This window comes from Burkholderia sp. lig30, assembly GCF_000687455.2.
GTDB lineage: Bacteria > Pseudomonadota > Gammaproteobacteria > Burkholderiales > Burkholderiaceae > Burkholderia.
Genome location: NZ_JGVW01000087.1, coordinates 1 through 56068 on the forward strand (window position 1 = coordinate 1; position 56068 = coordinate 56068).

At 65.7% G+C, this 56068-nt stretch carries 54 protein-coding genes and 2 tRNA genes (1 of these 56 cut by a window edge); 38 read left to right on the plus strand and 18 right to left on the minus strand.

The genetic code is table 11. The features are described 5' to 3' along the window. Positions 1 to 69 precede the first annotated feature (69 nt). Positions 70 to 1305, minus strand: coding sequence for a polyhydroxyalkanoate depolymerase (gene phaZ / locus LIG30_RS16855; protein ID WP_038713759.1), 1236 nt, complete (start codon positions 1303 to 1305; stop codon positions 70 to 72). A 279-nt stretch (positions 1306 to 1584) separates the two neighbouring features. On the opposite strand from phaZ, the gene LIG30_RS16860 reads away from it, so the two are divergent. Both LIG30_RS16860 and LIG30_RS16865 read left to right on the plus strand, forming a co-directional pair. Beyond that, on the plus strand, positions 1585 to 2214 hold the full coding sequence (locus LIG30_RS16860; RefSeq protein ID WP_038713761.1) for a glutathione S-transferase family protein: 630 nt from the start codon (positions 1585 to 1587) through the stop codon (positions 2212 to 2214). A gap of 152 nt (positions 2215 to 2366) precedes the next feature. Next, positions 2367 to 2564, plus strand: a complete 198-nt coding sequence (locus tag LIG30_RS16865) for a hypothetical protein (protein ID WP_038713955.1) — start codon at positions 2367 to 2369, stop codon at positions 2562 to 2564. A gap of 193 nt (positions 2565 to 2757) precedes the next feature. Here LIG30_RS16865 and proP read toward each other — a convergent pair whose 3' ends face one another. Next, positions 2758 to 4248, minus strand: a complete 1491-nt coding sequence (gene proP / locus LIG30_RS16870; protein ID WP_038713762.1) for a glycine betaine/L-proline transporter ProP — start codon at positions 4246 to 4248, stop codon at positions 2758 to 2760. A gap of 514 nt (positions 4249 to 4762) precedes the next feature. Between proP and LIG30_RS16875 the strand changes: the two genes are divergently transcribed. Continuing rightward, positions 4763 to 5095, plus strand: coding sequence for a YnfA family protein (locus LIG30_RS16875; RefSeq protein WP_038713764.1), 333 nt, complete (start codon positions 4763 to 4765; stop codon positions 5093 to 5095). A gap of 9 nt (positions 5096 to 5104) precedes the next feature. Here LIG30_RS16875 and dnaQ read toward each other — a convergent pair whose 3' ends face one another. From dnaQ to LIG30_RS16890, 3 genes are read right to left on the minus strand one after another with little or no spacing between them, the layout of a single operon-like run. Next, positions 5105 to 5836 carry a DNA polymerase III subunit epsilon gene (dnaQ, locus tag LIG30_RS16880; protein WP_038713765.1) on the minus strand — a complete coding sequence of 244 codons (732 nt, stop codon included), beginning with the start codon at positions 5834 to 5836 and terminating at the stop codon, positions 5105 to 5107. Positions 5837 to 5872: 36 nt separating this feature from the next. After that, entirely contained in the window at positions 5873 to 6319 is a 447-nt protein-coding gene (gene rnhA / locus LIG30_RS16885; protein WP_038713766.1) for a ribonuclease HI, read from the minus strand. Beyond that, a complete protein-coding gene (locus tag LIG30_RS16890) occupies positions 6316 to 7128 on the minus strand; it encodes a class I SAM-dependent methyltransferase (protein ID WP_038713767.1) in 813 nt (270 codons plus the stop codon). Before LIG30_RS16890 ends, rnhA begins: the two co-directional genes overlap by 4 nt. 18 nt (positions 7129 to 7146) lie before the next feature. Here LIG30_RS16890 and gloB point away from each other — a divergent pair, with 18 nt between their 5' ends. The 7 genes from gloB (at position 7147) to LIG30_RS16925 (ending at position 16365) form a co-directional block, all read left to right on the plus strand. Further along, positions 7147 to 7974, plus strand: coding sequence for a hydroxyacylglutathione hydrolase (gene gloB, locus LIG30_RS16895; protein ID WP_038713768.1), 828 nt, complete (start codon positions 7147 to 7149; stop codon positions 7972 to 7974). A 151-nt stretch (positions 7975 to 8125) separates the two neighbouring features. Further along, a complete protein-coding gene (locus LIG30_RS16900; RefSeq protein ID WP_038713957.1) occupies positions 8126 to 9664 on the plus strand; it encodes a transglycosylase SLT domain-containing protein in 1539 nt (512 codons plus the stop codon). Positions 9665 to 10150: 486 nt separating this feature from the next. Continuing rightward, the gene (carA, locus tag LIG30_RS16905) at positions 10151 to 11296 is read left to right on the plus strand and encodes a glutamine-hydrolyzing carbamoyl-phosphate synthase small subunit (protein WP_038713769.1); all 1146 of its coding nucleotides are present in this window, start codon (positions 10151 to 10153) and stop codon (positions 11294 to 11296) included. Between the two features lie 19 nt (positions 11297 to 11315). Then, positions 11316 to 11987 carry a leucine efflux protein LeuE gene (gene leuE, locus LIG30_RS16910; RefSeq protein WP_038713770.1) on the plus strand — a complete coding sequence of 224 codons (672 nt, stop codon included), beginning with the start codon at positions 11316 to 11318 and terminating at the stop codon, positions 11985 to 11987. Positions 11988 to 12036: 49 nt separating this feature from the next. Next, a complete protein-coding gene (gene carB / locus LIG30_RS16915; RefSeq protein WP_038713771.1) occupies positions 12037 to 15291 on the plus strand; it encodes a carbamoyl-phosphate synthase large subunit in 3255 nt (1084 codons plus the stop codon). Between the two features lie 122 nt (positions 15292 to 15413). Next, a complete protein-coding gene (gene greA, locus LIG30_RS16920; RefSeq protein ID WP_038713772.1) occupies positions 15414 to 15890 on the plus strand; it encodes a transcription elongation factor GreA in 477 nt (158 codons plus the stop codon). 16 nt (positions 15891 to 15906) lie between these two features. Continuing rightward, positions 15907 to 16365, plus strand: coding sequence for a DUF4149 domain-containing protein (locus LIG30_RS16925; RefSeq protein WP_038713958.1), 459 nt, complete (start codon positions 15907 to 15909; stop codon positions 16363 to 16365). Between the two features lie 45 nt (positions 16366 to 16410). Here the strand turns inward: LIG30_RS16925 and LIG30_RS16930 are convergent, their stop codons facing one another. Then, positions 16411 to 16950 carry a YhbY family RNA-binding protein gene (locus LIG30_RS16930; protein WP_038713773.1) on the minus strand — a complete coding sequence of 180 codons (540 nt, stop codon included), beginning with the start codon at positions 16948 to 16950 and terminating at the stop codon, positions 16411 to 16413. Between the two features lie 182 nt (positions 16951 to 17132). On the opposite strand from LIG30_RS16930, the gene LIG30_RS16935 reads away from it, so the two are divergent. The 11 genes from LIG30_RS16935 to phoR all read left to right on the plus strand — a co-directional run bounded on the left by LIG30_RS16935 (position 17133) and on the right by phoR (position 29319). Further along, complete coding sequence (locus LIG30_RS16935) at positions 17133 to 17795, plus strand: RlmE family RNA methyltransferase (protein ID WP_038713774.1); 663 nt, start codon at positions 17133 to 17135, stop codon at positions 17793 to 17795. Between the two features lie 167 nt (positions 17796 to 17962). Beyond that, positions 17963 to 19846, plus strand: a complete 1884-nt coding sequence (ftsH, locus tag LIG30_RS16940) for an ATP-dependent zinc metalloprotease FtsH (protein ID WP_038713775.1) — start codon at positions 17963 to 17965, stop codon at positions 19844 to 19846. Positions 19847 to 19923: 77 nt separating this feature from the next. Continuing rightward, positions 19924 to 20808: a dihydropteroate synthase gene (gene folP / locus LIG30_RS16945; RefSeq protein ID WP_051995063.1), complete on the plus strand. Its 885-nt coding sequence runs from the start codon at positions 19924 to 19926 to the stop codon at positions 20806 to 20808. A gap of 25 nt (positions 20809 to 20833) precedes the next feature. Further along, a complete protein-coding gene (glmM, locus tag LIG30_RS16950; protein WP_038713776.1) occupies positions 20834 to 22189 on the plus strand; it encodes a phosphoglucosamine mutase in 1356 nt (451 codons plus the stop codon). A gap of 426 nt (positions 22190 to 22615) precedes the next feature. Further along, the gene (pstS, locus tag LIG30_RS16955; RefSeq protein WP_038713777.1) at positions 22616 to 23647 is read left to right on the plus strand and encodes a phosphate ABC transporter substrate-binding protein PstS; all 1032 of its coding nucleotides are present in this window, start codon (positions 22616 to 22618) and stop codon (positions 23645 to 23647) included. Positions 23648 to 23741: 94 nt separating this feature from the next. Then, complete coding sequence (gene pstC / locus LIG30_RS16960) at positions 23742 to 24728, plus strand: phosphate ABC transporter permease PstC (protein WP_038713779.1); 987 nt, start codon at positions 23742 to 23744, stop codon at positions 24726 to 24728. After that, positions 24725 to 25618 (plus strand): phosphate ABC transporter permease PstA, encoded by an 894-nt coding sequence (gene pstA / locus LIG30_RS16965; protein ID WP_038713780.1) that lies wholly within the window; start codon positions 24725 to 24727, stop codon positions 25616 to 25618. Before pstC ends, pstA begins: the two co-directional genes overlap by 4 nt. A 15-nt stretch (positions 25619 to 25633) precedes the next feature. Next, positions 25634 to 26482 carry a phosphate ABC transporter ATP-binding protein PstB gene (gene pstB, locus LIG30_RS16970; protein WP_038713781.1) on the plus strand — a complete coding sequence of 283 codons (849 nt, stop codon included), beginning with the start codon at positions 25634 to 25636 and terminating at the stop codon, positions 26480 to 26482. Positions 26483 to 26500: 18 nt separating this feature from the next. Next, complete coding sequence (gene phoU, locus LIG30_RS16975) at positions 26501 to 27205, plus strand: phosphate signaling complex protein PhoU (RefSeq protein WP_038713782.1); 705 nt, start codon at positions 26501 to 26503, stop codon at positions 27203 to 27205. Between the two features lie 34 nt (positions 27206 to 27239). Next, positions 27240 to 27941: a phosphate regulon transcriptional regulator PhoB gene (gene phoB / locus LIG30_RS16980; protein WP_038713783.1), complete on the plus strand. Its 702-nt coding sequence runs from the start codon at positions 27240 to 27242 to the stop codon at positions 27939 to 27941. 58 nt (positions 27942 to 27999) lie between these two features. After that, complete coding sequence (gene phoR / locus LIG30_RS16985) at positions 28000 to 29319, plus strand: phosphate regulon sensor histidine kinase PhoR (protein ID WP_038713784.1); 1320 nt, start codon at positions 28000 to 28002, stop codon at positions 29317 to 29319. 159 nt (positions 29320 to 29478) lie between these two features. On the opposite strand, the gene ppk1 is transcribed toward phoR, so the two are convergent. After that, positions 29479 to 31542 carry a polyphosphate kinase 1 gene (ppk1, locus tag LIG30_RS16990; protein ID WP_038713785.1) on the minus strand — a complete coding sequence of 688 codons (2064 nt, stop codon included), beginning with the start codon at positions 31540 to 31542 and terminating at the stop codon, positions 29479 to 29481. 276 nt (positions 31543 to 31818) lie between these two features. Here ppk1 and ppx point away from each other — a divergent pair, with 276 nt between their 5' ends. Next, positions 31819 to 33333: an exopolyphosphatase gene (ppx, locus tag LIG30_RS16995; protein WP_038713786.1), complete on the plus strand. Its 1515-nt coding sequence runs from the start codon at positions 31819 to 31821 to the stop codon at positions 33331 to 33333. 48 nt (positions 33334 to 33381) lie between these two features. On the opposite strand, the gene LIG30_RS17000 is transcribed toward ppx, so the two are convergent. Both LIG30_RS17000 and LIG30_RS17005 read right to left on the minus strand, forming a co-directional pair. Next, a complete protein-coding gene (locus LIG30_RS17000; protein ID WP_038713787.1) occupies positions 33382 to 33807 on the minus strand; it encodes a hypothetical protein in 426 nt (141 codons plus the stop codon). Positions 33808 to 33945: 138 nt separating this feature from the next. Further along, positions 33946 to 34022 (minus strand) — tRNA-Pro (locus tag LIG30_RS17005). Between the two features lie 115 nt (positions 34023 to 34137). Between LIG30_RS17005 and sixA the strand changes: the two genes are divergently transcribed. Both sixA and LIG30_RS17015 read left to right on the plus strand, forming a co-directional pair. Further along, a complete protein-coding gene (gene sixA, locus LIG30_RS17010) occupies positions 34138 to 34599 on the plus strand; it encodes a phosphohistidine phosphatase SixA (RefSeq protein ID WP_038713961.1) in 462 nt (153 codons plus the stop codon). Between the two features lie 150 nt (positions 34600 to 34749). Then, positions 34750 to 35556 carry a GNAT family N-acetyltransferase gene (locus LIG30_RS17015; protein ID WP_038713788.1) on the plus strand — a complete coding sequence of 269 codons (807 nt, stop codon included), beginning with the start codon at positions 34750 to 34752 and terminating at the stop codon, positions 35554 to 35556. Positions 35557 to 35781: 225 nt separating this feature from the next. Here LIG30_RS17015 and LIG30_RS26825 read toward each other — a convergent pair whose 3' ends face one another. Next, the gene (locus LIG30_RS26825) at positions 35782 to 35952 is read right to left on the minus strand and encodes a DUF2207 domain-containing protein (RefSeq protein ID WP_160326707.1); all 171 of its coding nucleotides are present in this window, start codon (positions 35950 to 35952) and stop codon (positions 35782 to 35784) included. A 146-nt stretch (positions 35953 to 36098) separates the two neighbouring features. Between LIG30_RS26825 and LIG30_RS27020 the strand changes: the two genes are divergently transcribed. Then, positions 36099 to 36272 carry a hypothetical protein gene (locus LIG30_RS27020; protein ID WP_200929698.1) on the plus strand — a complete coding sequence of 58 codons (174 nt, stop codon included), beginning with the start codon at positions 36099 to 36101 and terminating at the stop codon, positions 36270 to 36272. Between the two features lie 22 nt (positions 36273 to 36294). Here LIG30_RS27020 and LIG30_RS17025 read toward each other — a convergent pair whose 3' ends face one another. The 4 genes from LIG30_RS17025 to LIG30_RS17040 all read right to left on the minus strand — a co-directional run bounded on the left by LIG30_RS17025 (position 36295) and on the right by LIG30_RS17040 (position 39873). After that, entirely contained in the window at positions 36295 to 37683 is a 1389-nt protein-coding gene (locus LIG30_RS17025) for an MATE family efflux transporter (RefSeq protein ID WP_038713791.1), read from the minus strand. A gap of 10 nt (positions 37684 to 37693) precedes the next feature. Continuing rightward, complete coding sequence (locus LIG30_RS17030) at positions 37694 to 38014, minus strand: DUF2288 domain-containing protein (protein ID WP_038713963.1); 321 nt, start codon at positions 38012 to 38014, stop codon at positions 37694 to 37696. 99 nt (positions 38015 to 38113) lie between these two features. Then, complete coding sequence (locus LIG30_RS17035; protein WP_038713793.1) at positions 38114 to 38845, minus strand: peptidoglycan DD-metalloendopeptidase family protein; 732 nt, start codon at positions 38843 to 38845, stop codon at positions 38114 to 38116. A 116-nt stretch (positions 38846 to 38961) separates the two neighbouring features. Continuing rightward, on the minus strand, positions 38962 to 39873 hold the full coding sequence (locus LIG30_RS17040) for an aldose epimerase family protein (RefSeq protein WP_038713794.1): 912 nt from the start codon (positions 39871 to 39873) through the stop codon (positions 38962 to 38964). A gap of 490 nt (positions 39874 to 40363) precedes the next feature. Here LIG30_RS17040 and LIG30_RS17045 point away from each other — a divergent pair, with 490 nt between their 5' ends. The 7 genes from LIG30_RS17045 to LIG30_RS17070 all read left to right on the plus strand — a co-directional run bounded on the left by LIG30_RS17045 (position 40364) and on the right by LIG30_RS17070 (position 45772). Beyond that, positions 40364 to 41194 carry an undecaprenyl-diphosphate phosphatase gene (locus LIG30_RS17045; RefSeq protein ID WP_038713796.1) on the plus strand — a complete coding sequence of 277 codons (831 nt, stop codon included), beginning with the start codon at positions 40364 to 40366 and terminating at the stop codon, positions 41192 to 41194. Positions 41195 to 41305: 111 nt separating this feature from the next. Then, positions 41306 to 41382: transfer RNA gene (locus tag LIG30_RS17050), tRNA-Arg, on the plus strand. Positions 41383 to 41697: 315 nt separating this feature from the next. After that, entirely contained in the window at positions 41698 to 41841 is a 144-nt protein-coding gene (locus LIG30_RS26830) for a hypothetical protein (RefSeq protein WP_160326708.1), read from the plus strand. 527 nt (positions 41842 to 42368) lie between these two features. Continuing rightward, positions 42369 to 43772, plus strand: a complete 1404-nt coding sequence (locus tag LIG30_RS17055) for a porin (RefSeq protein ID WP_235510328.1) — start codon at positions 42369 to 42371, stop codon at positions 43770 to 43772. Further along, on the plus strand, positions 43772 to 44329 hold the full coding sequence (locus LIG30_RS17060) for an FMN-binding protein (protein WP_235510329.1): 558 nt from the start codon (positions 43772 to 43774) through the stop codon (positions 44327 to 44329). The genes LIG30_RS17055 and LIG30_RS17060 overlap by 1 nt, the downstream gene beginning before the upstream one ends. Position 44330: 1 nt before the next feature. Continuing rightward, entirely contained in the window at positions 44331 to 45281 is a 951-nt protein-coding gene (locus LIG30_RS17065) for an FAD:protein FMN transferase (RefSeq protein ID WP_051995064.1), read from the plus strand. Further along, positions 45278 to 45772 (plus strand): hypothetical protein, encoded by a 495-nt coding sequence (locus tag LIG30_RS17070; RefSeq protein WP_152986135.1) that lies wholly within the window; start codon positions 45278 to 45280, stop codon positions 45770 to 45772. Before LIG30_RS17065 ends, LIG30_RS17070 begins: the two co-directional genes overlap by 4 nt. Before the next feature lie 87 nt (positions 45773 to 45859). Here the strand turns inward: LIG30_RS17070 and LIG30_RS26480 are convergent, their stop codons facing one another. Further along, complete coding sequence (locus tag LIG30_RS26480; protein WP_152986136.1) at positions 45860 to 46144, minus strand: hypothetical protein; 285 nt, start codon at positions 46142 to 46144, stop codon at positions 45860 to 45862. Positions 46145 to 46214: 70 nt separating this feature from the next. Next, a complete protein-coding gene (hmpA, locus tag LIG30_RS17075; RefSeq protein ID WP_038713799.1) occupies positions 46215 to 47429 on the minus strand; it encodes an NO-inducible flavohemoprotein in 1215 nt (404 codons plus the stop codon). Positions 47430 to 47708: 279 nt separating this feature from the next. On the opposite strand from hmpA, the gene LIG30_RS26485 reads away from it, so the two are divergent. Both LIG30_RS26485 and LIG30_RS17080 read left to right on the plus strand, forming a co-directional pair. Then, positions 47709 to 47921 carry a hypothetical protein gene (locus LIG30_RS26485; RefSeq protein ID WP_152986137.1) on the plus strand — a complete coding sequence of 71 codons (213 nt, stop codon included), beginning with the start codon at positions 47709 to 47711 and terminating at the stop codon, positions 47919 to 47921. Positions 47922 to 48399: 478 nt separating this feature from the next. Further along, the gene (locus LIG30_RS17080; protein ID WP_083494073.1) at positions 48400 to 50712 is read left to right on the plus strand and encodes a bifunctional diguanylate cyclase/phosphodiesterase; all 2313 of its coding nucleotides are present in this window, start codon (positions 48400 to 48402) and stop codon (positions 50710 to 50712) included. 127 nt (positions 50713 to 50839) lie between these two features. On the opposite strand, the gene LIG30_RS17085 is transcribed toward LIG30_RS17080, so the two are convergent. Then, entirely contained in the window at positions 50840 to 51028 is a 189-nt protein-coding gene (locus LIG30_RS17085; RefSeq protein ID WP_038713800.1) for a hypothetical protein, read from the minus strand. 247 nt (positions 51029 to 51275) lie between these two features. After that, entirely contained in the window at positions 51276 to 51740 is a 465-nt protein-coding gene (locus LIG30_RS17090; RefSeq protein WP_160326709.1) for a phasin family protein, read from the minus strand. Positions 51741 to 52170: 430 nt separating this feature from the next. Between LIG30_RS17090 and LIG30_RS17095 the strand changes: the two genes are divergently transcribed. The 4 genes from LIG30_RS17095 to LIG30_RS17110 all read left to right on the plus strand — a co-directional run. Further along, positions 52171 to 53313, plus strand: a complete 1143-nt coding sequence (locus LIG30_RS17095) for a muconate/chloromuconate family cycloisomerase (RefSeq protein ID WP_038713804.1) — start codon at positions 52171 to 52173, stop codon at positions 53311 to 53313. Between the two features lie 23 nt (positions 53314 to 53336). Beyond that, positions 53337 to 53627 (plus strand): muconolactone Delta-isomerase, encoded by a 291-nt coding sequence (gene catC, locus LIG30_RS17100; protein WP_038713806.1) that lies wholly within the window; start codon positions 53337 to 53339, stop codon positions 53625 to 53627. Between the two features lie 78 nt (positions 53628 to 53705). Then, positions 53706 to 54641: a catechol 1,2-dioxygenase gene (catA, locus tag LIG30_RS17105; protein ID WP_038713970.1), complete on the plus strand. Its 936-nt coding sequence runs from the start codon at positions 53706 to 53708 to the stop codon at positions 54639 to 54641. Positions 54642 to 54758: 117 nt separating this feature from the next. Further along, on the plus strand, positions 54759 to 56068 hold the 5' portion of the coding sequence (locus LIG30_RS17110; RefSeq protein WP_038713807.1) for a Rieske 2Fe-2S domain-containing protein. It continues 46 nt past the right edge of the window; 1310 of the gene's 1356 nt are visible here — the first part of the coding sequence; it begins with the start codon at positions 54759 to 54761; its stop codon lies off the right edge, out of view.

Sequence of the window (56068 nt, forward strand, 5' to 3'; positions counted from 1 at the left end):
TGCTCGACGCCGCGCGCGGCGAGCCGGGCGCGGCCGCGCCTGGCTGACACGCGACCGGGCACGGCGCGTTCAGTGCCGTGTCGGCGCGCCGCCGGATTCCGCCTGCGCGAATATGGCACGCAGCGCCGGATGCACGTCGTCGCGCCAGTGCGCGCCGGTGAAGAGCCCGTAGTGATCGCAGCCGTCGACGTCGAGCCGATGCCGCTCGACGGGCGCGAGGCCGCAGCACAGTTCGTGCGCGGCATGCGTCTGCCCGGCGCCGGTGACGGCGTCGAGGGTGCCTTCCACGGTCAGCAGCGCGGTGCCGTGAAGCGCGGCCGGTTCCACGGGCACGCCATGCACCTGCCATGTGCGATTCGCGAGGCAGGCGCGCTGAAACACGAGGTCGAGCGTATCGAGAAAGTATTCGGCCGGCATGTCGAGCAGTGCGGTGTACTCGCGCATCGCGCGCCGCGCGTCGTCCAGCGCGCCGGGGTCGGCGCGCGACGCGGCTTGCGTGTAGTGCCCGATCAGCGTCAGGTAGCGCTGCGGATAGACGATCGCGATCTCCGCCTGTTGCAGGTAGGTGGGAAACACACTGCGGCCGCGGCCCGCGAAACCGTTGGGCACCACGTCGATCAGGTTGTCGCGGCACCAGTCGAGCGAATGCGCGTTCGCCGCATGGCCGAGCGTACTCGGATTGAGCCGTGTATCGATCGGGCCGCCGATCAGCGTGACGCTTGCCGGTGGCGCGAGGTCACGGCCGGCGCGCAACGCGAGCGCGCCGAGCGCGGGGAAGGTGGCCTGGCAGACCGCGACGACGTGCAGCGGCCGCGCGTCGCGCATCAGCGTGTCGACGAAATCGTCGAGCATCGTCACGTACTCGTCCAGTCCGAAGCGTCCCGCCTCGGTCGGCACGTCGCGGGCGTTCGCCCAGTCGGTCACGTAGACGTCGCCATCGGCGAGCAGCGTCTCGACGGTCTCCCGCATCATCACGGCCGCATGGCCCGCGAGCGGCGCGCACAGCAGCACCGCGCGCGGCGCGCGGGCCGCGTGTGCGCGGGAGAAGCGCAGCAACCGGCAGAACGGCGTCTGCGCGACGACCGCTTCGTCGATCGCGACGCGCTGGCCGTCGAGCTCGAGCGGTTCGATCGCGAATGGCGGCGGCTCGGCGTCCGGCCCGATGAGCGGCTCGAACAGGTCTGCGTAACAAGACGACGCGGCATGCGGCAGCGTAGCCGCCGGCCACGCCTCGAACGCATGCCGGGTTGCCGCGCGCCACGCGCGCAACCATTGACGCTGCTGCTCGACGAGGGCATACCACATGGCGATCCTTTGGGAGAGGTCGGACGAATCTGCATTATCGTCACTGTCGCAGCGCTGTGGGGCACCGATTTGACACGCATCAAGCGTATCGGCGTGTGGCGGTTGCCGACATGCATGGGTGGGCGGTGTGGCCGTTACGTAGGGCAGGCGGGGCGAGCTGATGGAGCGAGCCAGTGGGCCGGGCAAGCGGGACAGGCCCGTGGCACGGCCGCGGCTAGGCGCGCGGTGCGGACGCTGCTACAGTCGTCGATCCCATCCCCGAAAGCGGAGCAAATCGTAATGAAGCTGATCGGCATGCTGGATTCCCCATTCGTGCGACGCGTCGCCATTTCGGCGAAACTGCTCGACCTCCCGTTCGAACACCAGTCGCTGTCGGTGTTCCGGCAGTTCGACCAGGTGAAGGCGATCAATCCGGTCGTCAAGGTGCCGACGCTCGTCACCGGCGACGGCGCGACGCTGCTCGACTCGTCGCTGATCCTCGATTACCTCGACCACCTCGCCGCGCCGGAGCGGCGGCTGCTGCCCGACGCCCTCGATGCCCGCGTGCGCGCGCTCGAACTGGTCGGCTTCGCGCTGGCCGCGGCCGAGAAGACGGTCCAGGTGGTCTACGAGGAAGGCTTGCGTCCGGGCGAGAAGCGGCACCAGCCGTGGCTCGACCGGGTGCTCGGGCAGCTCGAGGCCGCGTACGGCGAACTGGAGAAGCGCATCGCGGGCGTCACGGGCTGGCTCGGCGGCGAGCGCGTGATGCAGTCGGACGTGACCGTCGCGGTCGTGTGGCGCTTCACGCAGTTCATGGCGTCCGACTATCCCGATCTGGCCCGCATCGATGCGGCGCGCTTTCCGGCGCTCGCCGCGCATTCCGCGCGTGCGGAGGCGCTGCCCGCATTCATCGGGACACCGCTCGCTTAGGGCTGTTGATCAGTGTGATCTGGCCCCAGGCTGCGTGGCGCGGCGATTATTCGCTGCCGACGACAAGTGACTTCGCGGCGATGTGATTTATCCGGGCGGCGGCCGTTCTTACAATGCACTTCATCGGTGATCCGCCGCGCTTGATGGAGTCGATGATGAAAGCCTGGATTGAAGCCAACCTGTACCATCCGTCGGTCGTCCTGCCTTTGGTGACGCTGACGCAGTTGATGGTCGCGCACGATTTCAATCTCGGGCAGGTCGGTCTGATCGTCGCGGCGAAGGGTGCGCAGGCGGCGGTGTCGCACTCGCGCGAATTGGTCGATGCGTGGCACGATGGCGCGCATGCGTGAGCGCCGCGTTCTCCCCGAAAGGGCGGCAGCCCGGCCGGCTGCGCGCCGTTCGGACCGCTTCGGTCGTGCAGGTCGCCATCGAGTCATCTAGCCATTCCGGCTGATCGGCCGATACCAGCCGATCGAGCGGTGGCGACAGGCCGCCGCATTCGGAACCCCGGCACCCGCCGGGGTTTTTCATTTCGTGCGGCGCTTACGCGCGCGCAGCCGACACGGTGCCATACACGTCGGCGTCACGGCGCGCATCGCCGTCACGCAGCGCGCGCACCAGCTCGTGTGCCTCGCGGCGCGTCGCGACGGCGGGCGGCGAGCCCTTCAGCGGCTGGCGCGCGGTTTCGGTCAGCGCCAGCACCGACACGATGCCGACGATCGCCGCGCCCATCATGTAATACGCCGGCATCATCAGGTCGCCGGTGGCGTCGACGAGCCACGCGGTCACGAGCGGCGTCGTGCCGCCGAACAGCGACACCGATACGTTGAAGCCGATCGCGAGCGCGCCGTAGCGGATCTCGGTCGGGAACAGCGCCGGCAGCGCCGACGGCATCACGCCGGTGAAGCACGACAGCAGCGTGCCGAGGATCAGCAGGCCGCCGAAGACCGGCAGCGTGTCGCCGCTGCGGATCAGGAGCAGCGCCGGGGTCGACAGCAGCAGGAAGCCGACGCAGCCGGCGAGCATCACCGGCTTGCGGCCCACGGTGTCCGACAGGCGGCCGGCGGCGAGCGTCATCGGCATCATCAGCACCATCACGACCAGCACCAGCACGAGGCCGTGCGCCTCGTCGAAATGCAGCGTCGACGACAGATAGCTCGGCAGGTACGACAGCGCCATGTAGTCGGTGACGTTGAAGATCAGCACGAGGCCGACGCAGAGCAGCATCGCGCGCCAGTTGCGCGCCAGCGTCTCGCGAAAGCGCGCCTTCGGCACCGCCTTGTCCTGCGCCTCGCGGGCTTCGGCCTGGCGCTTGAACGCGGGCGTTTCCTCGAGCTTCATCCGGATGTAGAGACCGATCAGGCCGAGCGGGCCGGCGATCAGGAACGGCACGCGCCAGCCCCACGACAGCAGCGCCTCCTGCGACAGCGACGCGGTCAGCAGCGCGACGACGCCCGCACCCATCACGTAGCCGACGAGCGTGCCGAATTCGAGGAAACTGCCCATGAAGCCGCGCCGCCTGTCGGTCGAGAACTCGGCGATGAAGGTTGCGGCGCCGCCGTATTCGCCGCCGGTCGAGAAGCCCTGCACGAGGCGCGCAACGAGCAGCAGCACGGGCGCCATGATGCCGATCGACGCATAGCTCGGGATCAGGCCGATCGCCAGGGTGCCGGCCGCCATCATGATCATCGTCATCGCAAGCACGCGCTGGCGGCCGATGCGGTCGCCGAGCGGGCCGAACACCATGCCGCCGAGCGGGCGCACGAGGAACGCCGCGGCGAACGTGCCGAAGGTCGCGAGCAACTGCGCGGACGGGCTGGTGGACGGGAAGAACACCTTGCCGAGCGTAACGGCGATGTAGCTGTAGACGCCGAAATCGAACCATTCCATCGCATTGCCGATGGCCATCGCGCCGACCGCGCGCTTGAGCAGGTTCCGGTCGACGACGGTGATGTCGTCTGCGGCGAGGGGCGCGCTGTCCGGCGCGGGGGAGGAAGCAGCAGCTGGGCTGGCGTGTGTAGCGGTCAAGGTCATGCACTCCTTTGACTGCGCCGAAGCGGGGGAAGCCCGTTCGACACGGTTTGCCGGCAAGCGCGATGTCGGGTGCGGCGCGTCGAGTCAAGCCATTAAGCGTTTACTGCAAAAAATGACCTGCCTCGATGCGGGCCCGGTGGGCCGTCGCGACATCGCGCTCATGAAGATAAGGCCGCGTGATGCGTGCGGCGAGCCAGTGCGGACGGCGTGTCCGGCGATCTGGCGAGATGCCCCCCGGAAGGGGCGGCGAAACGAAAAAAACTGCCCGGCGGGCACGCTTTTCTGTCGGTGCGATTCGAGGCGAAGCGCCGCGCGATGGTGCGCGAACGGACTTGTCTCAAAATCGAATTGAAAGAGATTGAGTGTTGAAGCAGGCGACATGATAGCACGATGCGCGATGATCGAGCGGATTGCGCGGGAATGCCCGTGCCGTCGGGTTGCGCTCGGGCATAATCGGCGGCTTGCGGAGGGGCGTTCGTTGCCCGTCGCTCGGCCTCGGGGGAACCGATTCGAGATGATCGAACTGATGAAAATAGCGGCGCTGTTCGCCGCCACCGCGCTCGCGGAAATCGTCGGCTGCTATCTGCCGTGGCTCGTGCTCAAGGCGGGCCGGCCGGTGTGGCTGCTGGCGCCCGCCGCGCTGTCGCTCGCGCTGTTCGCGTGGCTCCTGACGCTGCACCCGAGTGCGGCGGGGCGCACCTATGCGGCGTACGGCGGCGTGTACATCGCGGTCGCGCTCGTCTGGCTGCGCGCCGTGGACGGCGTCGCGCTGACCCGCTGGGACGCGGCGGGCGCGGCGCTCGCGCTGGCGGGCATGACCGTCATCGCGCTGCAGCCGCGCGCGTAGGCGCGGCGCTTACGCGCCCGCGTCGTCGCCGGCCGCGGCCTGCCGCCAGATGCAGGTGCCCTTGACCGACTTGTCGAGCGCGTCGAGCTGCGCCTGGTGCGCGGCCAGCTCGTCGTCGCTCGCGGCGAGCACCGGCAGGTCGAGCGCCGCGAACGACACGCGCTGGCCGTTCCCCGCGCCGTCCTCGGACGCGCCGTCGTCGAGCATGTCGATCACGAGGCTGTCCTGACCGCGCGTCATCGCGAGATACACCTCGGCGAGCAGTTCCGAGTCGAGCAGCGCGCCGTGCAGCGTGCGGTGCGCGTTGTTGATGTCGAACCGGTCGCACAGCGCGTCGAGCGAGTTGCGCTTGCCGGGGAACATCTGCTTGGCCTGCACGAGCGTGTCGATCACGCCCGAGCATTGCTCGGCGAACGGCGGCAGGCCGAGCAGCGCGAATTCCGCGTCGAGGAAGCCGAGGTCGAACGGCGCGTTGTGGATGATCAGTTCCGCGTCGCGCACGAAGTCGCGCAACGGGTCGGCGATCTCCGCGAACTTCGGCTTGTCGCTCAGGAACTCGGTCGTGAGCCCGTGCACCGCGAGCGCGCCCGGATCGCTGTCGCGCCCGGGATTGACGTAGAAGTGCAGGTTGTTGCCGGTGAGCCGCCGGTTCAGCAGCTCGACGCAGCCGATTTCGATGATGCGGTCGCCGGTGCGGGCGTTCAGGCCGGTGGTTTCGGTATCGAGAATGATCTGGCGCATGTCGGGAAAAACGGAAAATCGGGGTGTCGGTCAGGATCAGGCGGCCGCGAGCGACTCGACGCCGCGGTTGGCGAGCGCATCGGCGCGCTCGTTCTCGGGGTGGCCGGCATGGCCCTTCACCCAGCGCCATTCGACCTGATGTTGCGCGACGAGCGCGTCGAGCCGCTTCCACAGGTCGGCGTTCTTCACCGGCGTCTTCGACGCGGTGATCCAGCCCTTCTTCTTCCAGCCGTGGATCCACTCGCTGATGCCTTTCTGCACGTACTGCGAATCGGTGTGCACGACCACGCGGCATTCGCGCTTCAGCGCTTCGAGCGCGGCGATCACGGCCATCAGCTCCATGCGGTTGTTGGTCGTGTTCGGCTCGCCGCCGAACATTTCCTTTTCCTTGTCGCCGTAGCGCAGCAGCGCGCCCCAGCCGCCCGGGCCCGGATTGCCCTTGCAGGCGCCGTCGGTGTAGATGTCGATGGTGTCGGTAGTCATGAATGTTCTTGATGGGTGGTCGGGGAGGCCGCGGGCGTCAGGCCCGGCGCGAGCACGGGCTTTTTCATCTTGATCGAGCCGACGAGCCGCATGCCGCGCACGCGCTTGACGGCCGTCACCATGTAGACGGCGCCGAAGATCGGCCACCAGCGGTCGCCGGCCGCTTCCATGAATGCATAGCGGGCGAGCCACTGGTCGGTGGCGAGCGGCGGGCGGTAGCAGCCGAAGCGGCCGCGTTCCAGGTCGAAGCCGAGCAGCTTGATCCAGTCCTTGAGCCGGATGAACGCGATCTGGTCCCGCGCGGCCGGCACGAACGGGCGGTTCGCCATCCTGCCGAACGACTGGCGCATCCCCCACAGGCTGAGCGAATTGAAGCCGGTGATGACGAGCTGGCCCTCGGGCATCAGCACGCGCTCGGCCTCGCGCAGCAGCCGGTGAGGGTCGGACGTGAATTCGAGCGTGTGCGGCATCACGATCAGGTCGACGCTTTGCGACTCGAACGGCAGGTCGAGCAGGTCGCACCAGACGGTGCTGCGCCCGGCGGGCGCGTGCTCGGGGCTGTGCGCCTCGCGCGCCCACGGGTACTGGTAGGGCGCGCTCGCGCCGCTGGCCGGGTCGAGCACGAGGCCGCGGCACGGCATGCGGTTCTCGCGCAGCGCGTCGAGCTGCGGCAGGCCGAGCTGCAGCGCGTGAAAGCCGAACACGTCGGACACGGTACGGTCGAGCAGTGCTTGCTCCCAGTCCAGCACGTAACGGCCGGGCGGGGAGTCGGTCCAGGCGGGCCAGTCTATAATTTGTCGATCAGACATAGCGATGATTGCGCGCCCATGAACGAGCTGGAATATGTGCCGGTACCGGCATTCGAGGACAACTACATCTGGCTCGTGTCGGACGGCAGCGATGCGATCGCCGTCGATCCGGGCGAAGCCGCTCCGGTGCGCCGGTACCTCGACGAACGAGGCTGGCGGCTCACCGCTATTTTACTCACGCACCACCACGCCGACCATGTCGGCGGCGTCGCGGCCCTCATCGACAGCCAGCCGGCCGGCGTGCCGCTGCCCGTGTTCGGTCCCGCTGATGAAGCGATCGGCGTCGTCACGCGGCCGGTCGCCGGCGGTGCGCGCGTGACGCTCGACGCGCCGGCGCTGTCGTTCGACGTGCTCGACGTGCCGGGCCACACGCGGGGCCATATCGCGTATTTTCAGAGGGCCGGTACAGGCACGGCCGGCCAAGGCGCAGCGTCGCTGCATCCGCACGTATTTTGCGGCGACACGCTGTTCTCGTGCGGCTGCGGCCGCCTGTTCGAGGGCACGCCCGCGCAGATGCTGGCCTCGCTCGATGCGCTCGCGGCGCTGCCGGGCGACACGCGGGTGCATTGCGCGCATGAGTATACGCTGTCGAACATCCGCTTCGCGCTCGCCTGCGAGCCGGGCAACGCGGCGCTCGGCGCGTGGCGCGACGACGCGCAGGCTCGCCGCGCGCGAGGCGAGCCGACGCTGCCGACGACGATCGCGCACGAGCGCGCGGTGAATCCGTTCCTGCGCGCGGACAGCGCGGAGATCCGGGCCACGCTCGAAGCGCTGCTGCATGAACGGGTGTCGGATCGGCTGGCCGCATTCACGCTGATTCGCGAGTGGAAGAACCGGTTCCGGTGAGGGTTTTTCGAGGAGTCCAAAGCTCGATACGAATCTCTGAAAACGGCCCCAAATATCAGATTTGGCTGAGTTTTCGGTGTTTTTATTGACGTGAAGCATGCACTTCCGTAGTATCGCCTCCAATTTCCAGCCGTCGGAAGCCGAGATTTTCATGCGACTTTTACTGAGTGCGCTGCTGGTTCTGCTGCTCGCCGCGTGTGCGAGCCAGGGGCCTGCCGCCAATTCCGCCGCCGATCCGCAGGCAGCGTCCAATTTCCTCCGCAAGTCCGCCACCGCCAGGGAAACCGTCGACGTCGACAAGCAGTCGGTCGGCGACCTGACGAGCGCCGACGCCGATCTGTGGGCGCGCATCCGTCGCGGTTTCCAGATGCCCGACCTGCAGACCGACCTCGTCGACATGCAGACCACCTGGTACGCGCAGCGCCCGGACTACGTGCAGCGCATGACCGAGCGCTCGCAGAAATACCTGTACCACATCGTCGAGGAGCTCGAGGCGCGGCACATGCCGACCGAGCTGGCGCTGCTGCCGTTCATCGAGTCGGCGTACAACCCGCAGGCGCTGTCCGTCGCGAAGGCGGCCGGCATGTGGCAGTTCATTCCCGGCACTGGCCGCACGTACAAGCTGAAGCAGAACATGTGGCAGGACGAGCGGCGCGACGTGCTCGCGTCGACGAGCGCCGCGCTCGACTACCTGTCGCGCCTGCATGACATGTTCGGCGACTGGTATCTCGCGCTCGCCGCGTACAACTGGGGCGAAGGCAACGTGCAGCGCGCGATCGCGCGCAACCAGGCGGCCGGGCTGCCGACCGACTACCAGAGCCTGCGGATGCCGAACGAGACGCGCCACTACGTGCCGAAGCTGCAGGCGGTGAAGAACATCATCGCGCACCCGCAGCAATACGGCCTCGCATTGCCGGACATCCCGAACCACCCGTATTTCGTGACGGTCACGACGTCGCGCGACATCGACGTGAAGGTCGCGGCGCGGCTCGCGGACATGTCGCCCGACGAGTTCAAGGCGCTCAACCCGTCGTTCGCGAAGCCGGTGATCCTCAGCGCGACCGATCCGCAGATCCTGCTGCCGTTCGACAACGCGGGGGCGTTCGAGAAGAACCTGAAGTCGTACAACGGCGCGCTGTCGTCGTGGACCACCTATACGGTCAGCGAGCGCGCCCGCCCGGCGGCGATCGCGGAAAAAATCGGCGTCGACGCCGATACGCTGATGCAGGTGAACAAGATTCCGGCGGGCATGCGCCTGAAGCCCGGCTCGACGATCGTCGTGCCGCGCGCGGACGACGACGACGAGGACATCAGCGCGGACGTCGCGGAAAACGGCGTGCTGGCGATGGAGCCTGACGTGCCGGACACGCGCAAGATGCTGATCCGCGTGCGCCGCAAGCAGTCGATGGCGGCGATCGCGAGCCGCTACGGCGTGTCGGTGGCCCAGCTGAAGTCGTGGAACCGCGCGCGGCGCGACATGGTGATGGCGGGGCAGACGCTGGTGCTGCACGTTCCGGTCGGGCGCGCGATGCCCGCCGAGCCGGGGCCCGAGCGCATCGCGACGTCGGTTGGTGGCGGGCGGATCGAGCGCGCGAGCTTGAGCGCGGGCGGCAAGGCCGCGCGTGGCGCGAAGCGCGGCCCGGCGAAGGCCGGCGCGTCGAAGGCGTCGCACAAGGGCAAGAAGAAGTAACCGGCCGGGCGCGCACTGCGTTCCACATGCGGGCCGCGCGAGCAAAATCGTCCGACGAAACGCCGTCACCGGGGGTGACGGCGTTTTCTTTTTTGGGGCGCGCGGCGGGCCTCTGGCCAGGATGGCGGACACAGGGGTACGCTGCAACTGGGCCGGTTCCGGAAACGGAGCGGCGGCCGGCGGCAGGATGCGCGCATCACGATACCCGCATCAAGCGGCCGTTTCGATTGAAGATAAGGGCATTTTCGGGCTATAATTTGAAAGTTTGTGCTGATCAACCTCGCACCCTAGCGCCTACCTCACTCATCCCGTTCATCCGCCGCACGCCACCTGCCGGGCGATGTCGCGAACCCCGCGTGCTGCACGCCGGTTTCGCGGCGCGACAGCAGGCAGCGTCCAGCAGGCGACCGCGCGCGTCATCGCAGCGCGGCGCTCGCGCGGCAGGGTAAACAGGTCGGCAGCAGGGTGTTCCCCAAGGAGCCTCCCGTGTTGCCGTCTTTTTCTCCCGCTTTGCTCGCACTCGCCGACGGCACGGTCTTTCGTGGTTATTCGATCGGAGCCGTTGGCCATACGATCGGCGAAGTCGTGTTCAACACCGCGATCACCGGCTATCAGGAAATCCTGACTGACCCGAGCTACGCGCGCCAGATCGTCACGCTCACCTATCCGCATATCGGCAACGTCGGCGTCAACGCCGAGGATGTCGAAGCCACGAAAGTCCATGCCGCCGGCCTGATCATCCGCGACCTGCCGACGCTCGCGTCGAACTTCCGCATGGATCGCACGCTCAGCGACTACCTGCGCGACGAAGGCGTCGTCGCGATCGCCGGCATCGACACCCGCAAGCTGACCCGCATCCTGCGCGACAAGGGCGCGCAGAGCGGCTGCATCCTGGCCGGCTCGGACGACGAAGCGAAGGCGATCGAGCTCGCGCGCTCGTTCCCGGGCCTCGCCGGCATGGATCTCGCGAAGGTCGTGTCGACGCCCAAGCCGTTCGAATGGAAGCAGACCGAATGGCGCCTCGGCAGCGGCTACGGCCTGCAGACCGCACCGAAGTACCGCGTCGTCGCCTACGATTTCGGCGTCAAGTACAACATCCTGCGCATGCTCGCGGAGCGCGGCTGCCATGTGACCGTGCTGCCGGCCCAGGCCAGCGCGGAAGAGGCGCTCGCGCTGAATCCGGACGGCGTGTTCCTGTCGAACGGCCCCGGCGATCCGGAACCGTGCGACTACGCGATCGCGGCGACGAAGACCTTCCTCGAGCGCGGCGTGCCGACCTTCGGCATCTGCCTCGGCCACCAGATCATGGGCCTCGCGGTCGGCGCGAAGACGCTCAAGATGAAGACGGGCCACCACGGCGCGAACCACCCGGTCAAGGATCTCGGCGACGGCCGCGTGGTGATCACGTCGCAGAACCACGGCTTCGCGGTCGACGCCGATTCGTTGCCGGCGAACGCGCGCGTCACGCACGTGTCGCTGTTCGACGGCACGCTGCAGGGCTTCGAGCTGACCGACCGTCCGGCGTTCTGCTTCCAGGGTCACCCGGAGGCATCGCCGGGCCCGCACGACATCGGCTACCTGTTCGACCGCTTCACCGCGTTGATGGACGCGGCCAAGCAGCGCAACGCATAACGCGCGGGAGGCACGCATCATGTTCGGTCACGCACTCGGCATCACGGATCTCTGGACCTATGTGTTCGGGGTGGTGTTCATCATCCTGCTGCCGGGGCCGAACTCGATGTACGTGCTGTCGCTTGCCGCGCAGCGCGGCGTGAAGGCCGGCTATCGCGCGGCCTGCGGCGTGTTTCTCGGCGATACCGTGCTGATGGTCCTGTCGGCGGCGGGCGTCTCGTCGCTGCTGAAGGCCAATCCGCTGCTGTTCTCCGCCGTCAAGTACGGCGGCGCCGCGTACCTGCTCTATATCGGCACCGGCATGCTGCGCGGCGCGTGGCGCAAGCTGCGCGCGGGCGCCGGCGAGGCTGCCGAGGCGCCGCGCGCGGCCGACGGCGAGCGCTCTTTCGACAAGCCGTTCCGCAAGGCGCTGGTCGTGAGCCTCCTGAATCCGAAGGCGATCCTGTTCTTCATCTCGTTCTTCATTCAGTTCGTCGACCCGGCGTTCCCGCATCCCGCGTTGCCGTTCTTCGTGCTCGGAGCGATCGCGCAATGCGCGAGCTTCCTGTACCTGAGCACGCTGATCTTCGCGGGCGCGCGCCTGGCCGAGCATTTCCGCCGCCGCCGCAAGCTCGCGGCGGGCGCGGCAAGCAGTGTGGGCGGCCTCTTCATCGGCTTCTCCGTGAAGCTCGCGCTCGCGACGATGGGCTGAGCGCAGCCGGCCGCCACACGACAACGATTACTTTTTGAATTCACAAGCCATGCCAAAACGCACAGACATCAACAGCATCCTCATCATCGGCGCCGGCCCGATCATCATCGGCCAGGCTTGCGAGTTCGACTACTCGGGCGCGCAGGCATGCAAGGCGCTGCGTGAGGAAGGCTACAAGGTCATTCTCGTCAACAGCAACCCGGCGACGATCATGACCGACCCGAACACGGCCGATGTCACCTACATCGAGCCGATCACGTGGGAAGTGGTTGCGCGCATCATCGAGAAGGAGCGCCCGGACGCGATCCTGCCGACGATGGGCGGCCAGACCGCGCTGAACTGCGCGCTCGACCTGCACCACCACGGCGTGCTGGAGAAATTCGGCGTCGAGCTGATCGGCGCGTCGCCGGAAGCGATCGACAAGGCGGAAGACCGCCAGAAGTTCAAGGACGCGATGACCAAGATCGGTCTCGGCTCCGCGAAGTCGGGCGTCGCGCACTCGATGGAAGAGGCGACCCAGGTGCACGCCGAGATCATGGCGGCCACCGGCGGCAGCGGCTACCCGGTCGTGATCCGTCCGTCGTTCACGCTCGGCGGCTCGGGCGGCGGCATCGCGTACAACCGTGAAGAGTTCGAAGAAATCTGCCGGCGCGGCCTCGACCTGTCGCCGACGCGCGAGCTGCTGATCGAGGAATCGCTGCTCGGCTGGAAGGAATACGAGATGGAAGTCGTGCGCGACCGCGCCGACAACTGCATCATCGTCTGCTCGATCGAGAACCTCGACCCGATGGGCGTGCACACCGGCGACTCGATCACCGTCGCGCCCGCGCAGACGCTGACCGACAAGGAATACCAGATCCTGCGCAACGCATCGCTCGCGGTGCTGCGCGAGATCGGCGTCGACACCGGCGGCTCGAACGTGCAGTTCTCGATCAACCCGAAGGACGGCCGCATGGTCGTGATCGAGATGAACCCGCGCGTGTCGCGTTCGTCGGCGCTCGCGTCGAAGGCCACCGGCTTCCCGATCGCGAAGGTCGCGGCAAAGCTCGCGGTCGGCTACACGCTCGACGAGCTGAAGAACGAAATCACCGGCGGCCAGACCCCGGCGTCGTTCGAGCCGACGATCGACTACGTCGTCACGAAGATCCCGCGTTTCGCGTTCGAGAAGTTCCGTGAGGCGGATTCGCGCCTGACGACGCAGATGAAGTCGGTCGGCGAAGTGATGGCGATCGGCCGCACGTTCCAGGAATCGTTCCAGAAGGCGCTGCGCGGCCTCGAAGTCGGCGTCGACGGTCTCGACGAGAAGTCGACCGACCGCGACGAGATCGCGATCCAGATCCACGAGCCGGGCCCGGACCGCATCTGGTTCGTCGGCGACGCGTTCCGCATCGGCATGACGGCCGAGGAAATCTTCCGCGAGACGGCGATCGACCCGTGGTTCCTCGCGCAGATCGAACAGATCGTCCTGAAGGAAAAGGCGCTCGCCGGCCGCACGCTCGCGTCGATCACGCGCGACGAGCTGCGCTACCTGAAGCAGAGCGGCTTCTCCGACCGCCGCCTCGCGAAGCTGCTCGGCGCGACGCCGGAAGACGTGCGCCTCCGCCGTCTCGACCTGAACGTGCGCCCGGTCTACAAGCGCGTCGACACCTGCGCGGCCGAGTTCGCGACGAAGACGGCCTACATGTACTCGACCTACGAGGAAGAGTGCGAGGCGCAGCCGACCACGAACAAGAAGATCATGGTGCTGGGCGGCGGCCCGAACCGGATCGGCCAGGGTATCGAGTTCGACTACTGCTGCGTGCACGCAGCGCTCGCGATGCGCGAGGACGGCTACGAGACGATCATGGTCAACTGCAACCCGGAAACGGTGTCGACCGACTATGACACGTCCGACCGCCTGTACTTCGAGCCGCTGACGCTGGAAGACGTGCTCGAGATCGTCGACAAGGAAAAGCCGACCGGCGTGATCGTCCAGTACGGCGGCCAGACGCCGCTGAAGCTGGCGCTCGACCTCGAGGCGCACGGCGTGCCGATCGTCGGCACGTCGCCGGACATGATCGACGCCGCGGAAGACCGCGAGCGCTTCCAGAAGCTGCTGCAGGACCTCGGCCTGCGCCAGCCGCCGAACCGCACCGCGCGCGCCGAAGACGAAGCGCTCGCGCTGGCTGCCGAAATCGGCTATCCGCTCGTCGTGCGTCCGTCGTACGTGCTGGGCGGCCGCGCGATGGAAATCGTCCACGAGCCGCGCGACCTCGAGCGCTACATGCGCGAGGCCGTGAAGGTGTCGAACGATTCGCCGGTGCTGCTCGACCGCTTCCTGAACGACGCGATCGAATGCGACGTCGACTGCATCTGCGACGGCGAGGCCGTGTTCATCGGCGGCGTGATGGAGCACATCGAGCAGGCGGGCGTCCACTCGGGCGACTCGGCATGCTCGCTGCCGCCGTACTCGCTGTCGCAGGAGACGGTCGCCGAGCTGAAGCGCCAGACCGGCGCGATGGCGAAGGCGCTGAACGTGATCGGCCTGATGAACGTGCAGTTCGCGATCCAGCAGGTGCCGCAGGCGGACGGCTCGAAGCAGGACATCATCTACGTGCTCGAAGTGAACCCGCGCGCGTCGCGCACGGTGCCGTACGTGTCGAAGGCGACCAGCCTGCCGCTCGCGAAGATCGCGGCGCGCGCGATGGTCGGCCAGACGCTCGCGCAGCAGGGCGTGACGAAGGAAGTCGTGCCGCCGTACTTCAGCGTGAAGGAAGCGGTGTTCCCGTTCATCAAGTTCCCGGCCGTCGACCCGGTGCTCGGGCCCGAAATGCGTTCGACCGGTGAAGTGATGGGCGTCGGCGAGACGTTCGGCGAGGCGCTGTTCAAGTCGCAGCTCGCGGCCGGCTCGCGCCTGCCGGAGTCGGGCACGGTGCTGCTGACCGTGATGGACGCGGACAAGCCGAAGGCAGTCGAAGTCGCGCGCATGCTGCACGAACTCGGCTACCCGCTCGTCGCGACGAAGGGCACGGCAGCCGCGATCGAGGCGGCCGGCGTGCCGGTGAAGGTCGTGAACAAGGTGAAGGACGGCCGTCCGCACATCGTCGACATGATCAAGAACGGCGAGATCGCACTCGTGTTCACGACGGTCGACGAGACGCGCCAGGCGATCGCCGATTCACGTTCGATCCGGATGAGCGCGCAGGCACACAAGGTCACGTACTACACGACGATGTCGGGCGCGCGCGCGGCCGTCGAAGGCTTGCGCTACCTGAAGAACCTGGAAGTCTATGATTTACAAGGTCTTCATGCTCGCCTAAACTAAGCGGTCAGTTACCTGTAGAAGCAACACGTGCCGCGATTAGGCGGCGTTCCCGGCGGTCCGCCGGGGATGCGCTTAATCGCGGTGATTTTTTTTATAGCCGTTTTTAGCGATTGAAGCCGTTTATGAGCACCATTCCGTTGACAAAGCGTGGCGCAGAACTCCTGCGCGATGAATTGCAGCGCCTCAAGTCCGTCGAGCGGCCGGCCGTGATCAACGCGATCGCGGAGGCCCGCGCACAGGGCGATCTGTCCGAAAACGCCGAATACGACGCCGCGAAGGAAAAGCAGGGCTTCATCGAGGGTCGCATCGCGGAACTCGAATCGAAGCTGTCGGCCGCGCAGATCATCGATCCGACCGTGCTCGACGCCGACGGCCGCGTGGTTTTCGCCGCGACGGTCGAACTCGAGGATCTCGAGTCGGGCAGCACCGTCAAGTACCAGATCGTCGGCGACGACGAAGCCGACATCGACCACGGCCTGATCTCGGTCAGCTCGCCGATCGCCCGCGCGCTGATCGGCAAGTCCGAAGGCGACGTCGCGGCGGTGCAGGCGCCGAGCGGCGTGCGCGAGTACGAAATCATCTCGGTCAGCTACGTCTGAGATGCGCACGGCCGTGATGCCGCACCGCGTGTTCCGGTTGCTGTCGACCGTGTGGGTCGGCAGTCTGCTGACGATCGGCTACGCGGTCGCGCCCGTGCTGTTCAACCGGCTGGAGCGGATGACGGCCGGCTCGGTCGCCGCACGGCTGTTCCGCATCGAGGCAACCATTGGCGTGGTATGCGGCGTGCTGCTGCTTGCGCTGGCGAACCTGTTGGTGCGGCGCGGCTGCGACGAATATCGCCGCCTGCGCTGGGTTCTGGCGGCCATGGTCGGCTGCGTGCTGATCGGCTATTTCGCGTTGCAGCCGTTCATGAATGCGCTGCGGATCGCCGCCCAGGAGGCGGGCACCGACGTCGGGCATTCGGCCTACGCGAGCCGTTTCGGGATGCTGCACGGCATCTCGAGCCTGTTCTATCTGGTCGAGAGCGTGCTCGGGCTGATGCTGATCTGGAAGCTGCCGACGCGCGACGCATGACGCGCGGCGGCGCACGGCCCCGCATGGAGGCCGTGCCGGGCGGCGTTACTTGTCCTGGTGCGGGCGCTTGGTGCTCGTCTGGCGCTTTTTCGCACGCTTGACGTTGCCGCCCGCGGTCACGCGCTCGTTGCCGCGCACCACGACTTTTTGCGGCCTCGGGCGGCGCACGGGGCTTGCGTTCGGCGATTGCTTGACGACCTTGACGACGCGCGGCGCACGGCCCTTCTTGTCGGTTTCGCCGGCGGACGCGGCTTCACCCGCGCTCGGCAGCGTGCCGCTGCGGCGGCCGCGTGCCGGTGCCGGGGCGGCTTCCTCGGGCTTCCAGATCACGAGCAGCTTGCCGATGTGCTGGATCGGTGCGGCGCTCAGGCGGTCGCAGATCTCGTCGTAGATCGCGACGCGTGCGTCGCGTTCGTCGCCGAACACGCGGATCTTGATCAGCTCGTGCGCGGCAAGGTGCACGCTGATTTCCGCCAGCACGGCGTCAGTGAGCCCTTCGGCGCCGATCAGCACGACCGGCTTGAGCGCATGGGCCTGGGAGCGCAGCGCGGAGCGCTCGGCGGGAGAAAGCGAAAGGGCGGGCATGGAGTATCGAATTCACAAATAAGGGCGCGCAACGCTGGCGCAAGCCGCGATCAGCCGCGCGCCGAAACCACGTAAAATCGCGGCTTGGGCCTCTTTGAGGCCGGCAGCCGCGCGAATAAGACGCGTATTATCCGCCAAAAGCGCGGCCTCACGAAGCAAACGGGCAGTAATCTCTCTCTCGCATGGCAAAGAATCGCTTTAACCAATCCTGGCTGCACGACCACATCAACGATCCGTACGTCAAAATGGCGCAGCGGGAAGGGTACCGTGCGCGCGCGGCATACAAGCTGAAGGAAATCGACGAGCAGGACAAGCTGATCCGTCCGGGCCAGGTGATCGTCGATCTGGGCGCGGCGCCGGGCAGCTGGAGCCAGTACGCGCGCAACAAGCTCGCGCAGGGCAAGCAGCGCGACACGGCGCGCCAGGGCGGCATCGACGGCACGATCATCGCGCTCGACATGCTGCCGATGGAGCCGATCGCCGACGTGCACTTCATCCAGGGCGACTTCCGGGAGGACTCGGTGCTGCACCAGTTGGAGGAAGTGCTCGAAGGGCGGCCGGTGGACCTTGTAATTTCAGACATGGCCCCCAACCTGTCCGGGGTGGCCAGCGCCGATGCTGCGCGGATCGAGCACGTGTGCGATCTGGCGCTCGAATTCGCGCAGAATCACCTGAAGCCGGATGGCGCGTTGCTGGTGAAGTGTTTCCACGGCAGTGGCTATAGCCAGATCGTCGAGAAATTCAAGCATCAGTTCAGGACGGTCGCGCCACGCAAGCCCAAGGCGTCCCGCGACAAATCGTCCGAGACGTTCATCCTGGGCCGGCACCTGAAGCACCCGCACTGACGCGGGGCGACGTGCCGTAAAACGGGCTCCGGCCCTTGCCAGCCAAGCCGTACGCTATCGCGCCGGTTATCAATGGTTATGGCAGGGGGCTAGGGACTGGATTAGAATGCCTGAGGAGCACCGCAAGGGAAATGTAGGTGCTCGTCTATGAGTGAAGGAGTGGTGCTTTGAACAACAATATGTTCTCGAAGGCAGCAGTGTGGCTGGTCATCGCACTGGTGCTGTTTACAGTGTTCAAGCAGTTCGACAAGCCCCGCGTCCAGGAAGGTGTGTCGTATTCGCAGTTCATGGACGACGCGAAGAACGGCAAGGTCAAGAACGTCGTCGTGCAGGGGCGCAACCTCACCGTCACTCCGGCCGATGGCACGAAATACCAGATCGTGTCGCCCGGCGACATCTGGATGGTCGGCGATCTGATGAAGTATGGTGTGCAGGTCAGCGGCAAGGCCGACGACGAGCCGAGCGCGCTGATGTCCGCGCTGTATTACCTGGGGCCGACGCTGCTGATCATCGTGTTCTGGTTCTACATGATGCGGCAGATGCAGGGCGGCGGTAAGGGCGGCGCATTCTCGTTCGGCAAGTCGCGGGCGCGGCTGATCGACGAGAACACCAACGCGGTCAACTTCTCCGACGTCGCGGGCTGCGACGAAGCGAAGGAGGAAGTGTCCGAGCTGGTCGACTTCCTGCGCGATCCGCAGAAATTCCAGAAGCTCGGCGGCCGCATCCCGCGCGGCGTGCTGCTGGTCGGCCCTCCGGGCACCGGCAAGACGCTGCTCGCCCGTGCGATCGCGGGTGAAGCGAAGGTGCCGTTCTTCAGCATCTCGGGCTCGGACTTCGTCGAAATGTTCGTCGGCGTCGGCGCGGCCCGCGTGCGCGACATGTTCGAGCAGGCGAAGAAGCACGCGCCGTGCATCGTGTTCATCGACGAAATCGACGCGGTCGGCCGCCATCGCGGCGCCGGCATGGGCGGCGGCAACGACGAGCGCGAGCAGACGCTGAACCAGATGCTCGTCGAGATGGACGGCTTCGAGGCCAATTCCGGCGTGATCGTGATCGCCGCGACCAACCGCTCCGACGTGCTCGACAAGGCGCTGCTGCGTCCGGGCCGTTTCGACCGCCAGGTCTATGTCGGCCTGCCGGACATCCGCGGCCGCGAGCAGATCATGCGCGTGCACCTGCGCAAGGTGCCGATCGCGAACGACGTCGACGCGGCAGTGATCGCGCGCGGCACGCCGGGCTTCTCGGGTGCCGATCTCGCGAACCTCGTCAACGAGGCGGCGCTGTTCGCCGCGCGCCGCGGCAAGCGGATCGTCGAGATGCAGGATTTCGAGGACGCGAAGGACAAGATCTTCATGGGTCCGGAGCGCAAGTCGGCGGTGATCCGCGAGGAAGCGAAGCGCGCGACCGCGTACCACGAGTCGGGTCACGCGGTGATCGCGAAGCTGCTGCCGAAGGCCGATCCGGTCCACAAGGTCACGATCATTCCGCGCGGCCGCGCACTCGGCGTGACCTGGCAGCTGCCGGAGCATGACAACGAGACCTACTCGAAGGATTACCTGCTGGATCGCCTGGCGATCCTGTTCGGCGGCCGCGTGGCCGAGGAGCTGTTCCTGAACCTGATCAGCACCGGCGCGTCGGACGACTTCAACAAGGCGACGCAGACCGCGCGCGCGATGGTTGCCCGCTTCGGCATGACCGACGCACTCGGGCCGATGGTCTATGTCGACGACGAGAACGAGGCCAGCCCGTTCGGGCGCGGCTTCACGCGGACGATCTCGGAGGCGACGCAGCAGAAGGTCGACGCGGAAATCCGCCGCGTGCTCGACGAGCAGTACGGCCTCGCGCGCCGCCTGCTCGACGAGAACCGCGACAAGGTCGAGGCGATGACCGCCGCGCTGATGGAGTGGGAAACGATCGACGCCGATCAGATCAACGACATCATGGAAGGCCGCCCGCCGCGCTCGCCGAAGAGCACGCCGTCGGCAGGCGATCCGTCGTCCGGCGGCAGCGGTAGCGAAGTCAAGCCGGGCAACGCTACCGCCCCGGCATAATTCGGTACGTTGCATCGTTGACGGGCTGGTGTGGCACTCACACCAGCCCGTTTTGCATTCATCCACGTTCGTCATTCGTGTCCAACCCGTCCTTCATCCCCGAGCCGCTGCAGTGCGGCCGATTCAAACTGACGTTCGAGCGCCCGCTCGTGATGGGCATTCTCAACGCCACCCCCGATTCGTTTTCCGACGGCGGCCGCTATCTCGCGCGCGACCACGCGTTGCGCCAGGCCGAGCGGATGCTCGCCGAGGGTGCGGACCTGATCGACATCGGCGGCGAGTCGACCCGCCCGGGCGCACCGCCCGTGCCGCTCGACGAGGAGCTGGCGCGCGTGATTCCGCTCGTCGAGGCATTGCGTGCGCTGAACGTGCCGTTGTCGATCGATACCTACAAGCCGGCCGTGATGCGCGCATCGCTCGAGGCCGGCGCGGACCTGATCAACGACATCTGGGGCTTTCGCCAGCCCGGCGCGATCGATGCCGTGCGCGGCAGCGATTGCGGCCTTTGCGCGATGCACATGCTCGGCGAGCCGCAGACGATGCAGGTGCACGAGCCCGACTATCGGGACGTGGTGACTGACGTGCGCGATTTCCTTGCCGCGCGCGCGCACGCATTGATGGCTGCCGGCATCGCGCCGGAGCGGATCTGCGTCGATCCGGGCTTCGGATTCGGCAAGGCGGTCGTCGACGACAATTACGCGCTGCTCGCCGCGTTGCCCGACACCGCGCCGGCCCGTCCGGACGGCCGCCCGTACCCGATTCTCGCGGGGATGTCGCGCAAGTCGATGCTCGGCGCGGTGATCGGCGGCAAGCCGCCGCTGGAGCGTGTCGCGGCGAGCGTCGCGGCCGCGCTGTGCGCGGTCGAGCGGGGCGCGGCGATCGTGCGCGTGCACGACGTCGCGGCGACCGTCGACGCGCTGAAAATCTGGCATGCCGTGCGCGGAGCCGCACGGCATCAATAAGTCAAAACGAGGAGAAAGGTTCGTTATGGGACGTCGATATTTCGGTACGGACGGCATTCGCGGCAAGGTCGGCGAAGCGCCCATCACTCCGGATTTCGTGTTGCGGCTCGGCTACGCGGCGGGCAAGGTGCTGGCCGGTTCCGCGGACGCGGCGGTGGGCACCCGGCCCACCGTGCTGATCGGCAAGGACACGCGCGTGTCCGGCTACATGCTCGAGGCGGCGCTCGAGGCGGGTTTCTCGGCGGCGGGCGTCGACGTGATGCTGGCCGGCCCGATGCCGACGCCGGGCGTCGCCTACCTGACGCGGGCGCTGCGTCTGTCGGCCGGCGTCGTGATCAGCGCGTCGCACAATCCGTATCACGACAACGGCATCAAGTTCTTCTCGGCGGACGGCAACAAGCTGCCGGACGAAACCGAAGCCGAGATCGAGGCGTGGCTCGACAAGCCGCTTGCCTGCGCACCGTCGGACGGGCTCGGCAAGGCACGCCGGCTCGACGACGCGGCGGGGCGCTACATCGAGTTCTGCAAGAGCACGTTCCCGGCCGCGTTCGACCTGCGCGGCATGAAGCTCGTGATCGACTGCGCGCACGGCGCCGCCTACCAGATCGCACCGCACGTGTTTCATGAGCTTGGCGCGGAGGTGATCCCGATCGGGGTCGCGCCGAACGGCTTCAACATCAACGACGGCGTCGGCGCGACCGCGCCGGACGCACTGGTGCGTGCGGTGCGCGCGAACCACGCGGATCTCGGCATCGCGCTCGATGGCGACGCGGACCGCCTGCAGGTCGTCGACGCATCGGGACGGCTGTTCAATGGCGACGAGCTGCTCTACGTGCTGGTGAAGGATCGAATCGCAACTAACGGTCGAGTCGAAGGGGCGGTCGGAACGCTGATGACGAATCTCGCCGTCGAAGTCGCGCTAAAGCGCGAGGGCGTGCAGTTCGTCCGGGCCGCGGTCGGCGACCGCTATGTGCTGGAGCAGCTGCGCGAGCGCGGCTGGCAACTCGGCGCGGAAGGCTCGGGCCACATCCTGTCGCTCGACCGCCACTCGACCGGCGACGGCATCGTCTCTGCGCTGCTGGTGCTCGCGGCGCTCAAGCGCAGCGGCCAGACGCTCGCGCAGATGCTCGAAAGCGTGACGCTGTTCCCGCAGAAGCTGATCAACGTGCGGATGAAGCCGGGCGCCGACTGGAAGGGCGACGCAACGATTCGCGCGGCGATCGACGCGGCCGAGACGGCGCTCTCCGGCAGCGGCCGCGTGCTGATCCGCGCGTCGGGTACCGAGCCGGTGCTGCGCGTGATGGTCGAGGCGCAGCAGGCCGCGGAAGCGAGCCGGCACGCGGAGGCGATCGCCGAAGCGGTGCGCGTGGCGACCACCTGATCGCGCGGATCGCGGCGCGGGCGGCTCCGTCGCCGCGCCGCGATCCGCATCGCGGTCCGGCTGCCCGCCCGCATCCGCATCGCGCGCATGACGTGTATATGGTCCGGGGCCGTCCGGGCCGTCCGGGCCTCCGGGTCTCCGGGTCTCCGGGTCTCCGGGTCTCCGGGTCGATCGCTTCCGACCCTGAATGGCGCGTACGGGCTGCCGCAACGGCATTTCCCTGGTTTCCCGGGGCTCCCTTTTGGGCGATTCCTCCGTCATCTCCGTGCGTTCGCACCCGGCCGGATGGGCATCCCCTCGGCGCATCCGTGCCTTTCAAATAGTCATGTTACTGTCACGCCAGCTTCATCGTTTGTCACATTACTGTCATGGCCACCCCCTAATCTTCGCGGTGCCGTAGTCATCCGCTCACACACTGGAGGTCTCATGAAATTGATGCAAACCGCGTTTGCTGGCCTGGCTGGCGCGCTCTTCGCCGTTGCTGCGCACGCCGCCGACATCACGGGCGCGGGCAGCACCTTCGCAATGCCGATCTATACGAAATGGGCTGCTGACTACCAGCAGACCGGTGGCGCGAAGATCAACTATCAGGGCATCGGCTCGTCGGGCGGCCTGAAGCAGATCGTCGCGAAGACCGTCGATTTCGCCGGTTCGGACGCGCCGCTGAAGGACGAAGACCTCGCGAAGGACGGCCTGTTCCAGTTCCCGACGGTGGTGGGCGGCGTCGTGCCGGTCGTCAACGTGCCGGGCGTGAAGGCGGGTGAGCTGATCCTGTCGGGCCCGGTGCTCGGCGAGATCTACCTGGGCAAGATCAAGAAGTGGAACGATCCGGCGATCGTCGCACTGAACCCGAAGGCCAAGCTGCCGGATACGGACATCGCGGTCGTGCGCCGTGCGGACGGCTCGGGCACGAGCTTCATCTGGACGAACTACCTGTCGAAGGTCAGCGAAGACTGGAAGTCGAAGGTCGGCGAAGGCACGACGGTCAACTGGCCGACGGGCACGGGCGGCAAGGGTAACGACGGCGTCGCGGCATTCGTGCAGCGCCTGCCGGGCGCGATCGGCTACGTCGAGTGGGCGTACGCGAAGAAGAACAACATGGTCTACACCGCGCTGAAGAACTCGACGGGCGCGGTCGTCGAGCCGAAGACGGAAACCTTCAAGGCGGCGGCTGCCGGCGCGAACTGGTCGAAGTCGTTCTACCAGATCCTGACGAACCAGCCGGGCAAGGAAGCATGGCCGGTCGTCGGCGCGACGTTCGTGCTGCTCCACGTGAAGCAGGACAAGGCGGAGCAGGGCAAGGAAACGCTGAAGTTCTTCGACTGGGCGTTCAAGAACGGCGAGAAGGCAGCGGACAACCTCGACTACATCTCGCTGCCGCCGGCGGTCGAGACGGAAATCCGCAAGCAGTGGAAGGTCAAGGTGACGGACGCGGCAGGCAAGCCGATCGCCGAGTAAGCGTTGCAGCGGTTCGCTGCCCGGCCGACCCGGCCGGGCAGTGTGTGCAGTAAGGCCGGGCGTCGTCGCGCCCGGCACTCAAGAGCAGGCGCCCATGTCTGATATTCCATACGTGTCATCCCGGTCCGCCGACAAGGCGCAGCAACGCGCGCCCAGCCGACTCGGGGACATTCTGTTCGGCGGTCTCGCCCGCTTCGCCGCGATCGTGACCTTGCTGCTGCTCGGCGGCATCATCGTCTCGCTGATCGTCGCGTCGATGCCGACCATCCAGAAATTCGGTCTCGGTTTCCTCTGGCATTCCGAATGGGATCCCACCGTCGACGTCTACGGTGCGCTCGTGCCGATCTACGGCACCATCGTGACGTCGCTCATTGCATTGTTGATCGCGGTGCCGGTCAGCTTCGGCATCGCGCTGTTCCTCACCGAGCTGGCGCCCGTCTGGCTGCGCCGTCCGCTCGGCATTGCGATCGAGCTGCTCGCCGCGATCCCGTCGATCGTCTACGGCATGTGGGGGCTGCTCGTGTTCGCGCCGATCTTCGCGGGCTATTTCCAGAAGCCGATCGGCCGCCTGTTCGACGGCGTGCCGGTGCTCGGCCCGCTGTTCGCCGGCCCGCCGATCGGCATCGGCATCCTGTCCGCCGGCGTGATCCTCGCGATCATGATCATCCCGTACATCGCGTCGGTGATGCGTGACGTGTTCGAGGTCACGCCCGTGCTGCTGAAGGAGTCCGCGTACGGGATCGGCTGCACGACCTGGGAAGTGATGTGGAAGATCGTGCTGCCCTATACGAAGACCGGCGTGATCGGCGGCGTGATGCTCGGCCTCGGCCGCGCGCTCGGCGAGACGATGGCGGTCACGTTCGTGATCGGCAACACGAACCTGCTCGACAACGTATCGCTGTTCTCGCCGGGCAACAGCATCACGTCGGCGCTCGCGAACGAGTTCGCCGAGGCGTCGCCCGGTCTTCATACGTCCGCGCTGATGGAGCTGGGCCTGATCCTGTTCGTGATCACCTTCATCGTGCTGGCCATCTCCAAACTGTTGTTGCTGCGTCTCGAGAAAGGGGAGGGCCAGAAATGAGCGAGCCCGTACTGAACCTGCCGGGCCCGGACGGCGCCGTGCTCGACGCGATGCGCGGCCGGCTGCAGCGCAAGCGCAAGCTGATCAACGCGATCGCGCTCACCGCGTCGCTCGGCGCGATGGCGTTCGGCCTGATGTGGCTGATCTGGATTCTCTACACGACGCTGCACCTCGGCATCGGCGGCCTGTCGCTCGCGCTGTTCACCGAGTCGACGCCGCCGCCGGACACCGCGGGCGGCGGTCTCGCGAACGCGATCGTCGGCAGCCTGATGCTGGTCGGGCTCGCGACCTTCGTCGGCACGCCGATCGGCATTCTCGCCGGCGTGTACCTCGCGGAATACGGCCAGAAGAACGTGCTGGCGGGCACGATCCGCTTCATCAACGACATCCTGCTGTCGGCGCCGTCGATCGTCGTGGGCCTGTTCGTCTACGCGCTGGTCGTCGCGAAGTCGGGCCGCTTCAGCGGCTGGGCCGGCGTGATCGCGCTGGCACTGCTGCAGATCCCGATCGTGATCCGCACGACCGAGAACATGCTGAGGCTCGTGCCGAACGCGTTGCGCGAGGCGGCCTTCGCGCTCGGCACGCCGAAGTGGCGCATGGTGATGTCGATCACGCTGCGCGCGTCGCTCGGCGGCATCACGACCGGCGTGCTGCTCGCGGTCGCGCGGATCGCCGGCGAAACGGCGCCGCTGCTGTTCACCGCGCTGTCGAACCAGTTCTTCTCGGTCGACATGGGCCAGCCGATCGCGAACTTGCCCGTCACGATCTTCAAGTTCGCGATGAGCCCGTTCGCCCAATGGCAGTCGCTCGCGTGGGCGGGCGTGTTCCTGATTACGCTGGGGGTGCTCGGACTCAACATCCTGGCGCGCTCGATCTTCTCGAAAAAGTAACGGCGGAGCAATCCGATGAATATGGCAGAGAGCCACCTGAACCCCATCGAACGCGCCGCGGCACCGGCCGGTACGCATGACGCGCCGGACGGCCATTCGCTCGCGCCGCTGAACGCGAAGATCGAGGTCAACAACCTCAACTTCTTCTACAACAAGTTCCATGCGCTGAAGAACGTCAACATGCGCATTCCGGAAGGAAAGGTGACGGCGTTCATCGGCCCGTCCGGCTGCGGCAAGTCGACGCTGCTGCGCACGTTCAACAAGATGTACGCGCTCTATCCGGAGCAGCGCGCCGAAGGCGAGATCCTGATGGACGGCGAGAACCTGCTGACGACGAAGCGCGACATTTCGCTGCTGCGCGCGCGGATCGGCATGGTGTTCCAGAAGCCGACGCCGTTCCCGATGTCGATCTACGACAACATCGCGTTCGGCGTGAAGATGTTCGAAAAACTCACGCGCTCGGAGATGGACGATCGCGTCGAGTGGGCGCTGACGAAGGCGGCGTTGTGGGCCGAGGTGAAGGACAAGCTGAACCAGAGCGGCTACGGCCTCTCGGGCGGCCAGCAGCAGCGTCTGTGCATCGCGCGCGGCATCGCGATTCGTCCGGAGGTGCTGCTGCTCGACGAGCCGTGCTCGGCGCTCGACCCGATTTCGACGGGCCGCATCGAAGAGCTGATCGCGGAGCTGAAGAACGACTACACGGTCGTGATCGTCACGCACAACATGCAGCAGGCCGCGCGCTGCTCGGACTACACTGCGTACATGTACCTTGGCGAGCTGATCGAGTTCGGCGAGACCGAGAAGATCTTCATCAAGCCCGTGCGCAAGGAAACAGAAGACTACATTACCGGCCGGTTCGGCTGATGACGGAGAAATGCAACCATGCCGGATAAACATTTGTCGAGCCAGTTCGACGCCGACCTGAATGCGGTGTCGTCGAGGGTGCTGGAGATGGGCGGGCTCGTCGAGGCGCAGATCACCGATGCGATGCAGGCGCTCAACGAGTTCGACCGCAACGCGGCCGACCGCGCGATCGCGATCGAGGAACGCCTGAACGCGATGGAAGTCGAGATCGACCAGGAGTGCGGCAACATCATCGCGCGCCGCCAGCCGGCCGCGCGCGACCTGCGCTTGCTGATGTCGATCTCGAAGACGATCACGAACCTCGAGCGCGCCGGCGACGAAGCGGAAAAGATCGCGAAGCGCGTGCGCCGCCTGATCGACGAGCCGATCTCGCGCACGGTCAACATCGCCGAGATCAAGGTGTCCGGCGAGATGGCCGTGGCGATCCTGCGCCGCGCGCTCGACGCGTTCGCGCGCCTCGACACGGTCGCGGCCGCGCAGATCGTCAAGGACGACAAGGAGATCGACCAGGAATTCCGCGCGTTCGTGCGCAAGCTCGTGTCGTACATGCAGGAAGACCCGCGCACGATCTCGGTCGGCCTCGAATATCTGTTCATCGCGAAGGCGATCGAGCGGATCGGCGACCATGCGAAGAACATCGCCGAATTCATCATCTACATCGTGAAGGGCACCGACGTGCGGCACCAGCCGCGCGATACGCTCGATCGTGAAGCCAATAGTTAACGCGTCATACGTTCAAGACGGACAAGAGGTCCCGATGCCCAGCAACATTCTCGTCATCGAAGATGAACCCGCGATTTCCGAACTGATTTCGGTGAATCTTCAGCATGCGGGACATTGCGCGATCCGCGCATACAACGCGGAGCAGGCGCAAAGCCTGATCAGCGACGTGCTGCCCGATCTCGTGCTGCTCGACTGGATGCTGCCGGGCAAGTCCGGCATCGCGTTCGCGCGCGACCTGCGCAACAACGAGCGGACCAAGCACATCCCGATCATCATGCTGACCGCACGCGGTGACGAACAGGACAAGGTGCTGGGTCTCGAGATCGGCGCGGACGACTACGTGACGAAGCCGTTCTCGCCGAAGGAATTGATGGCGCGCATCAAGGCCGTGCTGCGCCGCCGTGCGCCGCAGCTGACCGAGGACGTCGTGGCGATCAACGGGCTGCGCCTCGATCCGGCGACGCATCGCGTCGCCGCGCAATCGGAAGGCAGCGAGATCAAGCTCGATCTCGGCCCGACCGAATTCCGTCTGCTGCATTTCTTCATGACCCACCCGGAGCGCGTGCACAGCCGCACGCAGCTGCTCGACCAGGTGTGGGGCGATCACGTGTTCGTCGAGGAGCGCACCGTCGACGTTCACATCAAGCGGCTGCGCGCAGCGCTCAAGCCGGCCGGCTGCGATGCTATGATCGAAACGGTCCGCGGCAGCGGCTACCGCCTCGCGAAACACGCGTGACGCAGCCGCGGTGCATCGTGCGCCGCGGCAGGCTTTTCCTTTTTTCGGACGCTGAATCATGAACATCATCTGGGCGCGCTTTCTGGTGTCGCTCGTGCTGCTCGTGCTGCTCAGCGTACTGATCGGCGTATTCGCGGGGCTGACGGCCGGCCTCGCATTCGCGCTGGTCATGCTGGTCGCGCAGGGCTTTTTCAGCACCTTCCATACGCAGCGCCTGTGGCGCCTGCTCGACGCGCCCGTCTACGGCGAAGTGCCGAGCGCACCGGGCATCTGGGGCGAAATCTACTACCGGCTGCACAAGCTCGCGAAGCAGTGGCACGCACAGGTGCGCCAGGTCGAGCAGCAGCATTCGCGCTTCATCCAGGCCATCCAGGCGTCGCCGAACGGCGTCGCGATGCTCGACGACCACGACCAGATCGAGTGGTGCAACGCGATCACCGAGGTGCACCTCGGCGTCGATTCGAAGCGCGACCTGCGCCAGCACATCACGAACCTGGTGCGGCATCCGGATTTCATCCGCTACCTGAATTCGCAGCATTACGACGAGACGCTCGTGATGCACGGCATGGGCACTGCGCGGCAGAACGTGGTGGCCGTCCAGGTGTTTCCGTACGGCGAGAACCGCAAGCTGCTGCTGACGCAGGACATCACCGAGCTGGAACGCACCGACGCGATGCGGCGCGACTTCGTCGCGAACGTGTCGCACGAGCTGAAGACGCCGCTTACCGTGCTGTCGGGCTTCCTCGAAACGATACGCGAGCTGCCGCTCGGCGAGGACGAGCGCGCCCGCTATCTCGACCTGATGGAACAGCAGGCGTCGCGGATGCGGCACATCGTGACCGATCTGCTCGTGCTCGCGAAGCTCGAAGGCGACAGCAGGCCGAGCGCGGACAGCATGGTCGACATGCGGGCCGTGTTCGACCATCTGCGCGACGACGCGGCCACGCTGTCGAACGGCCATCACCAGATCACGTTCTCGGTCGACGAGACACTGGCGGTCACGGGCGCGCAAACGGAGATCTTCAGCGCATTCGCCAATCTCGTCACGAATGCGATCCGCTATACGCCGGAGGGCGGCAAGATCGCGGTCGCGTGGCGGCGCGACGGCGCGCAGTCGGTGTTTTCGGTGACGGACAGCGGGCTCGGCATTCCTTCGTCGGACCTGCCACGCCTCACCGAGCGCTTCTACCGGGTGGACCGCAGCCGCTCGCGCGACACCGGCGGCACGGGGCTCGGCCTCGCGATCGTCAAGCACGTGCTGCAGCGCCACGACGCGCACTTGCAGATCCAGAGCGAAGAAGGGCGCGGCAGCATGTTTGCGGCGCGTTTCCCGGCGCAGCGGACGGTTCGCTACAACCCGGCGGCGTTCGAGGCGTAAGCCGGCGCGCACTGGCGTGACGGCGGGCTGTCCGGCCCGTGCGGGCCTGCCTGATTCGGCGGCCGGATACGAAAAAGCGCAGCCTGGAGGGCTGCGCTTTTCGCTTGAGCGGGCGGGCCGGCGCGGCTGCTTGCGTGCGCCGGCCTCGTGCTGCTCGATTCAGGTACAGAACTTCGCGAGCAGGCCGAGCTGCGCGCTGCGCTTCGTCCTGGTCGCGCGCCGACGCTTGTAGTGGCCGTCGCTCTGCATCAGCCATGCGGACTGGTTGTCGCCGAGGCACGCGGACAGGCCTTCCGCGATCACGCGGCGCTTCAGCTTGCGCTCGCGGATCGGGAACGCGACTTCGACGCGGCGGAACAGGTTGCGATCCATCCAGTCGGCGCTCGACAGGTAGACGTTCTCGGCGCCGTTCGCGTGGAAATAATAGATGCGGTGGTGCTCGAGAAAGCGGCCGATGATCGAGCGCACCGTGATGTTCTCCGACAGGCCCGGCACGCCCGGCTGCAGCGCGCAGACGCCGCGCACGATCAGGTCGACCTTCACGCCCGCCTTCGACGCGTCATACAGCGCCGCGATCACGGACGGCTCGAGCAGCGCGTTCATCTTCGCGACGATGCGCGCGCGCTTGCCCGCAAGCGCGTTGTCGGTCTCGGCGCGAATCGCGTCGATGATGCGCGGGTGCAGCGTGAACGGCGACTGCCACAGCTCGTGCAGCTTGAGTTCGCCGCCGATGCCGGTCAACTGCTGGAACACGTGGTGCACGTCCTCACAGATCGCCGGGTCGGCGGTCATCAGGCCGTAGTCGGTATAGAGGCGCGCGGTGCGCGGATGGTAATTGCCGGTGCCGAGGTGGACGTAGCGCTTGAGCGACGCCTTGCCGTTGCGCACGACGCGCCGCACGATCAGCATCATCTTCGCGTGGCACTTGTGGCCGACGACGCCGTAGACGACGTGCGCGCCCACCGCTTCGAGCTGCGACGCCCAGTTGATGTTGGTTTCCTCGTCGAAGCGCGCAAGCAGCTCGACGACTACCGTGACTTCCTTGCCGTTGCGCGCCGCTTCCATCAGCGCGTCCATCAGCGGCGAATCGGTGCCGGTGCGGTAGATGGTCTGCTTGATCGCGACGACGCTCGGGTCCTTCGCGGCCTGCTGCAGCAGTTCGAGCACCGGCTGGAAGCTTTCGTACGGGTGGTGCAGCAGGATGTCGCGGTCGTCGATCGCGTCGAACATCGTCGACGCGTTCGCGATCACGGGCGGGATCGACGGCGTATACGGCGGAAACTTCAGGTCCGGACGGTCGACGAGATCCGGCAATTGCATGAGCCGCACCAGGTTGACCGAGCCGATCACCCGGTAGCAGTCTTTCTCGCCGAGTCCGCTCTCGTCGAGCAGGCGCCGCAGCAGGTGCGGTGGCGTGTCGGCGGACACTTCGAGGCGCACCGCGTTGCCGAGGTGGCGCGCGGGCAGTTCGCCCTGCAGCGCGATGCGCAGGTTGGTGATTTCGTCCTCGTCGACGAGCAGTTCGCTGTTGCGCGTGATGCGGAACTGATTGCAGCTCTTCACCACGAGCTGCGGGAACAGCTCGCCGACGAAGCGCTGCATGAACGAGCTCAGCAGCACGAAGCCGTGCTCGAAGCCGGACAGCGCCTGCGGCATGCGCACGAGGCGCGGCAGCGCGCGCGGCGCCTGCACGATCCCCATGACCGCCTGGCGGCCGAACGCGTCGCGGCCTTCCAGCTCGACGACGAAGTTCAGGCTCTTGTTGAGCACGCGCGGGAACGGGTGCGCGGGATCGAGGCCGATCGGCGTCAGCACCGGCAGCAGCTCGTCGTAGAAGTAGCGCCGCGCCCATTCGACCTGCGACTCGTTCCACGTGTCGCTGCTGTGGAAATAGATGCCTTCCTGTTCGAGCGCCGGCAGCACGGTGTCGTGCAGCATCGTGTATTGCCGGTGCACGAGCCGCTGCGCGCGCTCGACGACCAGCTGGTAGACATGCTGCAGCGACATGCCGTCCGGCGCGAGGGCGCCGGGGTCGTCGCGCATCTGCTCCTGCAGCCCGGCCATCCGGACTTCGAAGAATTCGTCGAGATTGCTGCTCGTGATGCAGATGAAGCGCAGGCGCTCGAGAAGCGGGACGTTCGGGTCGGCGGCTTGCGCGAGCACGCGCTCGTTGAAGCCGAGGATACCCAGCTCACGGTTCAGAAGCGGATAGCGGACGGACATCGGGACAGAAGGCGGAAGGTCTGGCGAAGACTCGAAGGGACGCTCGGAAACTCTCACAGTGCGATGACGTGCAAATGACGGTGTTTGTACTTTGTTGTTCAATTCTACGCTGGAAACCCTTTCGTCTCATAAATGATTCCCCTATATACAATCTCATAACGGTCATGTTTGCCGAATGTGACACCGGCAGGCGATCAGCGCTTAAAATGTCGCCTTTGATTGACCGCCCCGCGGCAGCCGAATGCTGCGGGTGAATGCGCACGGAGCTCCCCTCAGATGGTTACTTCCCCCCACTTGCTGGCTGCCGTGGATCTAGGCTCGAACAGCTTCCGGCTGATCGTCGGGCGGGTCGAGGAGACGGCCGCAGGCAGCCAGATCTATCCTGTCGACGCGCTGCGCGAGTCGGTGCGGCTGGCTGCCGGGCTGTCGAGCGACAAGATGCTCGACCGTGCGTCGCAGGAGCGTGGCTGGGATGCGCTCAAGCGCTTTGGCGAGCGGCTGCGCGACTTCCACCCGGATCACGTGCGGGCCGTGGCGACCAATACGCTGCGCGTCGCGAAGAACTCAGACGAATTTCTCGGCGAGGCCCAGGCGGCGCTCGGTTTTCCGATCGAAGTGATCGCGGGCCGCGAAGAGGCCCGCCTGATTTATGCCGGCGCCGCGCATTCGGTGCCCGCCAGTTCCGGCAAGCGGCTCGTCGTCGACATCGGCGGCGGTTCGACCGAATTCATCATCGGCTCGCATTACACGCCGCTCGTGATGGAGAGTCTCTACATCGGCTGCGTGAGCCACAGCCGCGCGTTCTTTCCGGCGGGCAACGTCGACGAATACACGATGCGGCAGGCGGAGCTCGCCGCGAAGCGCGAAATCCAGATCATTTCGAGCGAATACAAGAAGGCCGGCTGGGATCAGGCGATCGGCTCTTCCGGCACCGCGCGCGCGCTCGCCGAGCTCGTCGAGGCGAACGGCTTCAACGACACCGGCGTGTCGCACGGCATTTCGCGCGGCGGTCTCGAGCGCCTCAAGCGCGCGCTGATCAAGGCCGAGAACGTGAACCGCCTGAAGCTCGTCGCGCTGAAGCCCGATCGCATTCCGGTGCTGGCGGGCGGGCTGTCGATCATGCTCGCGGTGTTCGAGGAGCTCGGCGTCGACTATGTGGACACGACCGACGGCGCGCTGCGTCTCGGCGTGCTGTACGACCTGCTGGGCCGCACGCAGCACGAGGACATGCGTGCCGTGACCGTCGAGGGCTTCACGCGCCGCTACGGCGTCGACCGCGCGCAGGCCGGACGGATCGGCGCGCTCGCGACGCGCTTCTACGACCAGCTCGAGGAGCCGGACCCCGAGCGCCGCGAGGAGTGCCGGATGTTCGTCGGCTGGGCGGCGGCGCTGCACGAGATCGGTCTGTCGATTTCACACAGCGCATACCACAAGCATTCGTCGTACATCGCGAGCAACGCGGACATGCCGGGCTTTTCGCGGACCGACCAGGCGCGGCTCGCCGCGCTCGTGCTCGGCCATGCGGGCAAGCTCGGCAAGCTGTCCCAGGCGCGCGAAGTCGAATGGCCGCTGTTGTTCTGCCTGCGGCTCGCCGCGCTACTGTGCCGGCGCCGTACCGATGCCGGCCTGCCGGAGATTTCCATTGCCGGGATGAAGAAGGGCGGCTACGAGGTGCGCCTGCCGAACGCATGGGTCGAGCAGAATCCGCTGACCGACTACAGTCTCAGCCAGGAAGCCGCCGAGTGGGAGAAGGTCGGCATTCCGTATCGCGTGGTGTACACGAGCGCGTGATCCGCATGCGCAGGCCGGGGCGGCCGCGCGCTGCCCGGCCGTACGCGCTCACTCCGACGCGCAGACGATCGCGGTCAGGAACGGAAACGCTTCCTTGACCGTCGCGTCGCTGCCGGCCTTGCGAACTTGCGCCTCGACCGCGCTCTTCGTGCCCCTGACCACGACGCCGTACGCCCACTCGCCGATGGGCGTACCGGTGCCGTGCCGGAAGACCGGATCGTTTGCCTGAAAGCCGAGCACGACATAGACGCCGAAGCCATAGGCGGTGAGCGGGTGTGTCGTGTGAAACGCGTTGACCGAATTCGCCTCGACGTGCATCGGTTCCGGATTGATGTCACCTGCGGCGAGCAGCGGCGCGACGAACGCGTGGCCGTTCGAGTGGCAATCGAGTGCGTCGTCGACCGATTTCGCGCACGCGATGCCCGGTGTGATCAGCGCTGCGCCGAGCAGTGCGGCGTGAAGAGCGTTTTTCATGCGGTGGTGGCGGTTGTTGCGGGGTATTATCACCCGTTCCGGCGCATCCTGCGGAACGGGCGGCGGGGCGGAGTCGATGCCGCGCGCAACAAGCAAAGGGGCTATAAGCCGGATGGCTTATAACCCCTTTATGTTCCTTGGTCGGAGCGATAGGATTCGAACCTACGACCCTCTGATCCCAAATCAGATGCGCTACCAGGCTGCGCTACGCTCCGAGGAATCGAGGATTCTATCGTTGAACGACTGTTTCGGTCAATCGAATTGTGCATCATGCGTGCCGGTACGCGCGCGGGCCGGCGACTTTCGGTTGAGTGGGTGGAGGAAATGACCATGATGAATCTGATCTTGTGGCGCCACGCGGAAGCGGAAGACTACGCGGCGACCGATCTTGCCCGCCAGTTGACGCCGCGCGGGCGCAAGGACGCGCAGGCGGTCGCAAAATGGCTGCGCAGCCGGCTGGAGAACAACTGCGCGATTCTCAGCAGCCCGGCGGCGCGCACCGTGCAGACCGTCGAGGCGCTGAGCGACCAGTACCGCACCGTCGACGCGCTGGCGCCCGGCGCGGATGTCGACGACGTGCTGGCGGCGGCCGGCTGGCCGGACGGCATTGCGCCGACGGTCGTGATCGTCGGTCACCAGCCGACGCTCGGCAGCGTCGCGGCGCGCCTGATCGCCGGCAGCGACGACAGCTGGACCGTCAAGAAAGGCGGCGTGGTGTGGCTCGCGAGCCGCACGCGGGAGGGCAACCATCAGGCGATCCTGCGCGCGGTGATCTCGCCCGATCTCGTTTGATTGGCATTGGTCAGATCTTTTTTCGGTCTTTCTGCTAAAGTCAAATCGGCGACACGTCATTGAAAGGACACCGTTTTGCCACGTAAGCGTCACGGCCGGTTACTACATTGGCGAGCATGTCGTTTCCTTCCTTACGACCAGGAAAGCCTAATGCGAGATCTGCCGACGCCCACGCTCCCCTTTGCCTCGCTGCCCCTCGACTCGGCGCGCCGCCATCTGCCGCGTGCGTCTGAAACCGTCACGTCGGAGTATCGATTGCGCGCCGCGTGGGCGCGCACGGAAGACGAACTGCGCGAGGCGCAGCGCCTGCGCTACAGTGTGTTCGCGGAAGAGATGGGCGCGCAGCTCAGCGGTCCCGCCGGTCTCGACGTCGATTCGTTCGACGCGTACTGCGACCACCTGCTGGTGCGCGACCTCGATACCCTCAAGGTCGTCGGCACCTACCGCGTCCTGCCGCCGCACCAGGCCGCCCGTGTCGGCCGGCTGTATGCGGAAGGCGAATTCGACCTGTCGCGCCTCACGCACCTGCGCAGCAAGATGGTCGAGGTGGGCCGCTCGTGCGTCCACCGCGATTACCGCAGCGGCGCGGTCATCATGGCGCTGTGGGGCGGCCTCGGCGCGTACATGATGCAAAACGGCTACGAGACGATGCTCGGCTGCGCGAGCGTGTCGATGGCCGACGGCGGCCACTATGCGGCGAACCTCTACCAGTCGCTGTCCGCGAACGCGCTGACGGCGCCGGAATATCGCGCATTCCCGCACACGGCACTGCCGGTCGACGAACTGCAGACCGGCACCGTCGTCGCGCCGCCGCCGCTCGTCAAGGGCTATCTGCGTCTCGGCGCGAAGATCTGCGGCGCGCCCGCGTGGGATCCCGACTTCAACTGCGCCGACTTCCTGACGCTGTTCCGCCTGTCGGACATCAACGCGCGCTACGCCCGCCACTTCCTCGGCTGAGCGTTGCGCCCGCGCCGGCTGCAGGCCGGCAAAGCGCCCGCCGCGCGGACTCGTGCCGCGCAGCGGGCGTTTCCTTGTCTTTTTCCGTCGATTCGAAAGCAGGGATCCGGTGCTGCGGACTGCCGCGACGCGACCGCGCTTCCGTGCCGCAAGCGCGCGTCGCATCACGCAGCGCGGCGCATTGCGCCGCGACGTGGCCGGAACGAGAGCGGCGACGCAGCCGGCTTAGTGCTTGCGCCGCCAGTCGAGCAGGTGGTGCTCCGCCATCCAGTGATGGATCATCCCTTCACCCTCGTGGGTCCGCTTGTATTCGCGCGACTCGAACACGGAGAGGGCGATCAGCACCATCAGGCCGATGAACAGGCCGATCAGGCCGGCGATTTCCTCAGTTGACATGGCAGCCTCCTTTCCACGGCACAGCGCCATCCTGTACATAGTAGGACATGCGCGGCACGACCTGAAACACGGAATTGGGCTAGACTCGGCGCGACCCGAACGCGCCCCGCTGCGGCCGGCGCTTCGTTTTGCAGGAGCAAGACTCGATGATGCGTTTCATGCTGGCCTTCGTGGCCGCGTCGATCCTCGCCGGATGTGCCGGCGACCCGAAACAGGCGCACCGCGGCCATCCGCCGCAGGACCCGGCCGATTACCACGGCGTGCCGACCGACATGACGCCCCCGCCGATGCTCGACGAAGCGCCGCCCGGCGCGAAGTAGGCGAGCGGCGCCGGAGGCTGCGCTAGGCGGCGTGCGCCGGCGACGGGCGGGGGGCTTCCTTGCCGATGTCCGCCGACAATCCCGGCAGGTAGCGCGCGAGCGTGGCGCCGCGCGCGGCCATGAACACCAGCAGCGCGAGCCAGAGGCCGTGGTTGCCGAGCGCACCGACGAGCATGAGCGTCGCCGCGACGTACGCCGCGAACGACGCGACCATCGCGCGCATCAGCGCGCGCGTCCGGGTCGCGCCGATGAACACGCCATCGAGCAGGAAGCCCCATACCGAGACGACGGGCGAGACCGCCGCCCATGGCAGATAGCGTGCGGCCAGCGCGCGGATCGCCGCCTGGTCGGTCAGGCGCGCGACGATCCAGCCGCCGGCGGCCCAGTAGACGAGCGCGAAGGCCAGCGCGCCGAGCACCGACCAGAACAGCGTGATGCGTACCGCCTGCCGGAACGCGGCGCGGTCGCGCGCGCCTGCCGCCGCGCCGACGAGCGCTTCGGCGGCATGCGCGAAGCCGTCGAGGCCGTATGCCATGAAGGTCTGGAAGTTCAGCAGCAGCGCATTCGCCGCGAGCGTCGCGTCGCCCTGCCGTGCGCCGAGATGGGCGAACCAGCCGAATGCGGTCAGCAGACACAGTGTCCGGATGAAGATGTCGCGATTCAGCACGACGAGGCGCTTGAGCGCCGCGCGGTCGGCGAGCGCGCGCAGCGCGAGCGGCGGCAACCCGCGCGGACGCAGGCGCCAGAGCATCCATGCGCCGAGCGCGAAGCCGCACGCGTCCGCGGTGGCGGTCGCCGCGCCGATGCCGGCGATGCCCCAGCCGAATCCGTACACGTAGAGCAGCACCGCGCCGATGTTCACCGCGTTGATGAACACCTGCGCGACGAGCGCGAGCCGCACGCGCTGCACGCCGAGCAGATAGCCGAGCACGACATAGTTCGCGAGCGCGAACGGCGCGGCCCAGATCCGTGTGTGGCTGTAGGCGAGCGCGGTCCCGCGCACCGCGTCGCTGCCGCCCAGCGCGGCGAGCGCGAACGAGACGAGCGGCGTCCGGAGCGCCAGCACCGCCGCGCCGAGCGCGAATGCGGCGGCGAGCGCGCGCAGCACGTTCAGCCGGATGCCGGCCGCGTCGCGGGCGCCGTGCGCCTGCGCGACGAGGCCCGTCGTGCCCATGCGCAGGAAGCCGAAGCCCCAGAACACGAAATTGAAGAACAGCCCGCCGAGCGCCACGCCGCCGAGATACTGCGCGCCGTCCAGATGGCCGGCGACGGCCGTATCGACTGCACCGAGAATCGGCTGGGTGAGATTGGCGAGGACGATCGGAAACGCGAGCGCGAGCACGCGGCGGTGTGTCACGGCTGCAGGCCTGGATTCGAGGCTCGGGGTGCCGGACGACACGGGGGCGGACATGCCGGACGGGTTACGCGCGTTCCTGCACGCAGATCCACGGCGACACGACGACCGCCCACAGCTCCGGGTTGCGCGCCGCGTAATCGCGCGCGGTATCGGCTTCCATCCGCGCGACGTGGCCGGCGGACAGCCATTGCGTGACCTGCGCGGTGTCGTCGCTGGCGATCGCTTCGGCGACGCTGACCAGATCGACGTCGCGCGCGACCGACAGCAGCTTGCCTTGCGCGAAGAAACGCTCCAGGTCGCACCAGTCGATCTTGGCGGTTTCGCCAAGGAGATTGACGTACAGCGGGCTATGCGACGCGCCCGCGGCGGATTCGTGTTCGGACATCGGATTCGTGAAATGACGGAATGACGGCATGTGGCGCCACTATAAACCATCCGGCGGCCCACGCCGCGCAATACGCGGGCGCGGGCGACGCGGCGGTGCTCAGCGGGCCGGCAGGTAGCGCGACGGGTCGATCGAGCGGCCGCCGTAGCGCAGCTCGAAGTGCAGCGCGGTGCGATCGTTGTCGGTGTCGCCCATCTCGGCGATCGTCTGCCCCTGCGTGACCGACTGGCCTTCCTTGACGAGCAGCGCGCGGTTGTGCGCGTACGCGGTCAGGTAATCCGCATTGTGCTTGAGGATGATCATGTTGCCGTAGCCGCGCAGCCCGTTGCCGGCGTAGACCACGACGCCCGGCGCGGCCGCGCTGACCGGCGTGCCGGCGGCGTTGGCGATGTCGATGCCCTTCGATTTCGTGCCGTCGAAGGTGCGTACCACGTTGCCGTTCGCCGGCCAGATCAGCGCGATGCCGGATGCCGGCTTCACCGACGGATCGGCGGACGCCGACGCCGAGGGGCGGCTTGCCGGGCCCGAACTCGCGCTTCCGCCCGCGCTCGCGCCGGCACGGCCGGCGCTGCCGGTGCCGATGCCCGACGACGCGGCGCCGGCCGGCGGCACGACGCGCAGCACCTGGCCGACTTCGATCGAATCGGGGTTGGCGATCCTGTTCCAGCGCGCGATGTTCTGCACCGGCTGACGATTGTCGCGCGCGATCTTGTAGAGCGTGTCGCCGCGTTCCACGCGGTAGTAGCCAGGACCGACGGGGGCGGAGCCGCACGCGGCGAGCAGGGCGGCGAACGATGCCGCGATGAGCCGTCTCGTTGTTGTTCCGAACATTGAACCTCGCAAAGCCCTGCCGTGCGCGGCAGGTGACACAAAACGTCTGATTTTAACGGGTTCGACGTGCGGCCCGCAGATTGGTTGCAAGAAGCATCCGGACGGCGAGCGGTGTGTCAGTCCGCGAGCGGGGTGACGCGCAGGCGCAGCGCGGCGGTTTCGGTCGCGCCGGGCGCGAGCCAGCGCAGGCCGAGCCCGTTGTGAATCGCATCGGGCAGGCCGAGCCACGGCTCGACGCAGTAGAAGTCGGACGCCGGCGTTTCCGTCCAGGTCGTGACCGCGTACCACGGAATCGAGCCCGGCACGTCGAGCGCGATGTCGATCGTGCGGCGGCGGCCCGGCATCACGATCCGGACCGGCGTCGTCGGCGTGCCGTCCAGGCAGTGGAAGCGGTCGCCAATGCGCGCGTCGTCGAGCGCGTAGCGCGGGTCGCCCGCCTCGGCGGCGCTGATCGAGCCGTCGGCGAGCTGCTGGCGGCGGTGCGTTGGCGGCAGCTCCAGCGTCGTCTGTCCGCGCTCGGCGTGCGGCAGCGCGAAGTAGAAGTGATGGCCGGCGTAGTAGGGCAGCGGCGTGTCGCCGGGATTCGAGGTCGTCAGCGCGACCTCGAGCGTGCGTGCGTCGACGAGGCGATACGTGACCTCGAAGCGGAACGCGAACGGATAGCCCGCGTGCAGCGCGTCGCCGCTGCCGAGCGTCATCGTGAGCGCCGTGCCGTCCGCGGACGGCTGCGCCGCGAACGGCAGGTTGCGGGCGAAGCCATGCATCGGCAGGTCGCGGATCACGCCCGACGCATCGCGCCAGCGGCCGATCTCGCCATCCACCCGGTGACGGCCGAGGAACGGGAACAGCAGCGGATTGCCGCCGCGCACGCGCGCGAGATTGCTCCAGTCGGCCGCGTCGGGCCAGAAGATCACCGGCTCGCCGTCGACGTGCCAGGACAGCAGGCGGGCGCCGAACTGCGGGGCGATCCGGATCAGCGACGAACCGGCGTGAAGTTCGTGAATCTCGTGTTGCTGGAAGATCGGCATGACGAATCGGGCTGGTGGGTGGCAGGGGATCGCCGGATGGCGCAGCGCCATTATCGTGCGGCTTGCGCGTCGGGGAAAACCCCTTCTCGGGAAATCGCGGGTATGACAGGAAAGTGACCGTGGCGATAATGCATTCGACCGGTCATCCTGCTTGTCCGGGCGTGATATTTCGAGGAGAGCGCATGGATCTGGCAATGGCGATGGGTCTCACATTGTTCGGGATGTTTACCGGCAGCACGGTGCTTTTCTTCTATCACCTCGGCCGCTGACAGCAAAGCTGGCCCGAATACACAAAGCCCGCCTTCAAATGGCGGGCTTTTTGCTTTCTTGTCGCTTACAAGTGGCGTGCACTTGTGTACGTGTCCGCCAAATTGCCGCAAATGCCTTGGCGCGGTCATGCCTGCTCGGCATAATCAGGGCGCGCTTTTCGGACGACGCGACGCATCGTCCGCATTGTTTCCCGCTTAACCTCCGTTAAAAGGACAGACGCGTGAGCCTCTGGTTTCTGGTATTCCTGAGCGTCCTGCAGGGCGTAACCGAACTCTTTCCTGTCAGCAGTCTCGGCCATACGTTGCTCGTGCCGGCGCTGTTCGGCATGCATATCGACAAGCACGCACCGCAACTGCTGCCGTTCCTCGTCGCGCTCCACCTCGGCACGGCGGTCGCGCTGCTGTGGTACTTCCGTGCGCGCTGGGTCGAGCTGGTGCGCGGCTTTTTCGCGTCGCTTGCCGGCCGGCACAATGACGAAGGCCATATGATGTGGGCGCTCATCATCGGCACGATTCCCGCAGGCCTGGTCGGGCTGCTGCTCGAAAAGCGCATCGAGCGCGTGTTCCACGATCTGCGCATCGTGGCCGTCGCGCTGATCGTCAACGGCGTGCTGCTGTGGATCGGCGATCGCCTGCAGCGCAGCCGCGCGCATCGTCCGCCCGAGAAGCTGACGTTCCGGCAGGCGTTCTTCGTGGGGCTCGCGCAGGTGGGCGCGCTGATTCCGGGCTTCTCGCGCAGCGGCCTGACGATGATTGCCGGCAACGCGGCAGGGCTGACCGCCGAGAAAGCGGCGGAATTCTCGTTCCTGCTCGGCACGCCGATCATTTTCGCGGCCGGGGTGCTGGAGCTGCCGAAGCTGTTCCGTGCGCCCGGCCAGCTCGGCGACGCGCTGCTCGGCGGCGTGCTGACGGCGGTGGCGGCGTATCTGAGCGTGCGTTTCCTGATGCGTTACTTCGAAGGGCGCGGCCGTCTGGCCGCGTTCGGCGTGTATTGCGCACTCGCCGGGCTGCTGTGCCTCGGCTGGTTCATGTTCAACCCGCAGCCGGTGTGATCGTGAGCGCCGATCTCGCGTGACGATCGGGTATAATTTCGGGCTCGGTATTTGCCGGGCCCGTTTTGCTTCTGTCGCGGCCCGTGCAGGGCCGATGTCCCCATCCCCAAACCGCCCTTAGCTCAGCTGGATAGAGCAACGGCCTTCTAAGCCGTAGGTCACACGTTCGAGTCGTGTAGGGCGGGCCAGTAAAATCAAACGGTTACTGCGTTTTTCGCCACCCGTCCCAATCCTTCACGGTCGAGCGTTTCGCGCAATCGGTCCCTAGTCGCGAGCGTTTCAGCGAGCAATTCAAGCGCACGTCCAAGTTGAAATCGTAGAGCGGATCTTCACATCGCGTGACTCGTCATCGAGGATCGCGGGCCGGTCGCCGCGCTGTTCAATGCGCGCTCGTTTCAGTACCTCGGCCGCCTGTCTTACTCGCTGTACATGGGACATGCGGTACTGAAACCTTCATTTTCCGCGTTGACGCTGAACGCGCGCATTTGCCGGAAGCGCGGGCGTTGATCGTCGCCGCCTTTGTCACTGTTTTTCTCATGCTCGCGCATGTCCTCCATGAGCGCATGGAAGCACCTTGTCGTGCGCGCTTCTACGGCTGGTCCATGCGGTTCCGGGGTGATGTGCCGCACGAAGCGGCGGTCAATTGAAGCGCCTCCGGTCAGGCCAGGATACCGTTGGCATGCGGTCTTTTTCAGCTCTTGTTCTGTTACTGACGAAGGAGCGCGTCCGTACGAGCGCTCGCCATTGCCTCGAACTGACGCCGACCGGAAAGATTTACGCATCAATTACACAGACAAATAAGAAAGCAATTCGCAATAAACATTACGAAATGCATGCGTAAGTTGATGATTGCAAACAAGAATTGTTTGCAGTAGCATTCGCACACGAAAATCAATCTCATTACAGAAAATGACAAACACGACAATCATGGAGACCTTCGCAACGAGTCGGCGGACGGCCGGCTCGCCCTATCGACCTCGCGTCTGACCTTCGCGCACGTCCGGCCCCGGTCTCTCGACGGCCGATCCGCCCACGTGCGCTGACTGCATCCGGGTACTCATCTCGTCTGTCGGTTCACCCACGGACGAGGCCCTGTTTCGCCCTAAAAAAACGTCGTGCCGATTTATCAATCCTCGTCCGGATCATCATGCATCGCCCTTTCCCGACTCGTTCTTTGACTGCGATCGCCGCCGCCGCCGCGCTCGTCGTTTCGCCGCTCGCGCAGGCAGCGGCGCCTGCTTCGGCACAGAGGCTCGAAGCCAAACTCGATCAGATGGCTCAGCAATTGCTGGAAATGCGCAGCGAACTTACCCAGCTGAAGCAGGAAAACACGCAGCTCAAGGCGCAGCAGCAGCAACAGGCGCAAACCACGCAGCAGACTGCCGCCGATCAGGCCACGCTCAAGAGCCAGGTCGACGCGACCAGCCAGTCCGTGCAAACGGCATTGGCGAAACCGTCTCCGCTCGACAACCTGAACCTCTGGGGCTACGGCGAGCTGTACTATTCGCGCCCGACGCGGCAGTCCGAGAACACGCGCGCCGATCTTGCTCGCGGCGTGTTCGGCATCGGCTACCAGTTCGACGACAAGACCCGCTTCAACTCGGAATTCGAAATCGAGCATGGCGTGACGTCATCGAGCGATCCGGGCGAATTCGAAGTCGAGCAGTTCTACGTCGATCACAAGTTCACCGATTCGCTGTCGGGCAAGGCCGGTCTCTTCCTGATCCCGGCGGGCCTCATCAACGAGAATCACGAGCCGACCAATTTCTACGGCGTGACGCGCAACTTCGTCGAGACGCTGATCATCCCGAGCACGTGGCGCGAAGGCGGTCTTGCGCTATCCGGCGACACGACATTCGGTCTCGGCTGGAGTGCGGGCGTGACGACCGGCCTCGATCTCTCCAAGTGGAACTTCACGCCGACTACGCCGCTGTACACCTCCGCACTGGAGATGCAGAACAACGCGATCGCGCCGATGCAGGCCACCCATCAGGAGATGGCGCTCGCGAATGCGCAGAAGCTGTCGGGTTTCGTGGCGCTGAACTATCGCGGCGTGCCGGGCCTGACGGTGGGGGGCAGCGTGTTCAACGGCGGCGCCGTGAAAGCGACGCCCGACATGGGCAGCAGCCAGCGTGTGACGCTGTACGAAGCGCATGCCCGCTATCAGCCGGGACCGTGGGATCTGTCGGCGCTGTACGCACACGGCAGTTTCTCGCACACGGCCGAAGCGAACGCATCCGCCGCCGCGACCGCGGCGGCGAACGGACAGAGCCTGACCAATCCGATGCCGGCCAGCTTCTACGGCTGGTATCTGCAGGCCGCGTACAACGCGCATGTCGGCGGCTACCGCCTCGCGCCGTTCGTCCGCTATGAGAAGTACAACATGGCCGCGAGCTATGAAGGTGTCGGAGCGGGATTCTCGATGCCGGACGGCTTCGCGGTACCGCATGACACCGTGTACACAGTCGGCGCCAATTTCTACCTGAATTCGAACGTCGTATTCAAGGTCGACTATCAACGCTTCAGGATCAACCGCGACTTCTCGCGTGTCGATCTGGGCCTCGGAGTGCAATTCTGATGAACCAGAACAAATCTCACTGGATGCCGTTGGTGACGCTCGCCGCGGCTGCAGGCATCACGCCGACGGTCGTGTTCGGCGCCGACTACTTGTCGGTCACGCAAGCGCAGAAGGCGATGTTTCCGGATGCGACGGCATTCGTCGCGCAACCCGTTGCGCTGACGGACGAACAGCGCAAGGCGCTGTCCGCGCAGGCCGGCACGCGCGTCAACCCGGCGCAGTGGAACGTCTTCGCCGCGAAATCCGGCGAGACGTTGCTGGGTTACGTGATCACCGACGCGGTCATCGGCAAGTTCCAGCTGATCAATTACGCGGTCGCGTTCGGCACGGACGGCGCCATTCGCGACATGGAAATCCTCTCCTACCGCGAAGAGCACGGTGGCGAAGTGCGCACGCGTGCGTGGCGCAAGCAGTTCGAAGGCAAGACCGGTGCCGCGCCGCTGCAGCTCGGCATGGACATCCAGGGCATCAGCGGCGCAACGATGTCGTGCTCGCACGTGACTGAAGGCGTCAAGCGGATCGCGACCTACGTCCAGATGGTCCTTGCAAGGAAGTGAATTGATCGACGGATCCGCCGACCTCCGGCACCCGGGCCTGCTGCGCAGGGCGAAGCCGCTGCTCGGCACGCTCGTCGATATCGGCATCGCCGCGACCGACGCCGATATCGCGCTGGCGGCCGCCAATGCCGCGTTCGCCGAAATAGGCGACGTGCACCGGCTGATGAGCTTTCACGAACCGTCGAGCGACCTGAGCCGCATCAATCGCGCCGTGCCGGGCGAACCGGTCGTGGTCGATCCGCGCACGGCCGACGTGCTTCGGCTCGCGCTCGAGATGCACGCAGCATCGGGGGGCGCATTCGATTGCACGATCGCGCCGGTGCTGATGCGTCATGGCTTGCTGCCGTTCGTGGACGGCCGGGAATTCGACGTGCCGCGCCAACCGTTCGACGAACGGCCCTGCAACCCGGGCGACCATGCATCGGGCCACGCGCGCGCATTCGCCGTCGATGGCTGCACGGTGACGAAGCAGCGCGATTGCCTGATCGATCTCGGCGGGATCGCCAAGGGATACGCGGTCGATTGCGCGATCGACGCAATCATGATGCTCGCCGACGCGCGCGGACACCGTCTCGGGAGCGTGCTGGTCAATGCCGGCGGCGATCTCCGCTTTCACGGGACGGACGCGATCACGATCCGGCTGCGCGACCTCGACGATCCCGCGCAGTTGACCGGCATCGTCGAGATTTCCGGCGGCGCGCTGGCCAGTTCGTCGACGCGCGGCCTGGACGGACTCGCGCGCCAGGTGTCAGCGCTGATCGATCCGCTCGCCGGAAGGCCTCTCCCAATGGGAGCCGGCGTGACTGTCGCGGCGCCGACCTGCGCGATCGCGGACGCGCTGACCAAAGTGGCGCTGGCCACCGGCGATTCCGCCCACCCCGTATTTGCGCGTTATGGCGCATCCGTCGTGCGCTTGTGCGCGCAACGCGCTTCTCTTTACGGAACATCATGAAGCAGCCGACCCACCTACCGTCCCGAGCGTTCGGGCCCATGCTTGCGTCGCATTCGCGCTGGACGCTGTACCTGCTGACCGCGCTGCTGGTCGTGACGGGATCCGCCTGGTTGTTCGCCCATTACGGGCGTCAGGACGATGCGTTGCCGAGCCCCGTCGAACCCTGGTCGATGAAGATCCACGGAGCGGCCGCGATGATCGCCATTTTTGCCATTGGCACAATGGTTCACAGACACGTGCTGCCGGGCTGGCGAATGCGGCGCAACCGTGTCGTCGGCATCGCGATGTGCATCGCGCTGGGTCTGCTCGCCGTGACGGGCTACGGGCTCTACTATTTCGACGGCGAAACGCCGCGACGGATCGCGGAGCAGCTGCACTGGGGCGCCGGCTTCCTGCTTCCGTCGGTGTTTGCGACCCACGTCGTCGTGGCTCGAATGGCCCGTCGCCGGAAACGGGTTCCGTCACGTCCCGTCGCCGCTCGAGCTGAATAGCGCATGTATCGCGCCCGCCGTCCCGCCTCGGGAATAAGCGGCCCACCGCGCGCGTTAACTGTACGTACCGCTCGCCGCCGAACGAATTCATGCCGTCACCCGTGCAGGCGGGTTGTCGTTTTTTCCGGAGGCTGTTCCGGCCGGCGTGTTCGTGCACAACCTCGCGCCGGGTGCGCTGGCGTGTCGATCTGCTATCTCGGTGCGGGCATGAATGCGACGATCGGCCGGTATCGCCGTGCCGAAAGCGGAGGGCGTGCAGGACATCGTCGACGTCGTCGCAAGGGCGAAACACAGGATCCCGATCTTTCCGTTGATCGAGACCGCGCGAGGGATGCGGTCGGCGGTGGAGACCGCGAACTGCTTCGTCGACAATGACTGCCCGCATTACCGGGAAGCGTCAAAGGTTTCATCCCCCTGCGGACGCTTCCCGCAGGCGTTCCGCTTATTCGGCGAACAGGTCCGGGCCGAACACTTCGTAGTGGATACGCGATTCGTGAATGCCCAGGTCCTTCAGTGCATCATGCTGCATGCGCATGAACGGGATCGGGCCGCAGATGTAGTAATCGGCGTCGGACAACAGAATCGCGTCCCTGATCGCCTTCACATCGACGAATCCGGCGTGATCGTAGTCTTGCCCCTTCACATCCTGGGGTAGCGGATCGTCGTAAAACACGACCAGATTGAAATTGACATGCGTTTTCGCCGTTTCGCGCAGTCGGTCACGCATCGCGTGAACGCCGCTGTTACGCGCACCGTGTACGAACACGACCCGCCGCTGCGGATCCTGTATGGCCTTTTTCAGCATGCTGATCATCGGGGTCAATCCCACGCCGCCGCTGATCAGTACGAGTGGCGTCCTCGCGTTCACGTCGATATGGAACGTGCCATACGGCGCAGCCAGCCTGACTTCGTCACCCACATCGACATGATCGTGCAGCAGGCATGAAACGTAGCCCGGCGGCTGTTGTGCGCCGCCGCCTTCGCGCTTCACCGAGATTCGGTAGCTGCGGCCATTCGGCATGTCGGACAGGCTGTACTGCCGAATCTGCTGTAGCCCCAGCGCGGGCACGTCGATCGAGAGGCTGATGTATTGCCCGGGTTCGAAGTTCTCGACCGGGCCGCCATCAGCAGGTTCGAGGATGAAGGACGTGATCACGTTGCTTTCGGGCCGCTTCTCGCGAACGACAAAGGCGCGCCAGCCGGTCCATCCGCCCAACTGCGCCGTGGAACGCTCATACAAATCGCTCTCCATCCCCATCAGGACATCGGCCAGATTCCCGTAGGCTTGCGCCCATGCGGAAATGATCTCGTCGGTCGCGGCGTCGCCCAACACTTCCTTGATCGCGGCCAGCAGGTGTTCCCCGACGACAGGGTATTGCTCAGGGCGTACGCCCAGACTTGCATGCTTGTTGGCGATGTTCTTCAGGACGGCCATCAGGCTGCCGGGATCCTCGATATTTTCCGCATACGCGTAGACCGCACGCGCCAGTGCCTGTTGCTGCTGGCCCTGTTCCTGATGGGCCATGTTGAACACGTTCTTCAGTTCAGGATGGGCTACGAACAGGCGCTTGTAGAAGCACTTGATGATGTCGTAACCGTGCTGGGCCAGAACAGGTGCGGTGGCCTTTACGATGTCCTTGGTTTTCTGCGTCAGCATGAGCTTCTCCTTTGCGGGATCGGGAACACGTCCGTTCAAGTCTAGGTGACAGACCGTCTGCGCACGGCGGCGCAACGCAAATCAATGCGTGGGGCACGGTTGGCTGGCATGCGCTCGCGGCACGCCGCGGCGTTGTGCATTAAGATGCGACGCTTGTAGGAAAATTTCACGCAAGTTTGATATGGCGCCAATTTAACCGCGTCACTCCGGCGAGCACGCGCGTTGTGCGGAAGTACCACCTGGTCAGAAAGTTTTGGTAGGAAGATGGAGCGTTTTTTCATGCGTCGGGCAAGCGCGATCGGCTATTTGCTTGCTCGTCGCCGGCAGTTGGTGGAGAAGATGGACGCCGGGATGCGTGGCGACGCCGAGTTCAACGGGAACAAGGAAATCGCGCGGCTCGACCGTCTGGTGCTCGACGTGCGGGCGGGGCGGATTCGCGCATTCCGGCTCGACGAACCCGAATCGATCGAGATCATCGTCACGACGGATTAGCACTGTCCAGAGCAAGCGGACGTTTCAGGCGCGGAACGGGAAATTGTCCTGGCTGCGCTTGAGCGACGCGAGCGAACATCGAGGGCGATGGCTCGCCAGCCTGGGCCAGCCCGATTCCCCAGGCAGGGCGCGACCGGCCACGCACGGAGTAAAGATTTCTTCAGGCGTGTCGATATACGGCATTGAAGTAAAGTCAGGTCGCGTGCCAGGCTCACTGCCAACCTTTAGCGATGCTTGCCTTCCCGCCTGCGAAGCAATGTCGGGATAGCTAAATCAACTGAAGAAAGCCATTCCATCGAGCGGTCGCCGAACTTCGCGGACGAGGCTCCCCATCGAGCCAGGGAGCGGGCGCGACATCCGGTGGTCGCACATTCCGGTGATGATTCGGAAGTCCGGTTGACGGTGAGTCGAGTGCCGATCCCTGACAGTTGACGGCCGATCTGATGTCAGGCCTGGTGCAGACATAATCCGGAAGACGATGATTCGAATCGCAAGTTCCTTTCTGGCAAAACCGGCTCGGTTCATTTTTGCCGGGATCGGCATCACGCTTGCCACGACAGGCGTTACGGCCGTGTCGCTATACCAGATGAGACTGGATGCGATGGCGCAGGCGCGCGATACCGCCGAGAACCTCGTGATCTCGCTGCAAAAGGAGACCGAGCGCAATCTCGACCTCTACCAGCTTGCGATGCGGGATGTCGTGACAAGCATGGAGAATCCGCGCATCGTTCATCTTCCTCCCGAAACCCGGCAGCTCGTCGCTTTCAGCTCGATCAGCAGTGCAAGGGAACTCGGCGGACTGTTCGCAACGGATGCGGCAGGCAATCTCGTCCTCGACTCCCGTTCGGTCGTGCCGCGAAATCTGAATGTAAGCGACCGCGACTACTTCCAGGTTCATCAACAGCAGAAGGAAGCCGACCTTTACATCAGCAAGCCGTTCGCGTCGCGCACGGACAATTCGGGGCAGCCGACGATCGGCCTGAGCCGGCGTCTCGAGGATGCGAACGGCCAGTTCGCCGGGATTGTCGCAGGGACGCTCCGGCTGACCTATTTCCACCAGCTGTTCGAAGGGACGATCCTCGGTCCGCACGGGACCATCACGCTGTTGCGCACGGACGGAACCGTGCTGATGCGGCACCCGTACCGCAAGCGCGATATCGGAAGCTCGCTCGCCGGGGGCCATTCCTTTCCGCCGCTCGTGCAATCCGATCACGGAACCTATGTCGACATCGCCGTGCTGGACCACGTCGAGCGTCTGTACAGCTTCAGGCGTATCGGCAGCTATCCGCTGGTGGTGGTCGTCGGCCTGGCGACGGACGATATCTATGCCGGGTGGCGCAAGCGGGCATTTGCCATCGGTATCGTGACGGCGGTTCTGGATGTGCTGACGATCATGCTGTCCCTGATGTTCAGCGCGCAATTGCGCCGGAGAGTTGCAATGGAGCGCCAGTTGCAGAGCCTTGCATGGTTCGATGCGCTGACCGGCCTGCCCAACCGCGCGCAACTTGGCAGGGAAACGCTCCGTATCCTGACGGACGCCGGCCGGAATTCGTCGCATTTCGCGGTGCTGTTCATCGATCTGGACCGTTTCAAGCGGGTCAATGACACGCAGGGCCACTCCGTCGGCGACGAAGTGCTGAGGGAGATCTCGCGGCGTCTCAGGAGTCACGTCCGGGGTGAGGACGTGATCGGCCGCCTCGGTGGAGACGAGTTCCTGGCCGTGCTGCACGATTGCGACGTCAACACGGCTGCACACGTCGCCGGGCGTATCCTGCGGGACATGTATCAGCCTGTCACCGTCAACTCGACGCACGAAACCAGCATCACGCTCAGTGCGAGCATCGGCATCGCGTTGTATCCGCACGACGGGCTGGACGCCGATACGCTGGTGCGGAATGCGGACATGGCGATGTACCAGGCGAAAAGCGCGGGACGCAACCGGGTGCATTTCTACGCGCCCGAATACGAGCGTCAGGCCAAGGAGCATCTCGAACTCGAAATCGCGCTGCAGCGGGCGATGAAAGCGCGGGCGCTGAGCCTCGCCTACCAGCCCAAGGTCGATTTGGCGGGAACGCTGCATGGCGCCGAAGCCCTGGTTCGGTGGCGCGACGAGAAGCTGGGCTTCGTGCCGCCAGACCGCTTCATCGCCATCGCGGAAGAAAGCGGCCTGATTGCGGAACTGGATGCCTGGGTGCTCGACGAGGCCTGCCGCCAGCTCGCCGCGTGGCGGCGCGACGGCATCGACGTGCCGAACATATCGGTGAATGTCTGTGCCGCCGACTTCAAGAGTGCGGATTTCCCCGGCTTTATCGCGCGCACGCTGGAGGCCCATGGCCTGCGGAGCGCAGACCTGATCCTGGAAATGACCGAGCGCGTGATGTTCGACGAGTCGGTCGATGACATCCGCACGTCGCTCGATGCGATCCGCGCCCTCGGCATCGCGCTGTCGATCGACGATTTCGGCACGGGCTACTCGTCCCTGAGCTATCTCCACCGGTTCCCCGTCAAAGAGCTGAAGCTCGACAAGAGCTTCGTACAGGACATCGGGTTCGATGCGATGGCCGAATCGCTGGCGCAGGCCGTCATCAACATCGGCAACGTGCTGCAGATGACGGTCATCGCGGAAGGTGTGGAAACGCAGGAGCAGCGCGACTTTCTGCATGGCCACGGCTGCCTGATGTACCAGGGGTATCTGTATTCGCGGCCGCTGTCGTCGGGGGAGCTGGCGCGCTGGGTGGAAACGCATCGGCAACGCACGCCGGCAAGCGAGTCAGCCCAGGTCGTGACTTGAGTTCGAGGCGACTTTCATTGAATCAGGCGGGCCGGTCCGCCGAGTTCGTCTTGACGCGCCACGCGGGCATGTCCGCCAGACACTGCGCGTGCATGCCCGCGACCTCGCGCGATGCGGCCGACGCCGTCTAGCGCATGCGTGCAAAGGCTTTCAGGACGGCGCGGCCCTCGGCCGTGATGCGCGGGCCCAACGCGACCGGATCGAGGGCCACCAGATGCTGCTCCAGCAGCGCGTGAAATTCGTCGCGATCCGTCTCGATGCGATCCGGTGCGTCGTTGAGCAGCATCAATGTGGTGAATTCATGCGGACTGAGCATGCTTGTCTCCTTACGCGGAAGTAGCTTCGTTTCATGGTCATGGTTGGCGCCGGTACAGCGTGTCGGCGCCGTGACTGCTACATGGACGTCCAGTGACTGACTGCTTTGCTGCATGGGGAAATCGTGTGCGGTCGACAGCGCGGATTTTCATCCGACCCTTGCGACTTTCGTTCAACGTGATGCTTTGCTTTCAAGCACTGCGGCAGCGCGGTCGCCAGACGCGACGCGCGACGCGTGTATCGACAGGCTAACCATCGGATTTCTTGACTCGATCCGATACGCTGCCGGCGCCCGGGAAGGCCGACTCCAGCATGGCCCTGGCGACGTCGGTGCCGACGGACGCCTGTTTCGCAAGGTGATCGACGAGCGTCCGGGTGGTGGCGTCGTGATACCCGTATTGGGAACCGAGAATCTTCATCATTTCGGTCTGCGTGCCCGACATCACTTCATAAAGCTTGCGGCTGTAAGCCAGCATCATGTCCGCGCCGGACTGCATCCGGCCGACCTGCCGCGTGATCAGCGCTTCGGGCGTCTTGACGGACAGCGCATCCAGCCAGTAAGCCTGGCTCTCGCCGAGCCCCTGGCGGACCGCTTCCAGATTCGCTTCCACCACGCTCTGGAAGCCGTCGAACGTCTGATGGGCCAGGCTGTACAGGGCGTTCGTGTTGCTCTTGTGCAGCGCAATGACTTGCTCTTGCGACAAAGCGTTCACTCGTCCTCTCCTTGGTTGGCATCGGTGGGCGCCGGATCGCCGTGAAGCCGGCGGCATCCTGTGCGATCTCGGGGCAGTGAACGTGCGGCTTGAATCAGCCCGCTGACCCGGCGAATGACCGAACTGGAGGATGCATTCTAGCTTTGTCAAAACAATGTGAAGCATTCCTCTCGATAGGGGGATACCCGTAACTTTCGTTGCGACGCGATCGAGATTTTTCGTGCCAGAGCATCGATGCGCCGCGACGCGGCGCTTCCGCTGAAGCCCCCGCCGGCTAGTCCGCGAGAGTATGGTGCAGCGCGGTATTTTCGTATGACCCGCTCATCTCCATACCTGGCAGGTATGGATGTTGGCTTGCAAAAGTATTGGACGGTCCAAAAGGCGACACGTATAAATCCGTTCCATGAACTTCACTCACGCAGCTTCCGCCATGACCTCAGCGACGATTGAACGCATCGAAACCTCGCTCGTCGATCTGCCGACGATTCGCCCGCACAAGCTTTCGGTCGCCACGATGCATGGACAGACCCTGATGCTGGTGAAGGTGTACTGCAGCGATGGCGTCGTCGGTATCGGCGAAGGCACCACGATCGCCGGCATGGCCTACGGCCCGGAAAGCCCCGAGGCGATGAAGCTCGCGATCGACACGTACTTTGCTCCGGCGATGATCGGCAAGGATGCCGAACGAATTCAGGCGCTGATGGAGCACCTCGGCAAGCTGATCAAGGTCAATCACTTCTCCAAGAGCGCGCTCGAAACCGCGTTGCTCGATGCGCAAGGCAAGCGCCTTGGCGTGCCGGTGAGCGAATTGCTCGGCGGTCGCCGGCGCGAGCGCCTGCCGGTCGCGTGGACGCTGGCTTCCGGCGATACCGCCAGGGACATCGCCGAAGCCGAGACGATGCTCGACGTGCGCCGGCACAAGGTCTTCAAGCTGAAGATCGGCGCGAAGGAACTGAAGACGGACATCAAGCACGTCGCCGACATCAAGAAGGCGCTCGGCGACCGCGCCGCGGTGCGCGTCGACGTCAACATGGCCTGGAGCGAGACGCAGGCTGCGTGGGCCATTCCGGCGCTGGCCGATGCCGGCTGCGAACTGGTCGAGCAGCCGGTGGCGTCCGCCGCGGCGCTGGCGCGCCTGATGCGCCGGTTCCCGGTCGCGTTGATGGCCGACGAGATCCTGCAGGGGCCGGAAAGCGCATTCGAGATCGCGAAGCACCATGGCGCCGACGTGTTCGCCATCAAGATCGAACAAAGCGGCGGGCTCTTTGCCGCGCAGCGCGTGGCCGCGATCGCCGACGCGGCAGGTATCGAGCTCTATGGCGGCACGATGCTCGAAGGTGCGTTCAGCACGATTGCATCGGCGCATCTGTTCGCCAGCTTCGCGAAATTGCAGTGGGGCACCGAATTGTTCGGGCCGTTGCTGATCACCGAAGAGATCCTGACCACGCCGCTGGATTACAGCGACTTCGAATTGACCGTGCCGAACGGCCCGGGCCTGGGTATTGAACTCGACGAAGCCAAGGTCAGGCATTTCACCCGCGACGGGCTGACGAAAGTCACGAAGTCATCCTGACATCCAGCAAGAGGAACCTGACGATGCTTTTCCACGTACGCATGGACGTGAATCTCCCGGTCGACATGCCGGCCGATGTCGCCAATGAAATCAAGACGCGCGAGAAGGCGTATTCGCAGGAACTGCAGCGCAGCGGCAAGTGGCGCCATATCTGGCGCCTCGTCGGCGAGTACGCGAACTACAGCGTCTTCGATGTCGAGAGCAACGCGGAACTGCACGACATCCTGACCGGCTTGCCGCTGTTCCCGTACATGGAGATTTCGGTGACGCCGCTGTGCCGTCACCCGTCGTCGGTTCGCGACGGCGATGCCTGAGCCTGGGAGACGGTCGCCCTTCTAGAGCGAGCGCGTCCCGAGTCGTTTTATTCGGAAAACTAAATGGAGACAGTCATCATGAACGTCAAAGTATTCGAAACGAAAGAAGTGCAGGATCTGCTGAAGGTCGCGTCCAACCTGGACGGCAAGGATGGCAACGCCCGTTTCCAGCAGGTGCTCCATCGTCTGTTGAGCGACCTGTTCAAGGCCATCGACGATCTCGACATCACGCCCGATGAAGTGTGGGCCGGCGTCAACTACCTGAACAAGCTCGGCCAGGACGGCGAAGCGGCGCTGCTCGCCGCGGGCGTCGGCCTGGAGAAGTATCTCGACATCCGCATGGACGCCGCAGACCAGGCGGCCGGCATCCACGGCGGCACGCCGCGCACCATCGAAGGCCCGCTGTATGTCGCGGGTGCGCCGGTGCGCGAGAGCATCTCCAGAATCGACGTCAATCCCGACTCGGACGCAGGCCCGCTGATCATCCACGGCACGGTCACGGGCCCGGACGGCGAGCCGGTCGCCGGCGCGCTGGTCGAATGCTGGCATGCCAATTCGCACGGCTTCTATTCGCACTTCGACCCGACCGGCGCGCAGAGCGACTTCAACCTGCGCGGCGCGGTCAGGACCGGCGCCGACGGCAAGTACGAATTCCGCACGCTGATGCCGGTGGGCTACGGCTGCCCGCCGCACGGCGCGACGCAGCAGCTGCTGAACGCGATTGCCCGCCACGGCAACCGTCCGGCGCACGTGCACTTCTTCGTCACCAGCAGCGACTACCGCAAGCTGACCACGCAGTTCAACATCGAAGGCGATCCGCTGACCTGGGACGACTTCGCGTACGCGACCCGCGAGGGGCTGGTCCCGCCGGTGGTCGAGAAGACCGGTGGCGCAGCGCTGGGCCTGAAGGCCGACACGTACAAGGACATCGAGTTCAACTTCAGCCTGACCTCGCTGGTGCAGGGGAAGGACAACCAGGTCGTCCAACGTCCGCGGGCTTCGGCCGCGGCGTAACAGCCCGACGCGGCGGCGGCACGGCACGTGCCGCCGCCATCGATCCCCAGCAGGGATCATTCGACACCGATGCGAGCACTCCGGGCAGGGCCGGAGCGGCGCGTAGGGAGAGGAAACATGTCCGCCATCATCGACAAAGCCAACGAACTGGATCATCTGCTCGCCACTGCGGTGCAGGATGACAAAGAGGCCGGTGTATTCCGTTGCCGTCGCGATATTTTCACCAACGCCGAGTTGTTCGAGCTGGAGATGAAACACATCTTCGAGAGCAACTGGGTGTACCTGGCGCATGAAAGCCAGGTTCCGAACAACAACGACTACTACACCACGTGGATCGGCCGTCAGCCGGTGGTGGTCACGCGCGACAAGAACGGCGAGCTGCACGCGGTGATCAATGCCTGCGCGCACAAGGGCGCGATGCTGTGCCGGCGCAAGCACGGCAACAAGGGCAGCTTCACGTGCCCGTTTCACGGCTGGACGTTCTCCAACGCCGGCAAGCTGCTGAAGGTGAAGGACGAGAAGACCACCGAATACCCGGTGCAGTTCAACACCGAGGGATCGCATGACCTGAAGAAGGTCGCGCGCTTCCAGAACTATCGCGGCTTCCTGTTCGGCAGCCTCAATGCGGACGTGCTGCCGCTGGAAGACTACCTCGGCGAAGCGCGGGTGATCATCGACCAGATCGTCGACCAGGCGCCGGACGGGCTGGAAGTGGTGCGCGGCAATTCCTCGTACGTCTACGACGGCAACTGGAAGATGCAGATGGAAAACGGCTGCGACGGCTACCACGTCAGCACCGTGCACTGGAATTACGCGGCGACGATGGGGCGGCGCAAGGAAGACGGCACCCAGGCGGTGGACGCGAACGGCTGGAGCAAGTCGGTGGCGGGCGTGTACGGGTTCGAGCACGGCCACATCCTGCTGTGGACCAAGACGATGAACCCGGAAGTGCGGCCGGTCTATCGGCACCGCGACGAAATCGCGGCGCGTGTCGGCGAAGCGAAGGCGGAATTCATCGTCAACCAGACCCGCAACCTGTGCGTGTATCCGAACGTGTTCCTGATGGATCAGTTCAGCACGCAGATTCGCGTGGTGCGCCCGCTCGGCGTGGACAAGACCGAAGTCACGATCTTCTGCTTCGCGCCGAAGGGCGAGAGCGCAGCCGATCGCGCGACGCGGATCCGCCAGTACGAGGACTTCTTCAACGTCTCCGGCATGGGCACCGCTGACGACCTGGAAGAGTTCCGCGCGTGCCAGAACGGCTATGCCGGCATCACGGCGATGTGGAACGATCTGTCGCGCGGCGCGCCGCTGTGGGTCGAGGGCGCCGACGAGAACGCGAAGAAGATGGGGCTCAAGCCGATCATTTCGGGCGAGCGCAGCGAGGACGAAGGCTTGTTCGTGTGTCAGCACGAATACTGGGTGCG

Bases quoted from the DNA above. Each gene is read 5' to 3' on its own strand.
- dnaQ (WP_038713765.1), bottom strand. From the start codon at position 5,836: ATGCGCCAGATCATTCTCGATACCGAAACCACCGGCCTGAACGCCCGC.
- carB (WP_038713771.1), top strand. From the start codon at position 12,037: ATGCCAAAACGCACAGACATCAACAGCATCCTCATCATCGGCGCCGGC.
- catA (WP_038713970.1), top strand. From the start codon at position 53,706: ATGAACGTCAAAGTATTCGAAACGAAAGAAGTGCAGGATCTGCTGAAG.
- sixA (WP_038713961.1), top strand. From the start codon at position 34,138: ATGATGAATCTGATCTTGTGGCGCCACGCGGAAGCGGAAGACTACGCG.
- LIG30_RS27020 (WP_200929698.1), top strand. From the start codon at position 36,099: ATGATGCGTTTCATGCTGGCCTTCGTGGCCGCGTCGATCCTCGCCGGA.
- LIG30_RS26485 (WP_152986137.1), top strand. From the start codon at position 47,709: ATGCGTCGGGCAAGCGCGATCGGCTATTTGCTTGCTCGTCGCCGGCAG.
- LIG30_RS17030 (WP_038713963.1), bottom strand. From the start codon at position 38,014: ATGTCCGAACACGAATCCGCCGCGGGCGCGTCGCATAGCCCGCTGTAC.
- pstC (WP_038713779.1), top strand. From the start codon at position 23,742: ATGTCTGATATTCCATACGTGTCATCCCGGTCCGCCGACAAGGCGCAG.
- greA (WP_038713772.1), top strand. From the start codon at position 15,414: ATGAGCACCATTCCGTTGACAAAGCGTGGCGCAGAACTCCTGCGCGAT.
- LIG30_RS16890 (WP_038713767.1), bottom strand. From the start codon at position 7,128: ATGTCTGATCGACAAATTATAGACTGGCCCGCCTGGACCGACTCCCCG.
- LIG30_RS17060 (WP_235510329.1), top strand. From the start codon at position 43,772: ATGAACCAGAACAAATCTCACTGGATGCCGTTGGTGACGCTCGCCGCG.
- LIG30_RS17095 (WP_038713804.1), top strand. From the start codon at position 52,171: ATGACCTCAGCGACGATTGAACGCATCGAAACCTCGCTCGTCGATCTG.
- LIG30_RS17070 (WP_152986135.1), top strand. From the start codon at position 45,278: ATGAAGCAGCCGACCCACCTACCGTCCCGAGCGTTCGGGCCCATGCTT.
- phoB (WP_038713783.1), top strand. From the start codon at position 27,240: ATGCCCAGCAACATTCTCGTCATCGAAGATGAACCCGCGATTTCCGAA.
- LIG30_RS16930 (WP_038713773.1), bottom strand. From the start codon at position 16,950: ATGCCCGCCCTTTCGCTTTCTCCCGCCGAGCGCTCCGCGCTGCGCTCC.
- ppx (WP_038713786.1), top strand. From the start codon at position 31,819: ATGGTTACTTCCCCCCACTTGCTGGCTGCCGTGGATCTAGGCTCGAAC.
- LIG30_RS17035 (WP_038713793.1), bottom strand. From the start codon at position 38,845: ATGTTCGGAACAACAACGAGACGGCTCATCGCGGCATCGTTCGCCGCC.
- LIG30_RS17080 (WP_083494073.1), top strand. From the start codon at position 48,400: ATGATTCGAATCGCAAGTTCCTTTCTGGCAAAACCGGCTCGGTTCATT.
- LIG30_RS16925 (WP_038713958.1), top strand. From the start codon at position 15,907: ATGCCGCACCGCGTGTTCCGGTTGCTGTCGACCGTGTGGGTCGGCAGT.
- LIG30_RS16935 (WP_038713774.1), top strand. From the start codon at position 17,133: ATGGCAAAGAATCGCTTTAACCAATCCTGGCTGCACGACCACATCAAC.
- leuE (WP_038713770.1), top strand. From the start codon at position 11,316: ATGTTCGGTCACGCACTCGGCATCACGGATCTCTGGACCTATGTGTTC.
- hmpA (WP_038713799.1), bottom strand. From the start codon at position 47,429: ATGCTGACGCAGAAAACCAAGGACATCGTAAAGGCCACCGCACCTGTT.
- LIG30_RS16900 (WP_038713957.1), top strand. From the start codon at position 8,126: ATGCGACTTTTACTGAGTGCGCTGCTGGTTCTGCTGCTCGCCGCGTGT.
- LIG30_RS26825 (WP_160326707.1), bottom strand. From the start codon at position 35,952: ATGTCAACTGAGGAAATCGCCGGCCTGATCGGCCTGTTCATCGGCCTG.
- ppk1 (WP_038713785.1), bottom strand. From the start codon at position 31,542: ATGTCCGTCCGCTATCCGCTTCTGAACCGTGAGCTGGGTATCCTCGGC.
- LIG30_RS17025 (WP_038713791.1), bottom strand. From the start codon at position 37,683: ATGTCCGCCCCCGTGTCGTCCGGCACCCCGAGCCTCGAATCCAGGCCT.
- catC (WP_038713806.1), top strand. From the start codon at position 53,337: ATGCTTTTCCACGTACGCATGGACGTGAATCTCCCGGTCGACATGCCG.
- LIG30_RS17040 (WP_038713794.1), bottom strand. From the start codon at position 39,873: ATGCCGATCTTCCAGCAACACGAGATTCACGAACTTCACGCCGGTTCG.
- LIG30_RS16860 (WP_038713761.1), top strand. From the start codon at position 1,585: ATGAAGCTGATCGGCATGCTGGATTCCCCATTCGTGCGACGCGTCGCC.
- LIG30_RS17015 (WP_038713788.1), top strand. From the start codon at position 34,750: ATGCGAGATCTGCCGACGCCCACGCTCCCCTTTGCCTCGCTGCCCCTC.
- proP (WP_038713762.1), bottom strand. From the start codon at position 4,248: ATGACCTTGACCGCTACACACGCCAGCCCAGCTGCTGCTTCCTCCCCC.
- phoR (WP_038713784.1), top strand. From the start codon at position 28,000: ATGAACATCATCTGGGCGCGCTTTCTGGTGTCGCTCGTGCTGCTCGTG.
- pstS (WP_038713777.1), top strand. From the start codon at position 22,616: ATGAAATTGATGCAAACCGCGTTTGCTGGCCTGGCTGGCGCGCTCTTC.
- phaZ (WP_038713759.1), bottom strand. From the start codon at position 1,305: ATGTGGTATGCCCTCGTCGAGCAGCAGCGTCAATGGTTGCGCGCGTGG.
- LIG30_RS17000 (WP_038713787.1), bottom strand. From the start codon at position 33,807: ATGAAAAACGCTCTTCACGCCGCACTGCTCGGCGCAGCGCTGATCACA.
- LIG30_RS16875 (WP_038713764.1), top strand. From the start codon at position 4,763: ATGATCGAACTGATGAAAATAGCGGCGCTGTTCGCCGCCACCGCGCTC.
- pstB (WP_038713781.1), top strand. From the start codon at position 25,634: ATGAATATGGCAGAGAGCCACCTGAACCCCATCGAACGCGCCGCGGCA.
- pstA (WP_038713780.1), top strand. From the start codon at position 24,725: ATGAGCGAGCCCGTACTGAACCTGCCGGGCCCGGACGGCGCCGTGCTC.
- LIG30_RS16865 (WP_038713955.1), top strand. From the start codon at position 2,367: ATGATGAAAGCCTGGATTGAAGCCAACCTGTACCATCCGTCGGTCGTC.
- glmM (WP_038713776.1), top strand. From the start codon at position 20,834: ATGGGACGTCGATATTTCGGTACGGACGGCATTCGCGGCAAGGTCGGC.
- phoU (WP_038713782.1), top strand. From the start codon at position 26,501: ATGCCGGATAAACATTTGTCGAGCCAGTTCGACGCCGACCTGAATGCG.
- gloB (WP_038713768.1), top strand. From the start codon at position 7,147: ATGAACGAGCTGGAATATGTGCCGGTACCGGCATTCGAGGACAACTAC.
- rnhA (WP_038713766.1), bottom strand. From the start codon at position 6,319: ATGACTACCGACACCATCGACATCTACACCGACGGCGCCTGCAAGGGC.
- LIG30_RS17085 (WP_038713800.1), bottom strand. From the start codon at position 51,028: ATGCTCAGTCCGCATGAATTCACCACATTGATGCTGCTCAACGACGCA.